The organism is Robertmurraya korlensis NBRC 107688, from assembly GCF_001591645.1.
Classification (GTDB): domain Bacteria; phylum Bacillota; class Bacilli; order Bacillales; family Cytobacillaceae; genus Robertmurraya_A.
In genome coordinates this window covers 57,672-115,342 of record NZ_BCVH01000011.1, presented here as the reverse complement: position 1 = coordinate 115,342, position 57,671 = coordinate 57,672, and the positions used below count along the sequence as shown (strand labels likewise).

Annotated in this window: 55 protein-coding genes, 1 pseudogene and 1 riboswitch (2 of these 57 cut by a window edge); of the genes and pseudogenes, 9 read left to right on the top strand and 47 right to left on the bottom strand. The window is 36.2% G+C overall.

All coding sequences use genetic code 11. The features are described from left to right. From BKO01S_RS15420 to BKO01S_RS15320, 22 genes are all read right to left on the bottom strand, one after another. Positions 1 to 859 carry the 5' portion of a LegC family aminotransferase gene (locus BKO01S_RS15420; protein ID WP_066055884.1) on the bottom strand. 311 nt of this gene lie to the left of the window's left edge, so the window shows 859 of its 1,170 coding nt (coding positions 1–859); it begins with the start codon at positions 857 to 859; its stop codon lies off the left edge, out of view. Positions 860 to 869: 10 nt separating this feature from the next. Beyond that, positions 870 to 1,853, bottom strand: coding sequence for an NAD-dependent 4,6-dehydratase LegB (locus BKO01S_RS15415; RefSeq protein WP_066056018.1), 984 nt, complete (start codon positions 1,851 to 1,853; stop codon positions 870 to 872). A 76-nt stretch (positions 1,854 to 1,929) separates the two neighbouring features. After that, positions 1,930 to 3,204 carry a motility associated factor glycosyltransferase family protein gene (locus BKO01S_RS15410; protein WP_066055881.1) on the bottom strand — a complete coding sequence of 425 codons (1,275 nt, stop codon included), beginning with the start codon at positions 3,202 to 3,204 and terminating at the stop codon, positions 1,930 to 1,932. Then, positions 3,201 to 3,551, bottom strand: coding sequence for a DUF8042 domain-containing protein (locus BKO01S_RS15405; RefSeq protein ID WP_066055877.1), 351 nt, complete (start codon positions 3,549 to 3,551; stop codon positions 3,201 to 3,203). Before BKO01S_RS15405 ends, BKO01S_RS15410 begins: the two co-directional genes overlap by 4 nt. 4 nt (positions 3,552 to 3,555) lie before the next feature. Continuing rightward, positions 3,556 to 5,328 (bottom strand): motility associated factor glycosyltransferase family protein, encoded by a 1,773-nt coding sequence (locus BKO01S_RS15400; protein ID WP_066055874.1) that lies wholly within the window; start codon positions 5,326 to 5,328, stop codon positions 3,556 to 3,558. Between the two features lie 93 nt (positions 5,329 to 5,421). Continuing rightward, a complete protein-coding gene (gene hag / locus BKO01S_RS15395) occupies positions 5,422 to 6,246 on the bottom strand; it encodes a flagellin Hag (protein ID WP_066055871.1) in 825 nt (274 codons plus the stop codon). A gap of 295 nt (positions 6,247 to 6,541) precedes the next feature. Beyond that, entirely contained in the window at positions 6,542 to 7,366 is an 825-nt protein-coding gene (locus tag BKO01S_RS15390; protein WP_066055868.1) for a flagellin N-terminal helical domain-containing protein, read from the bottom strand. Between the two features lie 234 nt (positions 7,367 to 7,600). After that, entirely contained in the window at positions 7,601 to 8,425 is an 825-nt protein-coding gene (gene hag / locus BKO01S_RS15385) for a flagellin Hag (protein ID WP_066055865.1), read from the bottom strand. Between the two features lie 219 nt (positions 8,426 to 8,644). Next, positions 8,645 to 8,863 carry a carbon storage regulator CsrA gene (csrA, locus tag BKO01S_RS15380; RefSeq protein WP_066055862.1) on the bottom strand — a complete coding sequence of 73 codons (219 nt, stop codon included), beginning with the start codon at positions 8,861 to 8,863 and terminating at the stop codon, positions 8,645 to 8,647. A gap of 12 nt (positions 8,864 to 8,875) precedes the next feature. Continuing rightward, positions 8,876 to 9,298 carry a flagellar assembly protein FliW gene (fliW, locus tag BKO01S_RS15375; RefSeq protein ID WP_066055858.1) on the bottom strand — a complete coding sequence of 141 codons (423 nt, stop codon included), beginning with the start codon at positions 9,296 to 9,298 and terminating at the stop codon, positions 8,876 to 8,878. A 25-nt stretch (positions 9,299 to 9,323) separates the two neighbouring features. Continuing rightward, positions 9,324 to 9,875 carry a DUF6470 family protein gene (locus BKO01S_RS15370; protein WP_066055855.1) on the bottom strand — a complete coding sequence of 184 codons (552 nt, stop codon included), beginning with the start codon at positions 9,873 to 9,875 and terminating at the stop codon, positions 9,324 to 9,326. Positions 9,876 to 9,950: 75 nt separating this feature from the next. After that, on the bottom strand, positions 9,951 to 10,832 hold the full coding sequence (gene flgL, locus BKO01S_RS15365) for a flagellar hook-associated protein FlgL (RefSeq protein ID WP_066055853.1): 882 nt from the start codon (positions 10,830 to 10,832) through the stop codon (positions 9,951 to 9,953). An 11-nt stretch (positions 10,833 to 10,843) separates the two neighbouring features. Continuing rightward, positions 10,844 to 12,394: a flagellar hook-associated protein FlgK gene (flgK, locus tag BKO01S_RS15360; RefSeq protein ID WP_066055850.1), complete on the bottom strand. Its 1,551-nt coding sequence runs from the start codon at positions 12,392 to 12,394 to the stop codon at positions 10,844 to 10,846. Between the two features lie 17 nt (positions 12,395 to 12,411). After that, positions 12,412 to 12,900 carry a flagellar protein FlgN gene (locus BKO01S_RS15355; protein ID WP_066055847.1) on the bottom strand — a complete coding sequence of 163 codons (489 nt, stop codon included), beginning with the start codon at positions 12,898 to 12,900 and terminating at the stop codon, positions 12,412 to 12,414. Between the two features lie 16 nt (positions 12,901 to 12,916). Beyond that, a complete protein-coding gene (gene flgM, locus BKO01S_RS15350) occupies positions 12,917 to 13,177 on the bottom strand; it encodes a flagellar biosynthesis anti-sigma factor FlgM (RefSeq protein ID WP_066055844.1) in 261 nt (86 codons plus the stop codon). 128 nt (positions 13,178 to 13,305) lie between these two features. Continuing rightward, complete coding sequence (locus tag BKO01S_RS15345; protein ID WP_066055841.1) at positions 13,306 to 13,725, bottom strand: TIGR03826 family flagellar region protein; 420 nt, start codon at positions 13,723 to 13,725, stop codon at positions 13,306 to 13,308. A 207-nt stretch (positions 13,726 to 13,932) separates the two neighbouring features. Next, positions 13,933 to 14,634 carry a ComFC family protein gene (locus BKO01S_RS15340; RefSeq protein ID WP_066055838.1) on the bottom strand — a complete coding sequence of 234 codons (702 nt, stop codon included), beginning with the start codon at positions 14,632 to 14,634 and terminating at the stop codon, positions 13,933 to 13,935. Continuing rightward, on the bottom strand, positions 14,631 to 15,986 hold the full coding sequence (locus BKO01S_RS15335; protein WP_084362105.1) for an ATP-dependent helicase ComFA: 1,356 nt from the start codon (positions 15,984 to 15,986) through the stop codon (positions 14,631 to 14,633). Before BKO01S_RS15335 ends, BKO01S_RS15340 begins: the two co-directional genes overlap by 4 nt. Positions 15,987 to 16,099: 113 nt before the next feature. Then, the gene (locus BKO01S_RS15330; protein ID WP_066055835.1) at positions 16,100 to 16,936 is read right to left on the bottom strand and encodes a DegV family protein; all 837 of its coding nucleotides are present in this window, start codon (positions 16,934 to 16,936) and stop codon (positions 16,100 to 16,102) included. Positions 16,937 to 17,035: 99 nt separating this feature from the next. Further along, on the bottom strand, positions 17,036 to 17,191 hold the full coding sequence (gene sda / locus BKO01S_RS25230) for a sporulation histidine kinase inhibitor Sda (protein ID WP_084362104.1): 156 nt from the start codon (positions 17,189 to 17,191) through the stop codon (positions 17,036 to 17,038). A 148-nt stretch (positions 17,192 to 17,339) separates the two neighbouring features. After that, positions 17,340 to 18,017 carry a response regulator gene (locus tag BKO01S_RS15325; RefSeq protein ID WP_066055834.1) on the bottom strand — a complete coding sequence of 226 codons (678 nt, stop codon included), beginning with the start codon at positions 18,015 to 18,017 and terminating at the stop codon, positions 17,340 to 17,342. 31 nt (positions 18,018 to 18,048) lie between these two features. Beyond that, positions 18,049 to 19,191: a sensor histidine kinase gene (locus BKO01S_RS15320; RefSeq protein WP_066055831.1), complete on the bottom strand. Its 1,143-nt coding sequence runs from the start codon at positions 19,189 to 19,191 to the stop codon at positions 18,049 to 18,051. 393 nt (positions 19,192 to 19,584) lie between these two features. Between BKO01S_RS15320 and BKO01S_RS15315 the strand changes: the two genes are divergently transcribed. Beyond that, a complete protein-coding gene (locus BKO01S_RS15315; RefSeq protein WP_066055829.1) occupies positions 19,585 to 20,217 on the top strand; it encodes a YigZ family protein in 633 nt (210 codons plus the stop codon). Between the two features lie 41 nt (positions 20,218 to 20,258). Here the strand turns inward: BKO01S_RS15315 and BKO01S_RS15310 are convergent, their stop codons facing one another. From BKO01S_RS15310 to BKO01S_RS15270, 9 genes are all read right to left on the bottom strand, one after another. Next, the gene (locus BKO01S_RS15310) at positions 20,259 to 21,353 is read right to left on the bottom strand and encodes a glycosyltransferase family 4 protein (RefSeq protein ID WP_232311252.1); all 1,095 of its coding nucleotides are present in this window, start codon (positions 21,351 to 21,353) and stop codon (positions 20,259 to 20,261) included. A 302-nt stretch (positions 21,354 to 21,655) separates the two neighbouring features. Beyond that, entirely contained in the window at positions 21,656 to 22,498 is an 843-nt protein-coding gene (gene rfbD, locus BKO01S_RS15305) for a dTDP-4-dehydrorhamnose reductase (RefSeq protein WP_066055823.1), read from the bottom strand. Beyond that, positions 22,498 to 23,520: a dTDP-glucose 4,6-dehydratase gene (gene rfbB, locus BKO01S_RS15300; protein ID WP_066055820.1), complete on the bottom strand. Its 1,023-nt coding sequence runs from the start codon at positions 23,518 to 23,520 to the stop codon at positions 22,498 to 22,500. Before rfbB ends, rfbD begins: the two co-directional genes overlap by 1 nt. Before the next feature lie 10 nt (positions 23,521 to 23,530). Next, positions 23,531 to 24,091 carry a dTDP-4-dehydrorhamnose 3,5-epimerase gene (rfbC, locus tag BKO01S_RS15295; protein ID WP_066055817.1) on the bottom strand — a complete coding sequence of 187 codons (561 nt, stop codon included), beginning with the start codon at positions 24,089 to 24,091 and terminating at the stop codon, positions 23,531 to 23,533. Between the two features lie 17 nt (positions 24,092 to 24,108). Next, positions 24,109 to 24,981: a glucose-1-phosphate thymidylyltransferase RfbA gene (rfbA, locus tag BKO01S_RS15290; protein WP_066055812.1), complete on the bottom strand. Its 873-nt coding sequence runs from the start codon at positions 24,979 to 24,981 to the stop codon at positions 24,109 to 24,111. 109 nt (positions 24,982 to 25,090) lie between these two features. Further along, the gene (locus BKO01S_RS15285) at positions 25,091 to 25,792 is read right to left on the bottom strand and encodes a glycosyltransferase family 2 protein (RefSeq protein ID WP_066055810.1); all 702 of its coding nucleotides are present in this window, start codon (positions 25,790 to 25,792) and stop codon (positions 25,091 to 25,093) included. A 13-nt stretch (positions 25,793 to 25,805) separates the two neighbouring features. Further along, a complete protein-coding gene (locus tag BKO01S_RS15280) occupies positions 25,806 to 26,642 on the bottom strand; it encodes a glycosyltransferase (protein ID WP_066055806.1) in 837 nt (278 codons plus the stop codon). 16 nt (positions 26,643 to 26,658) lie between these two features. Further along, positions 26,659 to 27,993 carry an O-antigen ligase family protein gene (locus BKO01S_RS15275; protein WP_066055803.1) on the bottom strand — a complete coding sequence of 445 codons (1,335 nt, stop codon included), beginning with the start codon at positions 27,991 to 27,993 and terminating at the stop codon, positions 26,659 to 26,661. A gap of 51 nt (positions 27,994 to 28,044) precedes the next feature. Next, complete coding sequence (locus BKO01S_RS15270) at positions 28,045 to 28,830, bottom strand: glycosyltransferase family 2 protein (protein WP_066055800.1); 786 nt, start codon at positions 28,828 to 28,830, stop codon at positions 28,045 to 28,047. A gap of 231 nt (positions 28,831 to 29,061) precedes the next feature. Between BKO01S_RS15270 and BKO01S_RS15265 the strand changes: the two genes are divergently transcribed. Then, a complete protein-coding gene (locus BKO01S_RS15265) occupies positions 29,062 to 30,048 on the top strand; it encodes an LCP family glycopolymer transferase (RefSeq protein ID WP_066055797.1) in 987 nt (328 codons plus the stop codon). A gap of 191 nt (positions 30,049 to 30,239) precedes the next feature. Continuing rightward, on the top strand, positions 30,240 to 31,514 hold the full coding sequence (locus tag BKO01S_RS15260; protein WP_066055794.1) for a flippase: 1,275 nt from the start codon (positions 30,240 to 30,242) through the stop codon (positions 31,512 to 31,514). A 53-nt stretch (positions 31,515 to 31,567) separates the two neighbouring features. On the opposite strand, the gene BKO01S_RS15255 is transcribed toward BKO01S_RS15260, so the two are convergent. From BKO01S_RS15255 to BKO01S_RS15215, 9 genes are all read right to left on the bottom strand, one after another. Further along, positions 31,568 to 32,485, bottom strand: coding sequence for a glycosyltransferase family 2 protein (locus tag BKO01S_RS15255; protein ID WP_232311251.1), 918 nt, complete (start codon positions 32,483 to 32,485; stop codon positions 31,568 to 31,570). Between the two features lie 102 nt (positions 32,486 to 32,587). Next, positions 32,588 to 33,553: a glycosyltransferase family 2 protein gene (locus tag BKO01S_RS15250; RefSeq protein ID WP_066055788.1), complete on the bottom strand. Its 966-nt coding sequence runs from the start codon at positions 33,551 to 33,553 to the stop codon at positions 32,588 to 32,590. A gap of 64 nt (positions 33,554 to 33,617) precedes the next feature. Then, positions 33,618 to 34,433: a glycosyltransferase gene (locus BKO01S_RS15245; protein ID WP_066055785.1), complete on the bottom strand. Its 816-nt coding sequence runs from the start codon at positions 34,431 to 34,433 to the stop codon at positions 33,618 to 33,620. A 57-nt stretch (positions 34,434 to 34,490) separates the two neighbouring features. Next, complete coding sequence (locus tag BKO01S_RS15240) at positions 34,491 to 35,372, bottom strand: glycosyltransferase family 2 protein (RefSeq protein ID WP_066055782.1); 882 nt, start codon at positions 35,370 to 35,372, stop codon at positions 34,491 to 34,493. After that, positions 35,359 to 36,255, bottom strand: a complete 897-nt coding sequence (locus BKO01S_RS15235) for a glycosyltransferase family 2 protein (RefSeq protein WP_066055779.1) — start codon at positions 36,253 to 36,255, stop codon at positions 35,359 to 35,361. Before BKO01S_RS15235 ends, BKO01S_RS15240 begins: the two co-directional genes overlap by 14 nt. After that, complete coding sequence (locus BKO01S_RS24425; protein ID WP_157077388.1) at positions 36,239 to 36,955, bottom strand: hypothetical protein; 717 nt, start codon at positions 36,953 to 36,955, stop codon at positions 36,239 to 36,241. Before BKO01S_RS24425 ends, BKO01S_RS15235 begins: the two co-directional genes overlap by 17 nt. Positions 36,956 to 37,563: 608 nt before the next feature. Beyond that, the gene (locus tag BKO01S_RS15225; RefSeq protein WP_066055774.1) at positions 37,564 to 38,220 is read right to left on the bottom strand and encodes an exopolysaccharide biosynthesis polyprenyl glycosylphosphotransferase; all 657 of its coding nucleotides are present in this window, start codon (positions 38,218 to 38,220) and stop codon (positions 37,564 to 37,566) included. A gap of 332 nt (positions 38,221 to 38,552) precedes the next feature. Continuing rightward, positions 38,553 to 39,563: a UDP-glucose 4-epimerase GalE gene (gene galE / locus BKO01S_RS15220; protein ID WP_066055770.1), complete on the bottom strand. Its 1,011-nt coding sequence runs from the start codon at positions 39,561 to 39,563 to the stop codon at positions 38,553 to 38,555. Between the two features lie 35 nt (positions 39,564 to 39,598). Then, positions 39,599 to 41,674, bottom strand: a complete 2,076-nt coding sequence (locus BKO01S_RS15215; protein ID WP_066055767.1) for an LTA synthase family protein — start codon at positions 41,672 to 41,674, stop codon at positions 39,599 to 39,601. A 253-nt stretch (positions 41,675 to 41,927) separates the two neighbouring features. On the opposite strand from BKO01S_RS15215, the gene tagU (BKO01S_RS15210) reads away from it, so the two are divergent. Beyond that, complete coding sequence (tagU, locus tag BKO01S_RS15210; RefSeq protein ID WP_066055764.1) at positions 41,928 to 42,854, top strand: polyisoprenyl-teichoic acid--peptidoglycan teichoic acid transferase TagU; 927 nt, start codon at positions 41,928 to 41,930, stop codon at positions 42,852 to 42,854. Between the two features lie 50 nt (positions 42,855 to 42,904). Here the strand turns inward: tagU (BKO01S_RS15210) and BKO01S_RS15205 are convergent, their stop codons facing one another. Both BKO01S_RS15205 and galU read right to left on the bottom strand, forming a co-directional pair. Further along, positions 42,905 to 46,642 carry a PA14 domain-containing protein gene (locus BKO01S_RS15205; protein WP_066055761.1) on the bottom strand — a complete coding sequence of 1,246 codons (3,738 nt, stop codon included), beginning with the start codon at positions 46,640 to 46,642 and terminating at the stop codon, positions 42,905 to 42,907. A 168-nt stretch (positions 46,643 to 46,810) separates the two neighbouring features. Continuing rightward, on the bottom strand, positions 46,811 to 47,695 hold the full coding sequence (gene galU, locus BKO01S_RS15200) for a UTP--glucose-1-phosphate uridylyltransferase GalU (protein ID WP_066055758.1): 885 nt from the start codon (positions 47,693 to 47,695) through the stop codon (positions 46,811 to 46,813). A 221-nt stretch (positions 47,696 to 47,916) separates the two neighbouring features. Here galU and tagU (BKO01S_RS15195) point away from each other — a divergent pair, with 221 nt between their 5' ends. Further along, the gene (gene tagU / locus BKO01S_RS15195; RefSeq protein WP_066055755.1) at positions 47,917 to 48,843 is read left to right on the top strand and encodes a polyisoprenyl-teichoic acid--peptidoglycan teichoic acid transferase TagU; all 927 of its coding nucleotides are present in this window, start codon (positions 47,917 to 47,919) and stop codon (positions 48,841 to 48,843) included. A 51-nt stretch (positions 48,844 to 48,894) separates the two neighbouring features. Here tagU (BKO01S_RS15195) and BKO01S_RS15190 read toward each other — a convergent pair whose 3' ends face one another. Continuing rightward, positions 48,895 to 51,039, bottom strand: coding sequence for an N-acetylmuramoyl-L-alanine amidase (locus BKO01S_RS15190; protein ID WP_066055752.1), 2,145 nt, complete (start codon positions 51,037 to 51,039; stop codon positions 48,895 to 48,897). A gap of 238 nt (positions 51,040 to 51,277) precedes the next feature. Further along, positions 51,278 to 51,368: riboswitch (cyclic di-GMP riboswitch) on the top strand. Between the two features lie 22 nt (positions 51,369 to 51,390). On the opposite strand from BKO01S_RS15190, the gene BKO01S_RS25045 reads away from it, so the two are divergent. Then, a complete protein-coding gene (locus BKO01S_RS25045) occupies positions 51,391 to 51,522 on the top strand; it encodes a hypothetical protein (protein ID WP_269748531.1) in 132 nt (43 codons plus the stop codon). Between the two features lie 562 nt (positions 51,523 to 52,084). Next, a complete protein-coding gene (locus tag BKO01S_RS25040) occupies positions 52,085 to 52,216 on the top strand; it encodes a hypothetical protein (RefSeq protein ID WP_269748530.1) in 132 nt (43 codons plus the stop codon). A gap of 66 nt (positions 52,217 to 52,282) precedes the next feature. Here the strand turns inward: BKO01S_RS25040 and BKO01S_RS15185 are convergent, their stop codons facing one another. Together BKO01S_RS15185 and BKO01S_RS15180 are read right to left on the bottom strand one after the other, a co-directional pair. After that, on the bottom strand, positions 52,283 to 52,747 hold the full coding sequence (locus BKO01S_RS15185; protein WP_066055749.1) for a hypothetical protein: 465 nt from the start codon (positions 52,745 to 52,747) through the stop codon (positions 52,283 to 52,285). A 769-nt stretch (positions 52,748 to 53,516) separates the two neighbouring features. Next, positions 53,517 to 54,311 (bottom strand): annotated as a pseudogene (locus BKO01S_RS15180) (glycosyltransferase family 2 protein). Positions 54,312 to 54,454: 143 nt separating this feature from the next. Between BKO01S_RS15180 and BKO01S_RS15175 the strand changes: the two are divergent. Next, positions 54,455 to 54,946: a VanZ family protein gene (locus BKO01S_RS15175; RefSeq protein ID WP_066055746.1), complete on the top strand. Its 492-nt coding sequence runs from the start codon at positions 54,455 to 54,457 to the stop codon at positions 54,944 to 54,946. An 11-nt stretch (positions 54,947 to 54,957) separates the two neighbouring features. On the opposite strand, the gene BKO01S_RS15170 is transcribed toward BKO01S_RS15175, so the two are convergent. Next, the gene (locus BKO01S_RS15170) at positions 54,958 to 55,728 is read right to left on the bottom strand and encodes a transposase (protein WP_066055743.1); all 771 of its coding nucleotides are present in this window, start codon (positions 55,726 to 55,728) and stop codon (positions 54,958 to 54,960) included. 359 nt (positions 55,729 to 56,087) lie between these two features. Between BKO01S_RS15170 and BKO01S_RS15165 the strand changes: the two genes are divergently transcribed. Next, positions 56,088 to 56,492 carry a YkvA family protein gene (locus BKO01S_RS15165; RefSeq protein WP_066055740.1) on the top strand — a complete coding sequence of 135 codons (405 nt, stop codon included), beginning with the start codon at positions 56,088 to 56,090 and terminating at the stop codon, positions 56,490 to 56,492. Between the two features lie 398 nt (positions 56,493 to 56,890). Here BKO01S_RS15165 and BKO01S_RS15160 read toward each other — a convergent pair whose 3' ends face one another. Further along, on the bottom strand, positions 56,891 to 57,671 hold the 3' portion of the coding sequence (locus tag BKO01S_RS15160; RefSeq protein ID WP_066055737.1) for a hypothetical protein. 410 nt of this gene lie beyond the right edge of the window; the window shows 781 of its 1,191 coding nt (coding positions 411–1,191); the start codon falls outside the window, past its right edge; it ends in the stop codon at positions 56,891 to 56,893.

The window sequence follows — 57,671 nt, the reverse complement described above, 5'->3', positions numbered from 1 at the left end:
TTTTTCTTATTCCCTCTTGATAAGCAACATAATTTTCCTGTTTTTGTTTGATGAAAGTTTCTATTTGCTCTAGCTGTGCTAAGCCTATAGCTGCTTGTACATTGGTCATTCGATAATTGTAACCAATTTCATCATGAGTATAATAAAGATCATCACTTTTAGCTTGTGTGGTAAGATGTTTTGCTTTTTTCAATAGCTCCTTGTCATTTGAAACAATCATTCCACCTCCACCTGTGGTGATAATTTTATTACCGTTAAAAGAGTAAACTCCTAAAGTTCCTATAGTCCCAGCAAACTTCCCTTTTAAAACCCCTTCACTATAATAAGAACCTAGAGCCTCTGTAGCATCTTCAATAATTTTGAGATTAAATTCGTCTGCAATCTCTGTGATTCTTTCCATATCTGCTAAATTTCCAAAGACATGAACCACTAAAACCGCCTTAATATACTTGCCAGTACGTTTATTTATAAGTTTCCCATCAGTAAAAATACATTCTTCTTTACAGAAATCACTTAGTTTGACTGGATCCATACAAAGGGAATCATCACAATCCATAAATATTGGGTCTGCTGATAAGTATTTAACAGGATTTACAGCTGCAATAAAGGTTAACGTTGGTACAATAACCTCATCGCCCGCTGAAACACCACATACTTGAAGAGCAACATGCAGCCCCGATGTACCATTTTGAACGGATATAGCTCCAGCTGCATTGACATATTCAGCTGTTTTTGTTTCAAATGAATCGACATAGGCTCCAACAGATGACACCCACTCGGTTTGTACTGCATGGGTAACATACTCTAGCTCTTTTCCTTTTAAATTGGGTACCGAGAGAGGAATAAACTTTTGATCCATGCTCCCCCTCCTATATGTTATAAATATTTGCTTTATATTTATCTAAATTGTTTTTAAAAAACTCAATAGTCTCTGAAAGACCTCTTTCGAAAGAGTATAACGGCTCCCAATTTGTAAGCCTCTTAATTTTTTCATTCGATCCTAACAAACGGTTCACTTCACTTTTTTCCGGGCGTAGTCTTTGTTCGTCACAGATGATTCTAGCATTAGGATTAATTTGTCTGATTAATTCTTGAGCAAGCTCACCTATCGAAATCTCCTGTTGAGTGGCAATGTTTATTTCTTCTCCTATAGTATTATCTGATTTAGCTATTTCAATAAACCCGTTAGCTGTATCTTTTACGAAGTTAAAATCTCTTGTAGGTGACAATGAGCCCAGCATAATTTCTTCATTTCCATTTAGTAACTGGGTAATAATTGTTGGTATAACAGCTCTTGCTGATTGGCGAGGTCCATAAGTGTTAAACGGCCTTACAATAGAAATAGGCATATTAAAACTTCTATAAAAAGACTCCGCTAGACGATCCGCACCTATTTTTGTTGCTGAGTATGGTGACTGACCCTGATACGGATGATTTTCATCAATCGGTACGTATTGGGCAGTTCCATAAACCTCAGAAGTAGAAGTAATAAGGACTCGTGATGTGTTCAAGTCTCTCGCTGCTTGCAAAACATTTAAAGTTCCTTTTATATTTGTATCAATATATGTATCTGGAGAATGATAGCTGAATGGTATAGCGATAAGTGCTGCTAGGTGATAGACTTGGTCTACTCCCTGCATCGCTACTCTTACTCCATTCGGATCCCTAACATCACCAGTTATAACTTCAACTTCTTGCATGACATCCTGAGGAAGTGCATCAAGCCAACCCCATGAATTAAACGAATTGTAGTAAGCCAATGCTTTAACTTTATACCCTTTTTCCACTAGCATTTCTGTTAAATGGCTTCCAATAAATCCGTCCGCACCTGTTACTAAAATATGTTTTGACATATCTTCACCCTTTCTTACTCGGTTCTGTACAGCAAAAGGAGGCATTCAATAAATGAGATTGAGACACCTATTGTTCTTAGTCCCCTTTTTTCTCCTCGATAAACTCTTTGAGCCTTTTGTGTTTCCATCCCTCTATATAAGCCCCACCTTCCGTACAGTTCCAAAACTCAGCATTACTACTAGTATCTATCACATATCTTTCAAACCATCTAAGATAGCCGAGTAAAAAACTCTTTGTCTTTACCTTCTCTCTTTGATAGTAATCAGTTACTTCTATGAGATTTTCATAATTTACTTTTTTCACATTATGTGAACCCACAGCATGACTATACCCTCCTGTAAAGGACAAGTCTTGACCAACTAGCGCTACCCGACTACTGCCCATCCAAACTAATAAATCTAGCAAGCACGTAGCTACTGAACCGCCTGTCCGAATAGTAGGCTCTTTTATAAGATCCGCTTGTATCCTTGAATTAGAGTAGTCTTGCTGCCATACAATATATCTCTTACCCGTATATCCTGAAACAGCCTTTTGATTAGCGGTAGCTAAATAGAATAACGGTACATCTATTATGTTAGACGTTCCCTTAAATTGCTCTAATAATGTATCCTGTGCGTCAGAAATCATTATAGCATTAGGTTTTATCCCAAAATTCAGTAGAGGGATTAGAGCTGTCCCGACACATGCTATAAATATTTCCCGTTTTTTATATACTTCCTTTAACAGTGGTAGTTGCTTAGTTAAAGAAGGACCTGCTGATACAAGAATTGCCGATTTCCCCTTAAGGTAATCTTTCCACTCTAGAATGCCTTTATCATTTAATTTTAAATTATTTGCAAAGTTTTGCTCTAGTATCTCCTTATTCTTTCGCACTGTTTTCAAAAACGTATAAAAGTCACTAAGTCTTTCTTTCAAGGAGGAAAGGTTATTTGGGATTAACTCTAGTGATGGAGAATGAATCATTACCATAGTATCTATTTCATCCAATAGAGGGAGAAAGTCTTTGGAAATCTCATTAATGTCATTAGAGATCTTTATTGAGGTTCTTTCATCCTCTAACCACTGCAACAAATGATTACCCCTTAGCCAGCTAACATAATTTGGATTAAATTCCATTACTACTATAGGAATGTTAGGAAACTCTTCTCTAAGAGCAGCGATATGATAACCTACACCTATACCAATCACACATATCCTACTAGGTTTCTCATTCATCATTTCCCATTGTGCTACCCAGCGTCTGGATTCTTTACTTGGGTCATACTTACTATGAAGCAAATATTTACCTTTATCATTAGTAATAGCTACAGTCCATTCACCATTAACTGCTTTAACTTTTTCCCAGATCATCTTTCTTCCTTATCGACCATTAAGACCCATTTTTCAAGTGTAGGTGCAATCTCATATTGCAGCAAGTCTGCTAATAATACATGATCACCAATTTCTAAAGCCTCCACCATTTCTTGAAAGTTATCCTTTAAATCCAGTAAATTAATATCATTTAAGAAGCCATTATTTTGAATTCCCATTACAGCCTCAAAAACCCATTGTAGCCCTTCGACCAACTGTGGCATAACACTCAGTGCCTTTGCTTCATTTCCCTCCTGTAAATACTCAGCAATTTCTCGCGATCCATTTATTAATTTAGGGAAGTATTCCTTTAAGCTCTCTAATGTGTCTATAACAATTTGTTCCATTATTTCACTCTCCTTTTTGCTCCAATTTATCTAATGTGTAATCCACAGATTCCAATATTCCATTGTATAAAGAACTAGACTTTTTAATGATCCTTCTCTTCATTTCTAGAGGCGTTTCAGTCTCAGGCTCCTGATACATATGATTAATACGGAAGCTGAGTGGCATTATTAAATAATAAATAATGTTATCCTTCGAATAAGTGTTGATTTTCTCATCTAAGCTATCTAGCTTTTTTAAAACCTTGCTATCCATGTACTCTGATTCCATAGACACTCCATCAATCATTTCAATTGCCTTTTTCACATACTTTCTTAATTCAATGAGGTTATCCTTTTCCTTAATTAATGCCATTTCTACATTTTCTTTTGAAATAAGAAGATCAGGATCGATTTCAAGAACCTTTACGAATTCACTTCTATAACTCGTACCACAATATCTATCGATAAAGTCAGTAAAAGGTAAATTAGTAACCCCTTTAATATTCACTCCACCTTCTGTGCAGTTATAATAAGGTCTTTTATCACCTTCTAGACTAAATTGATGAAACATATCCTCAAATACTTTTTTCATACTTAAAAATCCATAGTCAGTTAGTACAGTATCTCCATAGTATCCTTCAACCTCAAGGTAATTCTTGTTAGCTATATTCTCCTCTTGAATAACCTTCTTTTGATTACTATTCCCACTGGCATGACTTAGATTGTTTGTATATGCTAAATCTTGACCAATGAGACAGATTGGACCGGAAGAGATTAATTTGGCCACGTAAAGAGAAAAAGTTGCAACCGAGGCACCACCATAGACAAACTCAACCTCTTCACCTATTACTTTATTTACCCAACCTGATAATTCTCTATCTTGAGAATTAAAAATTACATTTAATCCGTTATGGTGCTTAGGAATGTTTTTATGAACGTTTACGCTATAAAAAAGTGCAATATCATCATAGTCTAATTTTTCAAAGTGTCTCCAGTTGGCCATATCTCCATCAATAGAGACGACGATATCCGGCCTTATCCCTGCATTCAATAAAGGGTTAATTGTGGAACCAGCTGCCAAAATAAGTGCTGTTTTGTTCTCTTTAATCTTTTTTAAACTAGATAACTGTTTATTTAAAGAAGGTCCTGATGCCGCAATAATTACAGGGCATTGAAGTTTATTAACAAATTTATTAATTGTAGTAGACTTCCATGAGTTTGAAATATTGTTCAATAAGTTATCCTGCCACACTTTCCCAAATTTCATCATGGTTGCTACGTTAACTAGTGATAGCCTAGCATTTTTTAATATTATTTCTTTAAAATGAGCAATAATCGTTGGATACACCTTTTCATAATTCGGTGAAGTAATGAATTCTAATTGTCCAATATTCCTTTTATTAACAAGATATCTAACTTCCTCTTCAATCTTATTGGGGTGATATCCAACTATAAAAAAGACTTGTGGATGGTTAATAAGCGACTTAAAAAGCTCACTACCTTTAACAAGCTCAAATAGCTTTAAACTGGGTTCTATAATGAGAAGGAAATCATTACTTCCCATCTTATTTACTAATTCATTCGCTAAATAAGAATAAGGAAGACCAAATAGAATGTGTGAATAATTTTTTTTATATTCACGCTCAGCTATCTGCTTCGATTCCTTCAATGGATCATATCTGCTATTTAGATAAAATCCATTCTTCTTAACAATAGGCAAGCCACTTTTACTTTCAAGAATTGAAATATCTTCGTTTAACTCCAACCGTTCTCCTTTAATTACATATAAATTTTCCAAGCGATATTCCCTCCCTAAGCCATGCACACTACAAGTATTTTATAATTAAGAAGGACAACCATATATAGGTTGCCCATCTTAATTTAAATTTAATTATCTTAAAAGTTGTAGTACACCTTGTGGCTGTTGGTTAGCTTGTGCCAACATTGCTTGAGATGCCTGTGCAAGAATTGAGTTCTTCGTTTGGTTCATCATCTCTTTAGCCATGTCTACGTCACGAACACGTGATTCTGATGCTGTTAAGTTTTCTGCACTTGTATCTAGGTTAGCAATTGTGTGCTCAAGACGGTTTTGAACAGCACCTAGCTTTGAACGCTCTTCAGAAACCTTTGTGATTGCACTGTTAACTGTTGTAATAAATGCAGTGAAATCAGCTGAACTTGCTAAAGCTGTGATAGCTCCAGCAGTTAAGCTAGTTGCTAATGAAGATGCATTCATTGAACCAATACTCAAAGTAATTGTTTGTGAAGAGTTAGCACCCACTTGGAAATTATAAGTTCCAGAAGTTTCGATAAGTTTCTGTGTATTGAACTCAGTATCAGTTGAAATTCTATCGATTTCTTTCTTTAACTCTTGTAATTCTGATTTGATTGAGTCACGGTCAGCTGTAACGTTTGTATCGTTGGCACCTTGTACCGCAAGTTCTCTCATTCTTTGAAGGATTGAATGTGTTTCGTTTAAAGCACCTTCAGCTGTTTGAATTAAAGAAATACCATCTTGTGAGTTACGTGATGCTTGCTCTAACCCACGGATCTGACCACGCATTTTTTCAGAGATTGAAAGACCTGCTGCATCATCACCAGCACGGTTGATACGAAGTCCTGAAGATAATTTCTCCATTGATTTCATTTGCCCAGCATTAGCTGTACCTAATTGACGATACGTGTTTAAAGCTGCAATATTATGATTGATTCTCATTTTAATTTCCTCCTTGAATTTTCAGGTCCACATCCTTGTGAACACTTTATGATTAAGTTTAATTGAGAATAAAAACAAGGTCGGCCGCCCGTTTTCTTACCCTCTAGCTTACAAATATAATATCGGAGGTTATATAGAATGTTTAATAGTTTTTTGCAAATTTATTTAACTAATTCATTCAATGATTCTAGTTATATAAAATTAACGCTAAAGAATCGTTCTTATTTACTTATAGAAACAGGCAAAACACAAAAAATGGACAACCTTTTGGTTGTCCATTTCAACTGGATTATAATTATCTTAATAGTTGTAATACACCTTGTGGCTGTTGGTTAGCTTGTGCCAACATTGCTTGAGATGCTTGTGCAAGAATTGAATTCTTCGTTTGGTTCATCATCTCTTTAGCCATGTCTACGTCACGTACACGTGATTCTGATGCTGTTAAGTTTTCTGCACTTGTATCTAAGTTAGCAATTGTGTGCTCAAGACGGTTTTGAACAGCCCCTAGCTTTGAACGCTCTGCAGAAACCTTTGTGATTGCACTGTTAACATTAGTAATAAATGCAGTAAATTCAGCTGAAGTAGATAATCCAGAGATAGTTGCAGATGTTAAGTTAGTCGCTAATGAAGAAGCATTCATCGCACCAATACTTAAAGTAATTGTTTGTGCAGAGTTTGCACCAACCTGGATGTTATAAGACCCTGAAGTTTTAATAAGTTTCTGTGTATTGAACTCAGTGTCAGTTGAGATTCTATCGATTTCTTTCTTTAATTCTTTTAATTCTGATTTGATTGAGTCACGGTCAGCTGTAACGTTTGTATCGTTCGAACCTTGTACCGCAAGTTCTCTCATTCTTTGAAGAATCGCGTGTGTTTCGTTTAAAGCACCTTCAGCTGTTTGGATTAAAGAAATACCATCTTGTGAGTTACGTGAAGCTTGCTCTAACCCTCGGATTTGACCACGCATTTTTTCAGAGATTGATAGACCCGCTGCATCGTCACCAGCACGGTTAATACGAAGGCCAGAAGATAGTTTTTCCATTGATTTCATTTGTCCAGCATTTGCTGTACCTAATTGGCGATACGTGTTTAGAGCTGCGATATTGTGATTGATTCTCATTTTAATTTCCTCCTTGAATTTATAGGTTCACATCCTTGTGAACTATTTATAGATTGGTTTGCTCAAGAATAATTGAGGTCAGTCCTTTTTCTCTTATTCTCTTGCTTACAATTATAATATCGGAAGATAAAACAGTATTTTAATAGTTAAACAAATTTTTCACTATAAAATTTTTCATTTACTAAAAAAAAAGAAGGACAACCTTAATGGTTATCCTTCTTAGCCTAAAATTAATTATCTTAAAAGCTGTAATACACCTTGTGGCTGTTGGTTAGCTTGTGCCAACATCGCTTGAGATGCTTGTGCAAGAATTGAATTCTTCGTTTGGTTCATCATCTCTTTAGCCATGTCTACATCACGTACACGTGATTCCGATGCTGTTAAGTTCTCTGCACTTGTATCTAGATTAGCAATTGTGTGCTCAAGACGGTTTTGAACAGCCCCTAGCTTTGAACGTTCTTCAGAAACCTTTGTGATTGCGCTGTTAACATTTGTAATAAATGCAGTGAAATCAGCAGAATCTGTTAGTCCAGAAATACCTGAAGAAGTTAAACCAGTATTCAAAGCAGAAGCATTCATTGCACCAATACTTAGAGTAATTGTTTGTGCAGAGTTTGCTCCAACTTGGAAGTCATAAGTTCCGTTTTCTTTGATTAACTTTTGTGTATTGAACTCAGTATCAGTTGAAATTCTATCGATTTCTTTCTTTAACTCTTTTAATTCTGATTTGATTGAGTCACGGTCAGCTGTAACGTTTGTATCGTTCGAACCTTGTACCGCAAGCTCTCTCATTCTTTGAAGAATTGCATGTGTTTCGTTTAAAGCACCTTCAGCTGTCTGAATTAAAGAGATACCATCTTGTGAGTTACGTGATGCTTGCTCTAATCCACGAATCTGACCACGCATTTTTTCAGAGATTGATAGACCTGCTGCATCGTCACCTGCACGGTTGATACGAAGACCAGAAGACAACTTCTCCATTGATTTCATTTGCCCAGCGTTTGCTGTACCTAATTGACGGTACGTGTTTAGAGCTGCAATATTGTGATTGATTCTCATTATAATTTCCTCCTTGAATTTATAGGTCCACATCCTTGTGAACATTCTGAAATATTAAACTGGAGTAAGGAAATTAGGTCGGCCTCCCGTTTCCCTACCCTCTCCTACAATAATAATATCGGTTGGTACAAGAAATGTTTAATAGTTTTGTCTGAAATATTTATTCTATTTAATGGAAAAACCGAGTGGTGCTTACCATCCGTCTTACTAACACTAATATTAGTTCCTGTTTAACAAATGTAACAAATCAACCTTGGTGGATGCAGCTTTCACATTTTCTTCCCGAATTTGTTCCAAAAGCTCCTTACGAGTAATCTCAATGTTCTTTGGGGCACTAATACCAATCTTTACATGATCATTTTTCACCGAAAGAATTGTTATTTCTATGTCTTCACCGATTTTGATTGATTCTCCCATTTTCCTTGTAAGAACTAGCATTTCTGCCCACCTCTATCCCATAATTTTATGCCTTGTAGTAAAATGTTCGTTATTCAATACTACTTGCTTTCCGTGATTCCTCTTCTTATTTATTATGAGCGGTGCTCGTAGATTGGCGGTTGATTGCTCAAAAGGATCGTGAATAGTAATTATATTTAATACAAGGATATCCTCTGGAGCCTCAATCTCTAATTTTTCGATCACTTGCTGATCTAACTCAAAATCATATTGAGGAAAATAGTGAAAAGGGTTAATGATGATAAAGGCTAGTTCTTGACTTTTGGCAGATTGCATTGTCAGGAACACCTCATCATCCCCTACCGGAAGGATAAAGAATTCTTCTTCTTCAGGAAATCCTGGAATCCCATTCTGAAAAGTAATCTTGTCCTTTTCACACACTTCTACTAAGCCCTGAAACTTTGTTTGTAATTCCATCAAACTCATCCTTTTTCACAAATTATTATTCAAAATCAATCTCTAAAGAAGCATATTGAGCAATACTAACATTCACTTTTGTAGGTTGTATGGATATAAGTGGCTTATTAGCTTGATAGTTAATTTTAGGTTTATTAGGATCAAATTTAACATCAACTCTTCCAGGATCGTAAGAAACTTTTACCGACCCAGCCTTTGGAATGAATCCTAGTCCAAACTCTTTACTTGGCCCCTCACTAGCCCTCTTTGAAATGGAGCTTATTGCTCCAAAACCATTTTCGATTCTCATTAACTCTTCTCCATCTTGCACTCTCTTAGCTATACCCGAGAGCAGTTCCTGTTTCCCTAACTGTGCCGCTTCTTCATTTCTTTTTCTAACAGATTTCATATCAACATCTGCCCTAGCTTGCGTTTGGTCTATTGTTAGTTTCCCCGGAATTCTTGTAATATTCATATCTGCCTTCGGTTGCTCTATTTCTAAAGTACCTTTCGGCTGTTCAATGGACACTGCTCCTTGTTGAGTATCAATTTGTATTTTAGCAGGCAATGAACTCAATCGTATTTGCGGGACATTCATATATTTCTACCTCCTATAAAAATAGGGTACCTACATTTTGCAGGCCACCCCTATTTTAATAATATTTTATTTATCTTATCTTAAGAAGTCCATAAGGGTTGGTTGAATAATTCTCGCCCCTACACTCAGCGCGGCTCGGTGAATACTTTCCTGTGTTGTCAAATCAGTAATAACACGTTCTATATCCGCATCTTCATTATCAGATAGAACTCTTGTAGCAATTACCTCTTGTTGGTCAATTCTAGACTCTATCATCTCTAACCGATTATACCGAGCTCCTAACTCTGAACGTTCAGCAGAAAGTGTATCCGTATGTTTGTCAATTTTCCCCAGTAGTCCACTAAGATCTATATTTGTATTACCACCTAATGACTCCTGAATGCTCTGTAATGTGTTAAACAGGTCCTGACTAAAGACATTCTCAGGATTAATATTTGACTTTAATGAAACACCTCGGGAAACTTCTACATTATAGTTATTAGTGTTAAACGCTGCTTGGGGTGCTCCACTCCCTCCATCACTAACAGGAGCAACAGTGGTATTAGTACCATTAAAAATATATCTCCCAGCAACCTGAGTATTGGCAACCGTCATAATATCTTTCTTAATTTGATCAATCTCTTGTGATATAGCAGATTTATCAGATTCAGAAAGAGTTCCGTTTAACCCCTGAACCGTAAGCTCACGTACACGTTGTAACCCTTGATTCACTTGCTCTACCCCAGCTTCAGAATTCTCCATCCATAGATAAGCTTCAGAGAGATTCCTCTTATACTGTTCTACTTCGGTAAGGTTCGAACGATAGAACATCCCTTTCATCGCAACTACTGGATCATCTGAAGGCTTAGTGATTTTCTTTCCGGTAGCAAGCTGATCCTGGTATTTCCCCATCTGTTTATAGCTATTACTTAAGTTTTTAAGAGAGTTTGATGCTAACATTCCTTGAGTTACACGCACTGTTCATTCACCTATCTTCCTCCGGTTCCCATACCGTTAATAATTTTGTCTAATAATTCATCCTGTAATGATATCATTCGAGCTGATGCGTTATATGCATGTTGAAATTGAATCATGTTTGTCATTTCTTCGTCAATTGAAACTGCACTTACAGACATTCGTCTTTCTTCAACTGCTTGACGTAGTGTTCCACTATTAGAAGATAAACGTTCTGCTTCCTGCGATTCAACAGCCATCCCACCCACTAAAACTTCATAGTAGTTACGGAAGCTTGAATCTGTATCGTTTCCATATTTAAACGGTTTATTAATTAAATCGGCAAGTGCTTTAATATTTGAAGCATCTCCCATCGTTGGGTTTGCACCACTCGATGTTGCAATGTTATCCAAACTAGCTCCAATTTCCGCTGAAATCGTTAAACGTCCCGAAATCCCATTTTTATTAACAATATCAACTGATCCATTTTTTACGTCAGAGAAAAATTCAGGTGTAGGAGCTGTTGATGTTCCGTTCATTTGATTAGGTGTAGCCCCTGCCTGATGCTGTAGATTAAATTGATACGCAAACATATATGCCATATTATCAAGCTCTGACAACATTTCCGGATATACTCCCGCTACTTCTCCCGGGCTTTTCTCATATCCATACGACTCCACTAAAGCTTTTAACTTTCCGCTTGAAGTAAACTTTTGAAAATCTACTTGAGTTGCACCAACGGTAACCGTTTTAACTGATTCATCACTACCATCAAAAGCCACAGTAAGCTTATTAAATCCTGTTCCATTTACTAACTGACCTAAAGAACTCCCTTTAGCGTCTAAAATAGTAATGTTCGCTTTCCCCTCTGCAAGGGTAGATGGCTTCCCTCCACTCATCGAGTAATCTACCTTGATATTCACCAAAGAGGATAGTTGATCGACTAATCGGTCACGCTCATCATACAGATCATTAGGTAACAAACCATGTGGCTCTACATCAGCTATTTGGTTGTTTAGATTATTAATTTGTTCAGCTAAGGAATTGATCTCCTTTTCTGTAATCGAAATCTCATTTTTTAAATCGGCTCTTATACCAGTTAGAGAACTAGATAGGTAGTTAAAAGTTTCTGTTACAGCTACCGCACGTTGTCGAACAACAGACCGAGCACCAGGGTTATTCGGATTTACCGCTAAGTCCTGCAAAGATTGCCAGAATTGATCCATTGTCGCTGATAGTCCACTGTCAGATGGTTCATTCATGATTTCTTCCATCTTTGTATACGACTCCGCACGAGTTTCCCAGTATCCTAGTTTATTATTTTCACCTCGATATTGTACATCCAGAAAACTTTCTCGAACACGCTGTACAGAACCTGCAGCCACACCGGTCCCAACTTGACCTGGTAGCTGCGGCATATTAAGACCCGCACCTGGATAAGGTTCGGTCTGTGTAAAATTCACACGTTGTCTTGTATATCCTGGCGTGCTAGCATTTGCAATATTATGCCCAGTTGTATGAAGGGCACCTTGTTGTGTGAACATCCCTCTTCGGGCTGTTTCTAATCCCATAAATGTTGATCGCATCTTTGTCCCTCCAACTGTTAGGCTTTTCTGTTAAATAGCGAATTCGATGTGGACGTTCCGGTCTGCTTTGGTGGCCCATAATTGAATTCAGGTGTTTTTGGGTAAAACATGTCTAAGGACATTTGAACGAATTGAAGTGACTGTTTAACGAGATCCGAGTTTAACTCGTTTTGCTTTTGAAGTTTTTGCGCCACTTCTAGTAGCTCGTCGCGTAAATCAGCAAGCTTGTCCTTATTTAAATCATCTATATATGTTAAACAAGTAGAAATTGTAAAGTTCTCTCCCTCCACATGAAAAGGAGTGAGAAAATTTCTCACAAACTGCTGTCTTACTTGTTCGAATTTATTAATATTTATTACTAATTTCTGTTCATCTTTAATGAGAGTGTTTAGGGCATCGATGTCCCCTTTTTCAATAATGGTTGTTTTTTGGAAAGCTTTGTCGAGCAATTCTTTGTGCAAATCGAGTAGCCTTTCCATTACTGTAACTAATTGTTCAGCAGACATCTATGCCCCTCCTCTCTTATATTTTAAAATAGTTGATGATACTTGAAGCAGTTGCTTTTGCATCCGCCTTGTATGTTCCATTTTGGACGCTTTGCTTTAATTCTTCCACTTTCTTTTGACGAGCAGCATCAATCTGGTTCATTTGCATTTCTTTTGCAACTGAAGAAATCTCTACCTTATCTGCTTTTGCAGTAGTTGTGTTGCTGACTTTATCAAGTTTGTTAATTGCTTTTTTATATGGATTAATTCCTGTTGGTCCAAGGTTGTTAATTTTCATATATATCCATCTCCTTCAAAGTCCGTTCCAACTTCTACTAGTATTATCGGATAGAAAGGAGGTTTATTTAACATTTTTATCAAAAATGTATCTAAATAACTAAAATATATAGGTAGTTATTCCTATTATCATTTTGACTTATTTGATGTAAAGTATGTGGCTTGTTTTTCTCTTTTGCGTAATTCCTCTTTAAAAGCCTCGCTTTGTTCGTGTTTCACTAAATCCTTTTTTATTTCTAGTGCACAAGGCTCGCATAGTTTCCCTGCACGGATAATAGTCCCACATTTGTCACATGGGTAACCTAGATTAGGAAATTGCGTAACTTTGAGTCGACCTGTACGGATAAACTTTAACAAAAGTTCTTCCTCAATTCCTACAGCTTCTACAACTTGTAACATAGTTGCTGCTCTATTTTCACGTTTTCTCATGTATTGTGATACTTGATCGTATGCTTGTTCTTCTTCCTTCCAGCAATTCTGACAAACGTCACGAAATTGATTCTTAACATATATATCCCCACAACTTGGGCAAGTTTCTATTTGAGCCATTACTAAGTCTCCTTTTATTAGATATGTCGATAGACTCATTATAGCTTGTCGAATTGTGTAAGGATATGAAAATTATTTGGAAGTAAATGTATTCAATCGGTCGTTTGATTGAAGCAATGATAAGTCTTGGGGCTCTAAGAGTGGGGTTATTTCAATCAAACGTTTGATTGAAAATTTGAGTCTGTTGCATTTTGTTGTATCTTGTCACTAACCTCTTGCTATAGTAAAAGACGACACGGATAAAGTTCCATGTTGTTTCAAGAGTTTACCTGCATGCATCAGTGTAGAGCCTGTAGTGTATATATCGTCAATTAGCATCACTTTCTTACCGACAATATCTTCCTCATTAACAATTGTAAAGATATTGGAGAGGTGAATCCTTTCTTCTCTAGATTTTTTTGATTGTTTCTCCGTATGAATACGTTTTAATGCAGGTGTTAATGTTAGTCCTGCTTCAATAATTAATGCCTCTGCTTGATTAAAACCTCTTTCATACAAACGTTCCTGACTTAATGGGATTGGTACTAGTAAATCGTAATCAAAATCTTTAAGTACTTGAATTAGAGTTTTGCAGAAAAACCTCGCAAGAACGTAATCCCCACGAAACTTATAGCGACTAATAACCTCTTTTAGAAAGTCATTATATAAATAAAGAGATCTGTTTCGTTCAAGGATTCCATTCCACTCTATATCTCCCTCCCAGCGAACACAGTCGTAACAGTACTCACCTTTCCGATACTCTACTGCCAAGCCATCAAAAGGTCTACTGCACCGAACACAGCAGTCCCCTTCAATAAGGGTAAGTTGGTCTTTGCATTGCTCACATAACAAAATTTCTTCTTCTCTTGAAAACAAACTTCCCCAACTCACCACTGGAATAATCTTTTCTCCACAATAAAGACACCTCACTCATCAATCAGCCCCTTCTCTTTCGCTTCTATATTCATAGCAACGATTTGTTTTCGTGCTTTCAACATTGCCTCTGTCTTCCCATTATGAAAAAAGGTCACATTACCTGTAGGAGAATCAATATCCCGTCCGACCCTCCCAGCAATCTGCACAAGTGCCGACTCGGTAAATATGCGATTTTCAGCACCGAGTACCGCTACCTCCAAACCAGGAAATGTTACTCCCCGCTCAAGAATAGTAGTTGTTACTAGCAAAAGAATTTCTCCTTGTCTCATCTTCAGAACCTTCTCCTTACGGTTTGGATCCTCCGCATGCACTGATTCAACCCTGCCATCAAACGTCTGTAACAAAGGTAATAATTTAGTTATCCACGCAACATTTGGAACAAACACTAACATTGGGGTACCTGCTAATAACCGTTGTTCAATCCACTTAAGTAATTTCGCTGGTAATCTTCCTTTATTGATTACCTTCTCCCAATTCCCACACCAAACAGATTCAGGAACAGGTAATGCACGTCGATGAAATCGAGCAGGAATCGTAACAAACTCCCTTTTCCCCTTCCGACATTCCCTCTGCCATTTCAGACTGGGAGTTGCCGTCAGATAAATCATACTCGAAGATTCCTTTCGAGCATTCTTCACAGCAAACTGAAGCATAGGGTCCACAGAATAAGGAAAAGCATCCACTTCATCAACAACCATGACATCAAACGCTTGATAAAATCGTAATAACTGGTGGATAGTAGTAATCGTTAAAGGGGAAAACTGATGGCGGTCATCTGCACCACCGTACAAAGAGGACACTTTTATTGAGGGAAACACCGATTTTAATCGTGGGGTTAATTCTAAAACAACATCTGTACGTGGGGTAGCAATACACACTCGCTTGCCAGTAGCTAAAGCCACTTCAATCCCTTTAAAAAGCAGCTCAGTCTTACCAGCACCACACACAGCCCAAACGAGCAACTCTTCACCACGGACAATTGCTTCCACCACCCGGTCTGAAGCAACCTGCTGGCCAGCTGACAATGAATCACTCCACTTAAGGGGAGCAGCCACAATCTCCGGCATATCTCCAATCCATCCATACTGCGGGGTACACTCGCTAACCCGTCCCATCATAATGCAAGCACGGCAATAGGTGTCTCTTTTACCACAACGAGCACAAGGAAACACGGCAAACAACTCAGGATCACTATTCCCACATCGATTACAATGTGCCCGACCTTTCTTATCAAACTCTATTCCAGATCTTTTAGAAATAAAAGGAGAATCAACCAACTCAAAGGGGATTTCTTCACGAAGAAGCTGCTTACCAGCGAGGATAGTACGAAGAGAGTCTAAAATCAAATTTTCACCTCATAATCAAATTTTCAGAAAACATCCCGAAATGACAAACACCATTTCAGCAATCACTGAAATGGTGACAAATAATAAAATGATATAAGTTCAGTAATCAAAAATTATTTCTTTACCCAGCCAAGGCCCATTGAGCCCTCACCTAAATGTGTACCGATAACCGGTCCGAAGTAACTAATAACAAATTCTACATTCGGAAGTTCAGCTTCAAGCTCCGCCTTCCATTGCATTGCTTCCTGCTCACGATTCGCATGAATAATAACTGCACGACATTCCTCACCAGCCGAAGCTTCAGCTAACAAATCTACCATACGACGCATCGCTTTTTTCCGTGTACGAATTTTCTCAAACGGAACAATTTTCTTGTCTTCAAAATGAAGAAGTGGCTTTACCTGCAACAAGCTTCCTATTAACGCCTGCGCACTCGATAATCTTCCTCCACGCTGCAAATGGGATAGATCATCCACCATAAAGTATGCGTACAACGTTTTCTTCATTTCTTCAAGTCTTGCGAGAATTTCCTCTGGCCCTTTTCCTGCCTGAGCCATTTCAGCTGCTTCAAGGACATAGAAACCTTGAACCATACAACTAATCTCTGAGTCAAAAGCATACACATCAATATTCTCTACCATTTCTCCAGCCGATACTGACCCTTGAAACGTTCCACTAATGCCGCTTGATAGATGGATGCTTACAACGGCATCATAGTCTTTTGAGAGCTGTTCGAATAGCTGGACAAACTCTCCAACGGGTGGCTGTGACGTGGTTGGAAGGTCTCGAGTCTTTACCTCTTCAAAAAATTCAGAGGCTGTAATCTCTACTTCTTCTCGATACGTCTCTGTACCAAAGATTACGCTTAAAGGAATCATATGAATATGTAGCTTATCACGCAGGTCTTTCGGGATGTACGCGGTACTATCCGTTACAACTGCCGTTTTCATATAAAAGTAACCACCTTTGTTTTTCTTTACAATATGCCTCTAGCTTATTTTATATGAAAATGATTCAAATTGCATTACCTACACGTACATAAGGGAATCTCAACTAGCCTCCTTTAAGCCCCTGCGATTCAACTCTTGCAAAATCAACTCAACAAACCTTATATCTAGCTTGTAAATTAATGCCTTACTATAAACTGTAACCAATTCCGTATCTGATAATATACCCAAAGATGTATTAATGGAAAACACCTCCATTTATACTAGATTAAGTAGTATTATAAGCAAAAACACCTACTAGGAAAATGGCTTTCACCACTTTGTCAAAATTGGAAATGCTTACAAAAAAAAAAAAAAAAAGACACCTGTCGAAAATCCTCGACAGATGCCTCTTTCCACTATATTTTTATCGAACCTCAACCCAGCCCTTTTTAATGGCTTCTACTACCGCCTGAGTACGATCGTTTACGTTCATTTTTTGAAGAATATTACTTACATGGTTTTTAACCGTTTTTTCACTGATAAATAAAGCTTCACCAATTCCGCGGTTACTCTTTCCGTCAGTTAACAACTGAAGAACTTCACATTCACGACGAGTTAGTAAATGAAGTGGACGACGTACTTCAGTCGCTCCCACATAACCTCCACCGCCTTCACCTGCTAATCGACGGTATTCTCTTACTAGATTATGAGTTACCTTCGGATGAAGATAAGAACCACCATCAGCTACTACCTTAACCGCTTCAACTAGCGCATCAGCATCCATTTCCTTCAATAGATACCCACTTGCACCTGTTTGCAGCGCATGTGTTACGTAATTTTCATCATCATGAATCGAAAGAATGATGACTTTTGATTCTGGAAAATTCTCAATCAGCTGACGAGTGGCTTCCACACCATTCACTTCAGGCATATTAATATCCATAATGATTACATCTGGCTGAAACTCCTCGACAATAGAAACTGCTTGGTTACCGTCTTCCCCTTCAGCAACCACCTCAAACGTTTTTTCAAAATCTAATATTCTTTTGACACCTTCTCTAAACAGTTGGTGGTCATCAATAATCGCAATTTTTGTAGTCATTCTCTCAGCCTCCCTAAGCCTATTCAATAAATTAACTCTCTAACGGAACCTGTATAATAACAATTGTCCCTCGACCGATATTAGAGTCGATGGATAGCTGCCCTTGTAAAAGCTCCACTCTCTCTTTCATTCCTAATATTCCAAACGACTCCGGCTTGTCAACATTTATATCAAAGCCTTTGCCGTCATCTCTTACTACTACAGATATACTATTTCTAGATATTTCTAATTTCACTTTAATTTCATGCGCAGCAGCATGCTTGATGGCATTTTGTACAGATTCCTGTATAAGTCGAAATAACGCAACCTCAAACTTGGCTGGTAGCCTCTTATCAGTGCCCATATTGACAAATTCAATTTTCATGTCACTATGATACTCTTCGATCGTTTGCAGGTATTTTTTGAGGGTAGGCACTAAGCCCAGGTCATCAAGCGCCATTGGACGAAGGTCATAGATAATTCTACGTACTTCATACAATGCATTTCGGACCATCTTTTTCAAATTCTTAATCTCACTCATACCCGCTTGTTCCCCATGCTCACGAAAAACTCGTTCAATAAGATCTGAACGCATCATCACGTTCGCCATCATTTGAGCAGGTCCATCATGTATCTCTCGAGACAATCGTTTTCTTTCTTCTTCCTGTGCCTCTATAATACGCAAGCCAAATTCCTGCTTTTGCTTCGCATCCTCTAATACTTCACCCACTTGCTTGAGATCACTCATCAGATAGTTCATTACGACAGAAATTTGAGAGACAAGATGCTCGGCACGGTCAATCGTTTCCGTTAGACCATGTAATCGCCGTTCAATATCATCGCGACGATCACGGAGCTGCTTTTCCGTTTGACGTTTCACCGTCAACTCCATTTGGAGCTGGTGAGCTTTCTCGTAAGCATCGCGAACCTCTGCCTCCGTATAGTCCTTGAAATGCATGCTTACTTCCGATAATCGTTTCCGAGCAAACCGTGATTGAGTTTCAAGCTTATCTCCATCCTCAATCACTTCGATGACCATTCGCTTCACATCTTTTAACTCATCAGCTAGCGATTCGTAATCCTTCCGGCACTGCTCACCGATACGGAAAATCTCATCCTTACTCGTCCCTACCGTCTCTATCATTTTCTCGAGGATAAAATCAAGCGTCTTTATATCAAATTTTTTCTTTATCATAATAATTCCTCCAAGGGTCCTATTTTCCCTTTCGGCTATGATATTATTTTAGCTCGATTTAGAAAAATATACTATCTCTTGGTGGTGAAAAAACTGTCGAAACATAAGAAAATCGTTAGAAAGAACGATATTTATTCGACTAATCGCGTAATTTAGCCTATATAACAATTTGAAAAACCATTACTATTTAATTATTAGAGCCCTGAATAAATTATGCTAAAATAGCAGACGCTCTAAATTTAATACACTTCATCATTATACCATGTGAAAAAATTACATAGATTAAAGTTTGTTTACAATCAGTTTGAAGTTTGATGAAAGTTGTCGAGAAGCTTTATACTATTACTAAGAGATTATTCATAGAAAATATTTACATAGAAAGGAGCTCATCCAATGCTCCCCTCATATTTAACTGTAAAAGGCTATGGCGAACATGAAATTGTAATAGATAAATCTCGATTTATCGCTCATATATCCCGTGCTGAAACTGAGGAAGAAGCGCTAGAATTCATTCAGAGCATAAAAAAGAAACATTGGAATGCAACACATAACTGTTCAGCTTACTTAATTGGTGAACATGATTTGATCCAAAAGGCAAATGATGATGGCGAACCAAGTGGAACAGCTGGTGTTCCTATTCTCGAGGTATTAAAGAAAAGAAAGCTGAAAGATACAGTAGTCGTTATAACACGTTATTTTGGTGGGATAAAACTAGGCGCAGGCGGTCTCATCCGGGCATACGGCAAATCGACGTCAGAGGGCTTAAATGCCACAGGGATTGTTGAACGAAAACTGATGAAAGTTGTTCACGTAAAAGTTGATTATACTTGGCTAGGGAAACTTGAAAACGAACTTCGAGCTTCTGTTTATGAGATACAAGAAATACACTATCTTGACGCGGTAGAGTTTGAAGTATTTGTGGAAGAAGGACAGGTAGAGATATTCTCCGACTGGATGGTAGAAATGACAAATGGACAGGGTAAAATTTCTACAGGGGAAACACTTTATCAAGAGACACTTGTTTAAAATTAGAATGACCTCAGGAAAAGTCACCTGAGGTCATTTATTTATGCTTTATTCTTTTCATTTAGTGGTCTAAGTCCATTTAAGAAATTCAAGAGAGGACGATATCCTTCTCCCACTAGACCAATCTTCTCTACAAATAACTCTATTGCAACGAGAATCGCTAACAGAATAACAGTCGATCCCCAGAGCGTTGCCTGTGAAAAGATAAAGGCTGCTAACCCGAATACTGCGCTCATTGCATAAATAAGCAATACAGTTTGTCTATGGGTATAACCAAGCTTCAACAGACAATGGTGTAGATGAGACTTATCTGGTGCAGACAATGGCTGCTTGTTGACTAAACGTCTAACTATTGCAAAGAGCGTGTCCGAAATTGGTACTCCTAGGATTATGACAGGGATGATTAAGGAGACGAATGTAACTCCTTTGAATCCTAGTAGAGATAGAACTGAGATCATAAACCCTAAGAATAGAGCTCCTGTATCTCCCATGAAGATTTTTGCTGGATGAAAATTATACAGCAAGAACCCAAGTGTTGATACTGCTAAGATTAGAGCCATTACCATAACATATGGATTTCCCATAAAATAAGCCATCCCAGCAATAGTGAATAAAGCTATAGTTGAAACTCCAGCTGCAAGTCCATCTAATCCATCAATCAAATTAATGGCGTTAGTAATCCCTATGATCCAAGCCATTGTAATAGGAATGCTAAGATATCCAAAGTCTAACTGTCCACCAAATGGTAAGTTAATAAAATCGACCCGTAAATCACCTACCACTACTACTACCAATGCTGCTGCAATTTGACCTAAAAGCTTTACTCTTGGTGAAATTTCCTTCACATCATCAAAAGCACCAGTCAAAATGATAATCAAACTTCCAAGTAGAATAGGTAGATGAATACTTCCATCTAGATTTAAGACTGAGATGAGGTAGAAATCACTAGGGTCAAGAATAAATACCCCAATGAGAAAACTAATATAAATTGCCAAACCACCTAGGCGAGGCATGATTTTTTGATGAACTTTTCTTTGATTAGGTTGATCTGTTGCACCAATTAAAAAGGCAAGCTTTTTGACAACCGGCGTGAAAAGTATTGCTGCTAAGAAACATATGATTAGAGTCAAATACACAGTATGCCCCTCCATATTTTTATCATTATCTATTTAGTGAAAAAAAATGTAGATTTTTTTTCTTTATTGTCTAATATTCAGAGTAAATTGTGGAAATAATAATTCCTTGTGAATTATATCATACAGCCCAATCGAATTGGAATAATATTTTATTACCCTTTTTATTTTTAATAAAACCGTAATATATTTAATACAATTAATTTGACGTTCAATTATAAAAAAAGTTTCTCCATACATAAAAGTTCTACTTTTCAGATAATCAAAATAGCCTGCAGAGACAAATATACTCTACAGGCTTGTTTTTATGACAATTCTTTAAGGTAATCCTTAAGAGCTTCCTTCCAATCACGCATAGGAGTGAAGCCTTGATTGACTATTTTCTTTTTACTTAAAACTGAATATTTCGGTCTTGCTGCAGGACGTGGAAACTCTTCTGACGTTAAAGCATTAACCTTTATATCCAATCCAGCTTGGTTAAAAATCTCTACCGCAAATTCATGCCAAGAGCATACACCTTCATTTGAAGCATGATATATTCCAAACTTATCTGAGTCTACTAACTCTACCAAAAATCCAGCTAAATCGACCGTATAAGTAGGAGAACCAACTTGATCGTATACTACACCTAATTCGCTACGATCCTGCGCTAGCTTTAGCATGGTTTTGACAAAGTTATTACCATTAATTCCATATACCCATGCAGTTCTTACGATAAAGCACTTGTCCAATGTATCTTGTAGGATTTTCTCTCCAGCTAGCTTTGTTTCCCCATAAACGCCCAGCGGGCTCGTTGGATGATCAACTTCATACGGCTCTGTTCCATTACCGTCAAATACATAATCCGTGCTTACATACACCATTTTTGCATCCACATGCTTAGCTGCTTCTGCAAGGTATTTTGTACCTAGGGCATTTACCTTATAGGCACCCTCTTGGTCTGTTTCTGCAGCATCAACATTAGTATAAGCAGCACAATGGATAATGGCTTGTGGCTCTAGATTTTGGACAAAAGCAGACACAGCTGCTTCATCTGTTATATCTAGTTGAGCACGATCAACACCCACAGCTTCATGCCCTTTAGCTGTAAGCTCCTTTACAACATCATAACCAAGTTGTCCATTTATACCAGTGACTAATACTAACATTATTCAACCTCTAGGCGGTCAGAGTACTGTGCTTTGAAGTAGTCTTGGTAGTCACCAGAAATAATGTTTTCCCACCACTCTTGGTTTTCTAAGTACCACTTAATCGTTTGTTCAATACCTGTATCAAAATTATATTTAGGAGACCAACCTAATTCCGTACGAAGCTTTGTTGCATCAATCGCATAACGACGGTCATGACCAGGACGATCCTTAACAAACTTCATTAATGATTCTGGCTTACCTAAATGCTTAAGAATTGTTTTAACGATTTCGATATTTGTACGCTCATTGTTACCACCAACATTGTACACTTCTCCGTCACGGCCTTTGTGAAGAACAAGGTCAATCGCTTGGCAATGATCTTCTACATGTAGCCAGTCACGAATATTTAGTCCATCTCCGTAGATTGGCAGCTCTTTATCATTTAAAGCATTAATGATCATAAGAGGAATTAACTTCTCAGGGAAGTGGAATGGACCATAGTTATTTGAACAACGAGTGATATTCACAGGTAACCCAAATGTTTCATTGTAAGCACGAACAAGCATGTCCGCTCCAGCTTTACTTGCACTGTATGGGCTGTTTGCCGCAAGTGGTGTTTCCTCTGTAAAGTACCCTGTTTCCCCTAGCGTACCGTACACTTCATCTGTAGACACTTGAAGATACTTTGTCACTTTGTAAGTTTTCGCAGCATCTAAAAGAGCTAAAGTCCCTTGAATATTCGTTTGAACGAAAATCCCTGGATCTGTAATACTGCGGTCCACGTGAGATTCTGCAGCAAAGTTCAACACATAATCAAACTTTTCTTCTTTAAAAAGACCGTCAACAAATTCACGATCTGCAATATCTCCACGAACAAACTTATAGTTAGGAGCATTTTCAATGTCCTTTAAGTTCTCTAGGTTCCCTGCATATGTTAATAAATCAAGGTTAACAATTGTATATTCTGGATACTTATTTACCATGTAACGGACAAAATTACTTCCAATAAAGCCCGCACCGCCAGTTACTAATAATTTCATGTTCTTCCTCCTATTCCTCAAAAACAAAGTTCAAAGTTGTTGCTTCAGCTAATCTTGGATGTTTTGTATCTTTTTCAGATAAGATTGGATTTGTAGTCGGCCAATCAATAGCAAGCGCTGGGTCATCCCATGCAATCCCACCATCGTGCTCTGGAGAATAATACTCATCAACCTTATAGGCAACTGTAGAATCTGGTACTAATGTACAGAATCCATGTGCGAAGCCTTTCGGTACAAGCAGTTGACGTTTATTATGCTCGGAAAGCACTACGCCTACCCATTGACCATATGTAGGGGAACCTTTACGGATATCTACAGCTACGTCATAAATAGCTCCTGTCACACAACGTACAAGCTTTGTTTGCGCCTTTGGATTTAATTGAAAATGCAAACCACGTAGTGTATGAACAGGTGCAGAAAGTGACTGGTTGTCTTGAATAAAATCAAACTTCAATCCCAGCTCATCATATAGACTTTTATTATAGCTTTCCATAAAATACCCACGGTGATCACCAAATACTTTGGGTTCTAGGATCTTCACTCCAGAGAGTTTTGTATCGATTACGTTCATTATGCACCTCGTAATTATTATTTCCCTTGCTTAGCCACTTTTAATAAATATTGTCCATATTGGTTTTTCTTTAATGGTTCAGCCAGTTCAAGTAATTTTTCCTTTGAAATATAACCCATTCTATATGCAATTTCTTCTAGACAAGCAATTTTTAAAGATTGTCGTTTTTCAACCGTTTCAATAAACTGAGAAGCCTCTAATAATGATTCGTGTGTACCTGTATCTAACCAGGCAAAGCCTCTACCTAATAATTCAACGTTCAGTTCACCCATTTCAAGATAAACTTTATTAATATCAGTAATCTCTAACTCACCACGTTCAGATGGAGAAATACTCTTTGCAATCTCAACTACTCTATTATCATAGAAGTACAAGCCAGTTACTGCATAATTTGATTTAGGTTCAGCTGGTTTTTCCTCAATAGATACAGCCTTTCCATCATTGTCAAACTCTACAACACCAAAGCGCTCAGGATCATTTACATAATAACCGAAAACTGTAGCTCCCTGTTCTCTTTTAGATGCTTTAACCAATAAGTCTGTTAAACCATGACCGTAGAATATATTATCACCTAAAACTAAGGCCACATTATCGTCACCGATAAATTCTTCACCGATTAAAAAGGCTTGAGCAAGACCACCTGGCTCAGGTTGAACAGCATATTGGAAATTTACTCCGTAGTCAGAACCATCACCTAGAATTTGCTCGAATCTCCCGATATCTTGAGGAGTAGATATAATTAATATATCCTTAATTCCAGCTAATAAAAGAATAGAAAGAGGATAGTAAATCATTGGTTTATCATAAACAGGTAATAACTGTTTTGACACAACCTTCGTTAATGGATATAGTCTTGTCCCACTACCACCCGCAAGTATAATACCTTTCATTGTCAACACTCCTTTTATAAATACGAAAAACAATATATATTAGCTACATTTAACCACCTAAACCATTATAATGAAAACTATCAACAAATTACAACTATAATCAATAATGTCATTTATAGGTAATAATCGCCTTTATGACACCCAACCTTCCTTTAACCTGTTGATTAAGCGTCCGCTTCTTCATACCTGTTACATTGCTACCATGTCTAACATATTTAATTAGCCTATCCTTTAAATACACGAGCTTTTTCTGTCTCTTCATACATACTAAAGCAATCCATTGGTCATGCATTTCAATACTTTTTGGAAAAGGAAGAATACTAGGAACTAATTCTCTTGTAAAGGCCATGCAGGCACCTGTAGCAGAGTTTTTTATAATATTTGCGACTATTCCTTTAGAATGGTTGTTGTTGTACTCGTTCCAAGAAGGATTAATCTCTTTAAGTCCAGAGTCAACTACATAGGCATCATGAATAACTAGTGAAGCATCTTCCTCTCTCACACATTCAAGTACCTTCTGAACCTTATTATCCTCCCATATATCATCTTGATCACATAGAAAGATAATATCCCCTTTTGCCAGTGAGATTGCTTTCTCGAAGCTTTTTATGGGTCCGAGGTTCTTTTCGTTAATATAAAGCTCAATTCTATTCCCGTACGTTTCCTTTAATAGTTGAACTGTATTATCATTCGAACCATCATCTACAACCACTATTTGATCATCTTTTTTTAATTGTTTTACAACAGAGTCCAGCTGTCTAACAATAAATTGTTCACCATTATAAGAAGCAAGACAAACAGAGATTTTCATACGATTATCCTTTCTACATGGACAACAATTTTTTTAACGAGTAGAGGGCAATTTTTTTATTTTTTACTGTTAAGAGATGTTTGATAGCTCGTTTGGCAAGAATTACTTTGTAGTCTTTATACATACTCGTCTTAAAGTTTTTATAAAAGTACACTTCCGAGTCTATAATACTTTTATGCCTTGGCAGCGAGATTTGATTGTAGTCCATTACTGATAGATCGTGCGTTAAAGTTGAGTGTAACACCCAGACCTTTCCGCCTTGATCAAATACTTTATGAAACAGCCAATGATCTAAATAATCTAGAGGAAATTGAAGATTAAAACCTCCAATTTTCTTTAAGAAATCAACTTTAATAAGTGACCCAGAGTTTATCGCCATTACAGGTATTTCCTGCAAGCCAACGTCAGGTCTATCCGTTTGCAAAGGGCGTAGTGTTTCGCTATACACAGGCGAAATCATTACATCATTAGAAATAATTTTTGGGACAACAGCTACGACACTCTCATCTAATTTTTCAAGTCCTAGGATTTCATTTGCATAGTCCTCAGTGATATCTGTATCGTGATCGAGTAATAGAAGCCATTCACTTTTATGTGTTATCGAACTTTCTAGAGCTAAATTATAGGCTGTTGCTAATCCCATATTTCGATTGTCATGAATATATCTAACATCCAACCCAGTAAAAACCTCACTATCAACAGATTGTTTTTCAGGGGAGTTGTCGTAAATAATTATTTGAACACTGTCCTTTAGTTCTGCCTTGCCAAATGAAGAGTTAAGTAGCGTATTGATGGTTTTGCTCTCCATTAGCGTTTTTTTGTATAAGACAACTACTAATGTAATTTTCATTTCAGAACCTCATTTGTTATTGGTTACCCATTGAATTTTTTTTATTGAGTGAAAAGACTAATAATATTAAAAAGAAACTTATTCCAATTGGATTATTAATGAAAGGATTTATATTCGTCAATAGCAAAGCACCTACAAACGCAGCAAGCAATGAGACATCTACAGTTGTAATATCTCCCTTTCTTTTATAATACACATGGTAATTTAAGAATATCAGAAGAAATAGAATCCCCCATATAGATAGACCAATTAACCCTTGTTCCACCAAAATGTCTAGGAAACTCATTTCAATTCCATTTACACGACCTGCAATTTCCTGTCCATAGCCTGTACCTATAATTAAATTGACAGGATTTTTCAGGATATTTAATGAGTCTAGTATGAAATCCATTCTAGCGTTAACACTTACATCATTTATTTCTTCATTAACTATCTCTTCATCTTCGGGTTGTTGTATTTGCTGACTTGTGTCCACACCAAACCGTTCTAGAGTCATATAGTTATAAAGAAACGGCACTGCAACAACTAATAGTAAGGTTATTATCATCTTCTTAAAAATCATTTTATTCTTAGGAATTGCTCTTATTTTATTCAATACTCCTTTTATGTGATCCGTAACCATTTTAATATCCAGGAAAATAATGAATATCATAGCAACCATAAAGGCCAATAAGAATCCTCTTGTTTCAGACCAAATAAGTGATATAGCGCAAAAGATTACATTTAATATATCTAGTTTTGAGTACTTTTTAGATAGCAGTGCATTTAATGAAATAACTAAACCAATCAATACAAAAAAGTGACTTTTATGAAACACACTATTACTAGGTCTAAAGAATAAATCTCCTTTTGTATATTTATTGATGAATTCATAGTACACACCAAAGTTTTGGGAGAAGATTGTCTTTCCAAGTATTGTGACAGCTATAGTAAATAAAGCTACAATAAGCGACCCATATTTAAGTATGTTTACTATATCTTTTTTTGAAAACCTCTGATCCGATATATAATAGGCTAATGGAAAATATAAAAGGAAAAAAGATACTCTAAAAAAGTCCATAGCAATGACAGAAATTGAGTGATGATTCAAATAACCAATGACCGAGCTTACTACAAAAGAAGTAAGGAGAGCATAAATAGCTACTGAAACCATATTAAAATTCACCATCGTATTTATCTCTTTATTAAAGATTGCTTTTTCTCTTACTATACGGACCAAAAAAGTAACCAACAATAACACAAAGAGAACCTGTCGAATGGATAGAGGTCCAAATTCAATGAGCCTCCCCCCACCACCAATAAATATTTCAAGAAAAAATACTGTTAAAAGAATCTTTTCAAACCTATTCATCATCAATAACTCCTCTAGTTTAGAATAGCATTTTCACTCAGTTATAGCGTATTAATACCATTTCCAGCCCCATTTATTAAAGAACTTGTACATGGAGCCCATAAAAATCTTAAACAGTTTGAAATTTTTATGGGCCCCTCGCTCATAATAGTGAATAACTGACACAAAAGGGTTATAGATTATTTTCTTTCCCCTTTTATTAAGCTCGAGGCAAAGGTCATAGTCTTCAAAATACATAAAATAGCGGTCGTCAAAGCCTCCTACAGCTTTGAAATCACTTCCCCTAAATAACATAAAGCAGCCTGAACCGATTAGGACCTCAGATAAGATATCATCTGAAATGTCTCTACACTCATATGTAGAAAGTCTAGTATGAAAAATATTCTTAACTATTTTGAACGGTATAAATCTCAATGCATAATCAAAAACAGAAACACGATTTCTTATTAAATGCTGCTTAGTACCATCAGAATTAAGCACCTTTGGGACCATCAAAGAATACGAACGATCCTTCTCCATTTCATTGATCATATCTAATAGATGTTCTTTCTTTAAAATAACATCTGGATTAAATACAACAAAGTATGTTTCATTTGCTTGTAATAAGTTAAAGTTGTGTCCAAACCCAAACCCTTTATTCTCGTCATTAAAAGTAATTTCTGCAAAATCACGATATTCTTCTAGCTTTTTTTTATAATCAGCGTTTGAATTGTTATCAAAAACAACAATCTTGAAGCGTTTATCTGTTCCAAATTCCTCTTTTATGTTATCAATAACTTTAAAAATATGTTGGCTATTATATGTTACAATACTAATTGTACAGATTGGCTTATTCACTGTTACCCACTCATTTCATCTAGATTATTCCTAGTAAAAAACACTGATATTTCTAAATTTCGTCTCGGGTTTAAATCAGTCATCTTCTTACAAACTGTTATTATACCACCATGTTTCTTACATTTGTAGCCTTGTTAACAATTTCTTGTTGCATCTTTTCATAGGTCAATATTATAATTTTAATTAAATGTGTTCTTAGCTGTTAAATACCTTATATAGAAGGGATCTCATATGGATAGCAGAGAAAGAAGAAAAAAAAGAAAAACAAAAAGAGTAATTAGAATCCTATTAACAGTATTCACTTTTTTATTGGTGGGTATTGGGGTATTTGCATATAATGTTTATTCAAATATGGCTAGTGCAGTTGATAAAATGCACAATCCTATTTCGAGAGAAGTATCAGAAAAACGAGAAGAACAAGCAGAGTTTGTTGAGAAAGATCCTATATCTATCCTTTTATTAGGAGTAGATGAACGTGAAGGTGATGGTGGTCGTACAGATACCATGATAGTAATGACAATCAATCCAATTACAAAATCAACAAAAATTGTTAGTATTCCAAGGGACACTAGAGCTGATTTAATTGACCCTGAGGACCCTGACGATAGTACAATTGATAAAATGAATCACGCCTATGCATTTGGCGGGATAGAAATGTCTATCACTTCTATTGAAAACTTCCTTAACATCCCAATTGATTATTATGCAGAAGTAAATATGCAGGGATTTAAAGACATTGTTGATGCAGTTGGTGGTATAGAGGTAAATAATGAGTATGAGTTTGAATTAGATGGTGTTTACTTATCAGAAGGTTACCATAAGCTAACTGGAGAAGAGGCATTACAATATGCTCGAATGAGAAAAGAAGATCCACGTGGGGACTTCGGTAGACAGGAACGACAAAGAGAAGTAATCTCTAAGGTTATTGCTAAAGGGAAATCTTTAAAAGCTTTAACTAACTACGAAGATATTCTTGAGGCACTTCAAGGAAATATTAAAACGAACCTAACTTTAAAACAAATAATTGATATTCAGAAGAGCTATATTGCAGCTGCAGAATCAATTGAAAAGGTTGAAATCGAAGGAGAGGGGAAAATATTAAGTAATGGTGTTTGGTACTATTTAGTGGATGATAGTACTAGACAAACATTATCTAATGACCTTCGTACCCACCTTGAATTGCCCAATGATACAGTAACTGCAAGCTCTGATTATTAATAAATTTTTAACCACCTAATAGCTAGGTGGTTTTTTGTTCTTTAAAATACAACAGAAGATACTGAAAATGCAACCAAAATTCTATAAACAAAGTGGCTGTCGTTAGGCTAAAAGGTATATAATGTTACGTGGCAGTATTTTTAGCAGAATTTTTTCTATGGATTTTAATAAAAGGAGAATTTATACACAGCATGTCTACCAAAAAAAGACTTATATCTAACTTTCTGTCCCTTGCAAGTGTTCAAGGTTTAAACTTCGTACTTCCCTTGGTTACACTGCCATACCTATTACAAGTGGTAGGACCAAGCAAGTTTGGACTTATCAGCTTTGCCCAGGCATTTATACAGTACTTTATACTTTTTACTGACTATGGTTTTAATTTAGTTGCAACCAGAGATATATCTTTGGCCAGAGATAATAAAAACAGATTATCGAAAATATTTTCTACAGTCATGTTAATCCGGATAGCACTTGCCATTGTTAGCTTAATCGTTTTAATCTTTTTAGTATTACTAGTCCCAAAATTTCATGAGAATAGTATCATTTATTTCATAACATTTGGTATGGTAATAGGAAATATCGCCTTTCCTATTTGGTATTTCCAAGGGATTGAAAAAATGAAAATTATTTCAATATTAAACGTTATTTCAAAGTCAATTTTCACCATTGGGATTTTTATCTTGGTACAGGAAAAAGCAGACTTTTTGATTGTCCCTATCTTAAATTCTCTAGGTTCTATAACAATAGGAATTGTTGCTATTTACATCATAATTGTGAAGCACCAGATAAAATTCATAAAGCCATCAAAAGACGATATTGTTCACCAACTTAAGGAAGGATGGCACATCTTCCTTTCTAATGTAGTAACAAGTCTATACACGACTAGCAATATTTTCATCCTTGGATTTTTTGCTTCCAATACAATCGTTGGTTATTATTCAAGTGCTGAGAAGGTAGTTAAAGCGGTGGCTAGTGCCGTATCACCATTGATACAAACCATTTATCCCTTCCTTAGCAAAGCACTTCAAGAGTCACGAGAGAGAGCTATATTGATTTTAAACAAAATGTTTATCATCGTTACTATAAGTATGGGATCTTTATCCCTTCTAGTTGGTGTGTTTGCTGAACAACTAGTAGTAATAGGCTTGGGACCTGAATATAAACCAACTATTCCATTGTTACAAATTTTATCACCTATGCCGCTAGTGCTTGGTTGGGCAAGTATCTTTGGAATATTAACAATGATTAACTTCGATTATAAGAAACAGCTTTCTAGAATTTATATCGTTTCAAGCATATTAAGTATTATTTTAATGATACTATTGATTCCTACTTATAAGGAGTTCGGGACGGCCTGGAATGCAATAATAACAGAAGTCTTTGCGACACTTTTAATGGCAATATTTTTATGGAAAAAAGGAATTCATATTTGGATGCCTAAATTAGCCAGTAAGAGTAATCAGTAACTTTTAAAAAAAGTGATGAAAATGGCAAGCAGTTTGCCACCTTCATCACTTTTTTAGTATTTATTTAAAATGTATAGCAACCTAAATATGATAGAGTCTCTGCTATTCTGACGAAACAACGGAGTATTATTTGCGTAATCAACCCTTTTTAATAGAGAATCCCTTTTATTTAAAAAGTTATGAATGACCTGTATTTGAGACTCACTAAGCTGTGCTTCGTGTAATCTTATGAATTCCTTCACTTGTTTGGTATAAGGTTTTTCCTTCCCCTCTTTTTTAAAATTCCGGTATCTTACCATTGCACTTTTCATTTTATTATTTGCCATACCTAACGTGTTAGATGAGTGCTGTCTATATAATATATTAGCAGTCTCATCGTAAACCACTTTGCCTAACGCGGTACCTAACAGATAGAACCAAGCATCATGCATTGTTATGTTTAAAGGGTTTGGTTGGTGTAATAAAAACAAATCTCTCATTTTTTTGTTAAATACAATGGTACATCCTGTGGCTATGTTCTGAATCAATGCATTTTCTAATGCAGGACCCCGAGGAGGAATTTGTGACTGCCTTAGAAAATGTAAATTTTCATCTACTAGCTCTAATCGGGAGAAGTATAACAACGGAAGATTTTTATCTTCTCGTTCTAGTAATTCAACGGCTCTTGAAATTTTAGTTTTCTTCCAAACATCATCCTGGTCACAAAAAGCAAAATACTCTGCATCAGAGGCACTGTTTTTGACAAGTTCAAAGAAACTGGCTATAACTCCTTTATTCTCACCTTTAATTAGAGTAATATTCGGATTCCCTTTACTATACTCATTGATAATAGAGATCGTTGAATCCTTTGAACCGTCATCTCTAATTAATATATCTACCGGAGAATAATCTTGGGCCATTAAGCTATCCAATTGTTGTTTTACAAATTTCTCACCATTATAGGTAGACATTAATACTTGTACCTTTTTCAAACGAATAACCTCCAAATCCCCTTTTTATTATAAAAATAAGGCAGGAGTCAAATAAACTCATGCCTTATTTTTCAAAAAAGGAACGTTAAATATGAATAGAACCTAATAAAAGAGATCTTTTAGAATTGTCTTATATCCATTCGAATATTGATTATATCTTAATGTGCTAGCCTCTGCTACTACTTTACCTGCTCTAACCAAGGCATTTTTCGGTAGGCTATTGCGAAATTCCATATGCTTTACCTTTTCTGATAGCTTACGCATCGTATCTTCTGTAACATCTATTTTATACTCTTTTATTTGGTTAATAACCTCATTAAAGTTTATGTTTAGCTTCTTTTCTTTTTTCTTTGCCTGACTAATTTGTTCAGATAGATTTTTCTTGCTTGCCCCTAATTGATTATTAGCGTGCTGCCTATACTTTATTAAAGGCTTATCAATGATTTCTACCTTCGTATTACGTAAACAACTTATGAGAATGGCTATCCATGCATCATGTACCCAGATATTAGTAAACGGAAAAACAACATCTGTTAACGATGATCGAAATGCCATCGCAGCTCCTGTGACAACGTTTTTTCTTATCATTACATCAAGAGGATTTGATACTAGTCTTTCTTGTTCAGTCTCGGTAAATGGGATTGACTCCCATAGACTATAGCCAAGAGGTTGAAGGTCTTGATCAACCATTTCCGCATTAGTAAAGACCATACCCACTTTTGGGTCTACAAATCTTGATTCCATTATAGAAATTTTATGAAAGTCCCAAACGTCATCCTGATCTGCTAGAAAGATAACATCTCCACTACAGTGTTGAATTGCTTTTTCAAAATTTTTAGTACTCCCAAGTTGTACTTCATTTATAATAATTTTCACAGGAAAAGGAGCATTAGTCTTAAATGTATTAATGATTTCAATCGTACGATCTGTTGAGCGATCATCACACACGATTAATTCATCTGGCAGCCTCGTTTGATTCATTATACTATCAAGTTGCTCACTAATAAATTTTTCCCCATTATATGTACACATGGCAATAGACACTTTATTGATATCTTGCGAATTCATAACATCATCCTTAGTAATATAGTCTAATACAGTAGCAGAAATATTTAATATGTATTTTTACTATTTACTTTCGTAATACACTCTTATAAAAAAGTCCTCGAATGGAATTAGGAAGTAATCTAACTACGCTTCTAATAACAATATTGGAAAGAAATGTACTTATATTTATAAAACCAAGCTTAAGAAACTCTATTTGTAAAATTACGTCTCTTTGCACGTATTTAATTCCTCCACGTCTCTTAAACATTTCGCTACCAGTTCGTGCATATACTAAAACCTCAGGAATATTTACTATTTCCATCCCTTTTACAAGCATCCGTACCCAAAGGTAATAGTCTTCATTCCATAGCATAGGCTTATAATTACCCGCCGAAAGAACAGCCTCTTTTCTATACATAACTGTCATATGGTTAAGCGGGTTCCTCTTTTTAGCATAGGCAACAACCTCATTTGAAGTGATGGGAACTTTGCGAATCGTATCAATTTCCTCAGCATTTTCACTAAATTCCCCTATCCAAGTTCCAACCACATCTACTTTAGGGTGTTCTTTCATGTAAGAAACCTGCTTTTCAAACCTTTCTGGATGGCATATATCGTCTGAATCCATTCTAGCGATCAGATCAAATTTACATTCAGTAACACCAATCTCTAATGCCTTTCCTAAACCCATGTTTCTTTCTAATTTAACACACTTAATTATAGAAGGGTTTGCTTCTTTATACCTATTTAGCACTTCATACAAACTGTCCGTTAACTTCCCGTCTTCCATAATGACAATTTCATTAGGTAACACGGTCTGACTTAATACACTATCAAGGCAAGCTTGTAAATATTCAGGTTTTTCTTTCATATAGACTGACATTAATACCGAAAAACTCATTTATTAACAACTCCAAAATAATTCCTTATGACTTTGTAAGTCTTTTAAGGATGTAATTTATATACCTTTTCCCATTACTCCACGAAATCCATCCCTAATTCCTTTTACCATCATCTTTGTCCTTAATCCTTTATTTTTAGTAAATAAAGCATAAAAAACAAATTTTAGAGGGAGGTACAATAGATATTTATTTTTAAATCCTTTAGGAACATATGATCTTCTCAGGATAATTATGGTGTTTCTAAATTGGTAGTAATGTCTAATGGGTGAGGGAAGTCCCACATTCACTCCTAGAATTGAAAATCGATCATCTCCTAATCGATGAGCTAATTTTACATCTGAAGCAATATAGGTAGTGAAACCTTTATCTTTGGCTCGCCAACACCATTCGTAATCGACTAAGTCAATAAACAATTCCTCTTCCATTAAGCCAATTTCTTTTATCACATTTTTTGTAATTAGCATGCCCGAGCTTAAAGTTTCACTCACTTCAATCAGCTGACTATCATTTCCTTCATACGTATGATACACACTATCCTCAGACTTGTCTCTGTTATAAGCCAAAGGACCAATGCACGCTACTTTTTTGCCCTTTAAGGCTAGAGATTTTTGATGTTCTACTAACCGGTTAACTGTCTGGTCAGCAATCTTACTATCTTGATCGAGGTAGAAGAAAGCCTCGAAACCATTTTGCATGGCCCACTCTGTTCCAATATTTTGAGCCTTTGCAATGCCTACGTTTTTATGATTAGTTATGACAGTATACTTTTGTTCATCAGAGAAATTTTTAAGGTCATTCTGAGCCCGTACGTTCGTAGAGTTATCTACAACACATATTTGACCTACCTGTTCCTTTACAGATTGAATATTATCAATAAACTCCGTTACATCCGGATTATAAGTAACTATTATTGCACAAACGTCTTCAGTTTTTATCATCAATAAATTTCCCCTTTTTTCCAGAGAGACCGTCCAATAATCCTTTTAGTATATATCTTAACCGATTTGATCGGGGATATATAAATAACGGATATGCAATCATGTCAATGGCTCGTTCAATTACTGTTCTAAATTTCCAATATGTAGGTACATAGCTTCTCTTCATTAACAGTATAGTATTTCGGAATTGGTAATAATGCCTGATTGGGGATGGCACTAGTAGAGTATACACACCCATTATGGTGATATTTTTTTGCCCCACCATATGTCCCATTCTCACATTTTTTGTAACATAACACTTGTATCCTATTTCCTTCGCTCTCCAACACCATTCAAAATCAACTAAGTCTATGAATAGTCCTTCTTCCATAAGACCGATTTCTCTTATGGCATCCGTTGGTATCAAAGTCCCTGAGCTAATCATTGAGTCCTTTTCAATATAAATAGAATCAAAAGAAACACCTTTATTTAATAAAGGTGTGTATGCTTCTTTTGTGTTCTTATTATAAACCTCCGGACCAATACAAGCTGGATTTTTCCCTTGTCCCTTTAAATCTGAAATTCCAGTAACGAGACCCTCTACCATATTCTGTGGTGGAGTACTATCCTGGTCAAGAATCAAAATAGAATCAAAGTTCTCTTTAAGCGCAGACTGAATGCCCAAGTTCTGAGCTGCACCGATCCCCTTATTTCTCCCTACCGAAATCCACTCAATTTTAGAACTGATATTTGTAATTTCATCAATATTAAGTGGACGTTCACTATTGTCCACGACAAAGAGCTTTTCAACCTGATTAATTATTAACAAAAGATTCGATTTAAGTTCCTTCAAATCAGGATTATAACTTACCAATACTGCACAAACTTTAGACTTTTCCCTCATTAAATGTACCCTCTTTTGTTAGTAATTTATTTAGCGAGCTTAGTACTATTAAGATAATAATATTTGTAGTATCAAATACATATGGGTTTGATAGAGCATACAATAAATAACATCCATATAGGACATAAACCTTTGAATTATTCCAAAACTTATATACAAAGAAAGCTTTAGTAATGACAAACAAAATCATATATAGTATTCCCACTTGATTTAGGATATATAAGGTTTGTAATTCAAAGTACGTATTATTCGTATAGTCTCTATATTCTGTTTCAACCTGGAGTGTATTACCTAATCCTTGTCCGAAAAGAGCCGATGATGGACTTTCAAACAAATCATCAAATAGAACTTCTACTTGATCAAACCTTGCTGGGATGGAATATTCAGATTTTCTTACAATAACATCGTTTAAATAATTAAACATGGGAATACAAATAGCAAGTGTGAAACTGATCAAAACAGTCAAACTAATGACTGTCCTTTTTACATCTTTAAAGAATTTTCCCTTCACCATTTCCCTTTTTGAACGTAGTAACTTAAAAAGGTATATAAATAGATAAAAAAGGAAGTACGCAGCAATCGCTACAAGGAAAGCAAGATTTCCTGCAATAAACGTCCCTAGAAACAGAATCGTCGCTACAGTAACTTTTAACCTTTTCTCTGTAATTGCGAATAAACTTACAAGAAAAGCAATAGGCAAAATTGCATTACCTTTTATCTGAATTCTATAGAAGTATCCATTATAGGTATAAATATCCCCTAGCCCTAAATGTAAAACGGTGTTCCTAATATGGGTTTGAAAAGCTGGGTCGGAAAAGAAAACAATATACAATTCAAAAATAATTATAAATAAACTATGGAGAGTTGCTATTACAAGGAAAGCATTCACAAAAAACTTCTTTCTAGGAAGGAAGAAGCTTGTTAGGACTAATACTAAGATAATAAAAAACCTTAAAGCAATGCCTAGATCATTTCCCTTAAGAAAAATTGAGTAAGGGACCAATACTATTAAAAAAGCTATATTCAATATAAAAAGCTTTTTAATTGTGCCTTCACTTTTTAAAATGTTGTTTAAAACAAAAAGAGCCGAAAAGGCAAAGACAAGAACAATACCTACACTAATGAATCCAGATAATTCCGGAAAAGGGTACTGTCTTGTCATTGCAAACAGACTCACAGAAAACGAAATATAGGTTAGTATTTGAAGGGCCATTACCCATTTACTGTTCGAAGCTATTTTAATCTCTCCCTTGACTATTTAATAGCTTGACTGAGTTAGTAAAATACTCATGAGAGAGAATTTACTTTTTATCTCGCACCGCTACCAGTTAGGCAGACTTTAACTGTTTTTAAAACAATGACTACATCTAAAGAACCACGCATATTCTTTATATAATACCGATCTAGTTCTAGTTTTTCCTTTGGTGAGATATCATATCCACCGTTTACTTGTGCCCACCCTGTTAATCCTGGCTTAACTTGTAGTCTATCTTCAAAACCAGGTATTTCACGGTTAAACTGCTCAGTAAAAATTGGTCTTTCCGGTCTAGGACCAATTAGACTCATTTCACCCTTTATTACATTTATAAATTGAGGAAGTTCATCAATTCTTGTCTTTCTAATAAACGCACCGATTTTCGTAACCCGAGGGTCATTCTTACTCGCCCATTGTGCACCATTTTTTTCGGCATCAATCCCCATGGATCTAAGCTTAATTACATTGAAAATTTTACCTTTATGCCCCACTCTTTCTTGAACAAAAAAAATAGGACCCGGTGTCTCAAGTTTAATTAAAATACCAAAAATCACAATAATAGGAGCTGCAAAAACTAACCCAACGATTGCAGAAATCAAATCAATAAATCTTTTTATAAAAAGGAAAGCATTTGCCGTCTCACTATATACATTGTATTGTGGTTTAGTTTGGTGAACAACTTGTTCTTGTACCAATTGCTTAACTGCCAAATAAAACACTCCTTTACAAAGCTATTATTATCTATATTAAACTACTAAAGTCTCAAACCTAAAGACCTATGTTTTTTCGACAAAAAATATTGTATACGACACTCTTTTTGTATTCTAACATAAAATAATGCCGAAATGTATGCTCATCTATACTTTTTTTTGTATTTATTTACATTTATGTTCACAACAACTATAAATATATAATTCTCTCTAAAAAATTGCAACCCTATATAAATATGCAACTATTACAACATATACCATATGTACGCTCAAATTATTTTCTTCACCAAAAAAAATAGATGGCCCGTTTATGCCATCTATCTCAGTCATTATCATTCCAAACCTTCTGGATTATTCATTTGCCATCTCCAGGAATCTTCACACATATCAATAATTCCTCTTGTTGCACTCCAACCCAATTCATCCTTAGCTTTTTGAGGATCAGCATAACATATAGCTACATCCCCTGCTCTTCTAGCCACTATTTCATAAGGTACCTCTCTTTTTGAGGCATTCTCAAACGCACGTACAACCTCAAGTACGGAATACCCCGTACCAGTACCTAAATTATAAGTAAAAACTCCTGTTTCTTCGGAGGTTTTCTTTAATGCTTTTAAGTGTCCTATAGCTAGGTCAACTACATGTATATAATCTCTAACTCCTGTACCATCAATGGTAGGGTAGTCATTACCAAATACTTTAAGCTTCTCAAGCTTTCCGACGGCTACTTGAGTTATATAGGGCATTAAATTATTGGGGATACCATTTGGATCTTCACCAATAAGACCACTATTATGGGCCCCTACTGGGTTAAAATATCGAAGTAAAGAAATACTCCATTCGTTATCAGATATATAAAGATCTTCAAGAATTTGTTCAAGCATAAGTTTACTGCGTCCATATGGATTTGTTGCATCTAGTGGGAAGTTCTCATTAATTGGAACTGTTTCTGGGTACCCATAGACGGTTGCAGAAGAACTAAATACTATTTTCTTCACACCAAATTCTTTCATCACATCACAAAGAATTAATGTCCCAGAGATATTGTTCATATAATAATGAAGCGGAATTTCTACCGATTCTCCCACTGCCTTTAGACCAGCAAAGTGTATTACAGCCTCAATCTCATTTTCAGTAAAGATCCTAGTAAGTTCATATCTGTCCAAGATATCTGCCTTGTAGAACTTTACGGATTTCCCCGTAATTGTCTCCACTCGATTAACCGCCTCTATCTTACTGTTAGATAAATTGTCTACAACGATAATCTCTATACCGTTATTTAATAACTCAACACATGTATGAGTACCTATGTAACCTGCACCACCAGTTACTAATATAGCCATTAAAATGAGTTCCCCCTTCTAGAAACACAATCCGATCATTTTTCATTATACATTAGCGATAAACTATATTGTTTTCCTAACAGTAAATCATATGCAATAAGCCTGTAATCTTCAAGTAATTGTTCTTGTTCCTTCGTAAGTTCCGTTACAAACTGCCTATCCTCTTTAAGTTTTATATCTCCTTTAATTGCGAAGAATTCATTTCTTATTTGGTCCAGCAAATTGTAAAAAGGAGGCTTTTCCATTCCTGCCATTTCGTACACAATCGGTCCAAAGAAAAACGGACTAACCGTATCCAGTTCTTTTGAAGGCACATCGAAATTTGAATAAATGAGAAGTGGAGTTTCGTAATATTTTACATCATTCACCTTTTGATCCTCATCATCAAATTTTGCTTCTTTATAAATACCTAAATTCGCCCCTAATACAGGCAGATGATCTCCCCAGAAAACCACTATTGTTGGCTCACCTATTTCTTCAAGCTCATTAACCAAGAGTTGTAAAGATTCATCTGTCCTTCTAATTCCTTCTGTATAGACCTCTAGTAATGTATTTGATTCTTCCTTCAGGCCACTTACCTGAATTTCATTTTTTTCATATGCTCCTAGGTTATAAGGCATATGATTTTGCATGGATACCGCATGAATAAATAGAGGGTTTTCTTCATTTTTAATACTTTCTAATAATTCATAGGTTAATGACTCGTCTGAAATGACCCCTCCAGGAGTTCTTCCCTTATTCTGCATGGTTTCCTGGTCTAAAAAGAGATCAATGCCAAATGTATTATAGACTCTATTTCTTTTATAAAACACGCGATTGTAAGGGTGTATGGCCAAGGATTGGTATCCCTTATTCTCCAAATCACTAACAATCGTTGGAATAAACTCTTTATTATCAACAAATTCTTGGAAGGGAATGGAACCTATCTTCAAAAAAGATGTCGTAATACCCGTTAACGCTTCAAACTCTACATTAGCTGTAGCACCACCAAATACAGGAGACAAGGTTTGTCCGGATGTATACTTTTGTGATAATCGACGTAAATGAACCATTGGATCCCCGCTAAATGACACATTTTCCAACTTTGTTGGATCCCAAAAGGCTTCACTCATTAAATAAATAATATTGGGCTTTATTGAATCGTTTGTAATGGTACCCTTCGACTCTGTTTTATCTAAATACTTATTAGCCACTTCTAATACATTTGCTTTTGAGTAATCCGCTGGTTTTTCAAACCCGTCATTAAAAAGGTTGGATAGAAAGCCAAATAAAAAACCATTCTCTTCATAATTGGAAATCTGACTCCATTGTACAATAGCAATATTGGAAAAATCCGCAAATTTCTTCATAAAGGTTTTTGGAAAAAAGGTATATGAATACAACAGGTATACTGAGGACACAAATAGAAGTACTCTAACCCATATGTTCGTCTTTGTTCTAGGTAAAATCATAATCAACAACACAAATATGATAATAAATAAGAGGAACAAAAGGATTGAACCTATGGACAGATATTCAGAGACCATTGGTATTACCTCTTTTAAATGACCTACCTGTAAAAAATCCATTGGGTATAATGGCTCTGTTCGTAGGTTCAACTTATTATAATGAACGAAGCCCATTAATAATAAGCTAACACTTGTAATCAATGCACTAATATATACATTTCCTATAATAGACCATGCTAGGATAAATAAAATTTGCAAGTACAATACTCCTGCAACAAATTGCCTTGTGTTTTCAGTAATCCATCTAGTTGTCAATACCGGATCCCGAAGCCACTGAAAGTATTGAAAAAAATAGTTGATAATAAATGCGGTCAATACAGATACATATAATAAAGTAAAGTAATTTCCCACAATAGAAATCCAAGGATATTTCCTTCTCAGTGATTGATGGCCTTTAATCTGAAGTTTGTACGTTGCTAAAGATAATCCGAATAACACTAAGAAATATATAAGCAACTTTTTCGTATCTGTTTGAAACCAAGTAATCAGGTTATCAATACTAAAATTATTTCTGGTAAGTTTAATGATGAATAAGAACAACAATGCAAAATAAGCATTATATGTAATTAACAAGGTTGTGTTTTGGACTTGTTGTCTATTCATTCCACCCCTCCTTTAAAACGGTGATTGCCCTTTCATTTTAAACTTTTGTTAAGAATAAATAAAGTAATGTAAAGTCTCCCTGGAATTTATAAAAATATTAAGTAGTTTATCGAGGAAGGACTCTTGCGGACAGTTCCAAAAAATTCCGTTGAATTTCACTAATCCCCCATAAAATCTTATATAAATCTTATATCTTTTCTGTTATTCTATATAGGTTAAGTCGATATTTGTCATTTTGTAGGAGGTATAGACCTTGAGATCCGAAAGAAAAAAGAAAAAAAAGCGTTGGGTAAAGATACTTCTCACTACCCTTTTAGTAATTATTTTAGGTGTTGGTGCCTATGCGTTTACGGTCTATAATTCGCTAACATCTGCATTAGATTCAATGCATTCACCGATTGATAGAGATAAGTCTGATAAGCGGGCAGAAGAAGTTACTCTAGAAAAGAAGCAACCTTTCTCTATTCTAATGCTCGGTGTTGATGAGCGTGAAGGTGATAGAGGACGCTCTGACACAATGATTGTATTAACGGTTAACCCTAACCTAAACTCTATTAAAATGTTAAGTATTCCAAGAGATACAAGAACCGAAATAGTTGGGCGTGGAACAACTGACAAGATTAATCATGCGTATGCATTCGGAAAAGAAGAAATGGCAATGGCAACAGTAGAAAACTTCCTTGATATCCCAATTGATTATGTTGTGAAGGTTAACATGGAAGGCTTTGAGGACATTGTTAACGCTGTAGGTGGAATTAGTGTTGATAACGCTTTTAGCTTTTCAGAAGAAGGACACCAGTTTAATCAGGGACAAATCACCTTAGATGGAGAAGAAGCACTTGCCTACGTAAGAATGAGGAAACAAGACCCAAGTGGTGACTTTGGCCGTCAACAAAGGCAACGTCAAGTAATTAAAGGGGTTATTGACCAAGGTGCAAGCTTCAACTCGTTAACCAATTTCGATAGTATTTTCTCCGCTCTTGGTAATAATGTTAAGACGAGTATGACCTTTGACGAAATGGTCGAAATTCAAAAGAATTATAAAGATGCGGCCAAGAATATCGAACAAATCCAATTGACGGGTACAGGGTCAACCATTGATGGAATCTATTACCTTGTTGTCCCACAAGAAGAAAAAGTAAAAGTACAGGATCTGTTAAAATCACACTTAGAAATTTAATAAAAGAAAAGAGGAATCTTTAGGCTTTAAACTAAGATTCCTCTTTTTTATCATTTAACTATTTCTACTTTAAAGTCCAGTTTTGCTAATGCGACTTCCTCCAAATATTGAACCTCAATTAAGTGATCACCTGAAGAGATATCCAAGATTACTTGATTCCTCTTTTCACTAGTTCCAGGCCATGTATCGAGTATTAGCTCCTTGTTCAAGAACACGCGCGCTGCATCATCAGCTTGAACAGTGAACATGTATTTACCAGTTTCCATTTTTTCTAGCTTGGTAAACCTTGCTGTAAAGTGATCGGCTGGAATAGATGGATGTGGTGATCCTGCCCAGCCCCAATCAAACTTTACTTCCGATAACTTTTTAAAAGATCCAATTCCACCTACTACATACGGTATTCCACTGAATGTATTATTCGAATAATACTCAGCTACCCATGAGCTCTGAATTTCTTTTTCAAATGGCTCTAACGTTACATCAATATACCCTACTGACACTTCTTCCCTATATTCTACCTCAATCCAGTGAATATCCCTTTCTCCCGCAGGGACATTCACATGGTCAGCAATAGAGAGTTTGATGGCCTCTTCTCCTAGTTTCCCCCATCGATCAAGAACTAATTTGCCATCAACATACACTCGAACTCCATCATCAACCTTAGTTCTCAAGATATAGTCACCAGAAGATATCCGTCTAGCTGTTGTGTATCTTGCTGAAAAATAGTCATTTCCAATACCGCTTGCAGGGCTCCCGGCAAAGTATTCAGACAGTGCGCCGGAATTCCCTGAAGGAGTAATCACTTTAGATGCAACAGGCATTCCTGATAACTTCATGTTTGGATAATAATAGGTTAACCAAGAATTGAATGGAACAATATCAGAAAACACTCCTGCACTTGCAACATTTTCAATATAGTGTGTCTTCACAGTCTGATTTCCACCAGGTACCCCTAACCATAAAGCACGTTCTATTCCACCTGTATAATCAGTCCATCGATCAATAAGGTTATTACCGTTAATCTCAACTTTCACACCATCATCAGCAAAGGTCTGAACGAAGTAATCACCACTCGCATATGATCCTGATTGGTCAAAGATCCCTGTGAAGTAATCACTAGGTATACCATTACCCGGACTACCCCAACCCCAGTTATACCGAACTTCTTTACCTATCTTTGTTGGCATTACCGTGTACTTCTGGTAACCAAAGGACAGCTTTGCTAGAGCAACATCTTCCATATACTCAACCACTATCGAATGTTCTCCCGCAGTTACATCTACGAACTTTTGAGTCAGTCTTTGCGTTGACCCTGGCCATGTATCAAGGATTAATTGATTATCTAGATATACACGTGCTGCATCATCGGCTTCTACTTTAAATAAATATTTACCCATGTCCAAATTGTCCTTCTTTAAGAAACGGGCCGTGAATCGATCTGCAGGTATAGCTGGATGAGGCGAACCGTTCCAACCCCAGTTAAAGTTGAGATTTGTTAACTTTGAACTAGCTCCCACTCCTCCGATTACAACAGGAGTTCCCTCAAAGTTAGTATTGGGATAGAATTCTCCAACCCAAGTATTTTGATAAGCACTATCATAAGGTTCAATTCCCACATCTACATAACCTACACTAGCCACATCATGGTACTCAACCTCAATCCAGTGAACATTTTCTTCTCCCGGCTTGCTATTTTGATTATTAGTGATATGAAGCTTTATTGCCTCTTCACCAATTGTTGTCCAACGATCCAGAACTAAATGACCATCAACATACACGCGAACGCCATCATCTGCTTTGGTGCGGAGAATGTAGTCTCCTTCTGTAATTCTTTTTGCTGTGGTAAATCTTGCTGAAAATTGGTCATTACCAATACCAGGAGCTGGACTTCCTGTATAGTACTCTGATAATTTTTTATTGGTACCAACCGGTTGAATTACTTTTGCTGCTACTGGGAAACCAGAGAGAGTACGGTTTGGATAATAATAAGCAATCCACGAGTCAAAGGGAACGACATTGGATTGGATTCCTGCACTTGCCACATGTTCGTAGTAATGAGTCTTTACTGAATGATTTCCTGCTGATATATTTGTCCATAAAAACCTATTCATCTTCCCATTGTAATCAGTCCATTGATCAATCACCCTAGTCCCATCAATCTCTACTCTAACACCGTCATCCGCCAGAGCCTGCACGAAATAGTCTCCAGCTTGATAGCTACCTGATTGGTCAAATGTCCAAGTAAAATAATCAGACGGAATAGAATTGCCCGGTGACCCCCAGCCCCAATTTACGTTCACATCCCTAGCTGTTGAAGTAAATAAAGGGAGTTTGTTAAAAGTAAAGAAAAGTTTTGCTGGACCGGTTTGCTCTGTATATTCTACCGTAAGAACATGCTCTCCTTCACTAACTTCCACTAACTTTGTACTATTGCTTGTACCTGTGAAATTCGCTACCTCTTGACCATCTATTGAAACTTTTATTGAATCATCAGCATTTCCTTCAAATTTATAGAGACCTGATTTGAAGAAAAGGCTTTTCGTGAACCGCGCCGTGAAATAATCAGCCGGCACCTGGGAATTAGGAGATGCCAAACCCCAATCCTTATTAATATCATTAGAATAATAGACTTCTTTCCCTAATGATATTTGGTTTGAAAAATATTCCACATTCCATCCTTTAACGGCTGGTGATTGTATTAATCCATAACCATAAAAAGCATCTCTACCACTTACACCAATGTCTTTAACAGTCGTTTGTAGTAATTCTCGTAATTGTTGATTCGTATAGCTAGGATACACTTGTTTAAGCAAAGCTAGGTTCCCAGCAACAAAAGGAGTAGCCATAGACGTTCCACTCATAGTTACATACATATTAGTTGGATACGTACTTAAAATACTAACCCCAGGAGCCGCTACTTCTACTGTATCTCCCGTTGCAGAAAAAGAACCTCTTTTGTCGTTACTATCTGTTGCAGAAACAGCGATTACAGAACTATATTTTGCTGGGTATTCAACCGTATCTCCAGAGCCGTCACTTTTCCCATTGTTACCAGCAGCCGCAACAACCAACAGTCCGCTATTATAAGCCTTGTCCACACTCTGCTTTAATAAGTAAGAACCATTTGGTGAGCTAATACTTAGATTAATAATATCCATTTTATTTGAAATCGCCCAGTCAACCCCTGCAATCAAGTCTGATAAGTACCCCTCACCGTTTTGATCCATCACTTTCACGGAATAGATACTTGCATCGGGTGCTACACCTACTACACCGATGCTGTTTCTTTTAGCTCCGATAACACCTGCTACATGTGTGCCGTGCCCATTATCGTCATAGTAAGATGATGTATAGGAAACAAATGAAACTCCCCCCGCTACCTGCAGGTCCTCATGAGGGGATATTCCTGAATCAAGAACAGCTACTTTTATTCCCTTTCCAGTAATACTTGAGGTCCATGCATTTGGGGCATTAATCTTTAATATCCCCCAACCTTCCCTTTGCACACCAACCTCAAGCACTTGATCAACTTCAATTAGTTTTACAATTGGATTAAATTGTATAGTTTTCAATGCTGATGTTGGGATTTCAGCGACAACAGCATTCAGCCCTTTTATTTCGTCAATTACTATCCCTTTCGCCTGATAAATAACTTCATTATTAACTTTACCTTGGAACAAAACTATTACTCTTATATTTTCAAAATCAGCTGCCTTTGCCACATCATTATTTGTTATAAAAGAAATTGAGAGTAATAGAAATAAGATCATTAAAGGATTATGTTTCAATTCGTATACCCCCATAAAAATTATCATATTATATTCAAACTATATGATAGAATACCCTTTCTTTCAACAAGCTTTATTTGGTAGTTTTCTATCTAAAGTCCTATATATGTTATTTATTTTTTTCTCTAAAAAACAATAACCCACCTTTCGAAGGGTGGGCTGATTATGCTAATTAGAAACCTTTTCACTTTCAGTTATTTTCACTAAATAATCGAGGAAATCTTGTCTTAAATCCTCTCTCCGTAGGGCGTATTCAACGGTTGCCTGTAAGAAACCTAATTTATCTCCCACATCATAGCGACGACCTTCAAAGTTATAGGCATATACTGCCTCCTTTTGAGCGAGTTCTTTAAGGGCATCCGTTAACTGAATCTCTCCACCTTTACCAGGCTCTGTGTTCTCTAGTATACCAAATATAGCTGGATTAATGATATATCTTCCCAAGATAGCAACGTTGGAAGGTGCATCACCAATAGAAGGTTTTTCTACAAGTCCCTTTACCTTATATACGCGATCTTCAATATGCTTACCTTCAATGATTCCGTACTTATCAACATCCTCAGGTGCTACCTCTTGGACTCCAAGGATAGTTGTTTTATACTCTTCATACGTCTCAATCATCTGCTTCAAACATGGCTTGTCACTATGAACAATATCATCTCCTAGAAGAACAGCGAACGGTTCATTCCCAATAAAGCTTTTTGCACAATAGATCGCGTGTCCTAAACCCTTTGGCTCTTTCTGCCGAATAAAATGAATATTAACCATTTCAGAAATATGTCGAACCTGTGCTAGTAACTCTTTCTTCCCTTTCGACTCAAGTTCTAATTCCAACTCAACTGATTTATCAAAGTGATCTTCAATAGACTTTTTATTACGGCCTGTAATAATAAGAATTTCTTCTATTCCTGAATCTACGGCTTCCTCTATGATATATTGAAGTGTTGGCTTATCAACAATTGGCAGCATTTCCTTTGGTTGTGCTTTCGTAGCAGGTAAAAAGCGAGTACCTAAGCCAGCCGCTGGAATGATAGCTTTTTTCACTTTTTGCATTTTTGATCTCCTTTAAGACATTGTCAGTAGTTATATATATAAAATTATTCCATATTAAAGGAAAATAGACAAGCTTCAAGTGAATACCCCAAATTTTTCAACATCTTATAGTATTAATCTAAAATCCCTACTTAACTTCCAAATTTTTATATTTTTATTTGTCGTAATTTCTGATATTCTAAGAGATAAAGTCGCTTTTTGTATTTTAGGAGGTAAATCTATTGCGTTCGAATAAAACGAAGAAAAGAAGAGTTTGGTTACGAGTTACTCTTAGTATTTTTGCATTACTTTTCATTGGTGCTGGTGCTTATGTTTATTCTATATATCATTCATTGACTGCTGCAGTAGACACGATGCATCAACCAATTGAACGAGAAAAGTCAGAAAAGCGTACAGAAGAAGTCATCCTTGATCAAAAGGATCCTTTTTCTATCCTCATGCTTGGGGTTGATGAAAGAAGTGGAGATCGAGGCCGATCAGATACGATGATTGTATTAACGGTTAACCCGAATACACAGTCAGTGAAAATGCTTAGTATCCCTCGTGATACGCGTACTGAGATTTTTGGACATGGAACAGTTGATAAAATTAACCATGCCTATGCATTTGGTCAAGAAGAAATGGCTATGGCTACCGTCGAGAATTTACTTGATATTCCAATCGATTATTATGTCCGTGTTAATATGGAAGGATTTCAGGATATAGTAGATGCTGTAGGTGGCATCAGTGTTAATAGTACTTTTAGTTTTTCACAAGACGGTCACCAATTTACAGAGGGACTATTAAACCTAGACGGGGAAAAAGCTCTCTCCTATGTTCGAATGAGATACGAAGATCCTCAAGGTGATTTTGGACGTCAACAACGACAACGACAAGTGATTCAGGGCGTTGTTAATAAAGGGGCAAGCTTCAGTTCGTTGACTAAGTTTGACGATATCTTTGGAGCATTAGGAAAAAATGTTAAAACGAATATAACGTTTAATGAAATGGTCGAAATACAAAAGAATTATAAGGATGCTGCCAAAAATATTGAGCAGCTACAACTAACTGGTTCAGGAACTAAAATTAGTGGGATCTACTATCTAATTATTTCTGACGACGAGAAAGCTCGAGTACAGAATGAGCTCAAAACACAATTAGAGCTTTAATATAAAACAAAAGACAGTCTACTCCTAGACTGTCTTTTGTTTATGTCAAATTTAATAAATTCTAAAATACTCATCAATTCCATCGGCAATTGCTCTTGCTAATATACTTTGATAGGAGTCTGTAACTAATTTTTGACGTTCTCCATCATTACTAATAAAGCCAAGCTCTAGTAACGTCGCAGGCATAGAGGATTCCCGTACCACTGAAAAAGAACTTCCATCAGTTCCACGATCATATGCACCTGTATAGTCAACCATATTTTCTTGAATCAAATCCGCAAGTGTTATGCTCTTATTAACTCGGTCTGGATTATTATGCATATCCCCATTAATCTTTGATGGGTTATTGGGGTTATATTCATAATAATACGATTCGATGCCGTTAGCTGATTTATCTACTGAAGAGTTATGGTGGATACTAATAAAAATATCCGTATTTAAATTATTTGCCATTTGAGAACGTTCTAGCAAGGATAGAGCAGTATTACCTGTACGAGACATATAAACAACATATCCACGTGAAACTAATAACGATTCCACCTTTTTGGCAACAGCCAAATTCAAATTAGCTTCTGTATATCCACCAGCAACTGCACCAGGGTCACTCCCACCATGTCCTGGGTCTAAAAATACGGTTTGCTTCAGCTGCTTAAAAGCTCCACTTTGAGTGACGTATTGACCTTGTCCCTTTGGAAGTAACTTGATTTCAATTCCTTCTAAGCGTTTAGAAAGCCCCTCTGAACCAGCCTTCATCCCATTTTTAGCCCAACCCAACCAGCCATAGCTTTCAATATGAACACGGTAATAAATATCATAATGATTTGCGATATCACCGGTTAAACTAATCTTTATCGCTTCCATCCGTTTACCTTGTCCAGAAGTTCCCGAAATACTATTATTCGATACATTACTTAGCCAGCCAAAATCTTGGACATGTGTGGTATAAGTAACCCCTCCACTAAAAGGCGCATTCTGCAACTGAATTTTAATGGCTTCTAACCGCTTCGATTGCCCTTCTGTACCACTCAATTCACCATTTTTAACTGTACTCATCCAACCGTAATCCTGAACATGCGTAGAATAAGCGACAGTGGTATTCGTTTTAAATGTATTTTCTGTTGATCCAGGAGCTGCTCCACCTTTTACAACTAGAACAATCTGTATAGCTTCCAACCGTTTAGAGAGACCTTCTGTCCCTGCAGACATCCCATTTTTAGCCCAACCAAGCCAGCCATAGTCTTGGGCGTGAACACGGTAATAAACATCATAATAATTTGCCATATCACCAGTTAAACTTACTTGTATAGCTTCAATTCTCTTACCTTGACCTGTTGTGCCACTAACCCCACCATTTGATACATTTCCTAACCAACCGTTACTTTCTACATGGGTCTTGTAAGAGATTCCTCCGCTATATGGTGTATTTGAAAGAGAAATTTTTATAGCCTCTAAGCGTTTGCTTTGTCCCATTGTACCTGATAGTCCACCATTAGCAACAGGTGCTTGCCAACCTATATCTTGGACATGGGTAGAATAACTTACAGAGGTAGCCGATGAGGTACTAAATAATATCTCCTCATTGGTTGGTCCATCCTGAATTAATTGCATATCGTTAGTATCTGTAAGATCAACTGTTACTTGACTTAACTCATCATACTCTTCCTTAGAAATCTCTACTTTTTGATCATTAGCATCCTTAAAATAATAAACGGTAGTTTTTTCTATTACTGTTTTATATTCATCAATAGTCGTTACTTCCTCAACGCTTGTTTGGTTTTCGTTACTGCTAACTAGAGTTACATCTTGCTCGTAATTAAGAGGTTTTACTATTTCTACTCTACTAGTGTCAGAAGGCACTATTCTATAATGAATCCTATTGTTTTCTGTCAACACTAACTCATTTAAGGAATCACTAACTTCCATTGTAATATCCTTTGTTGCTGAATCCACCTGAGTAAGAACGGTACCATCAACCGAAGCCTTTGATTCATCACCCCAATTTTTTAGTGTGACATTCACGCCTTCAGCGACTTCTATACTTTGTTCTTCACCATTGTAATGAATTAAATAGTAACTAGAGTCCTCTTCAAAGTTTCCTTTAATTATACTCTCTTGAGCATAAGCAATGTCCACTTTTAGAGGGAATAGTAGGCTAAACAATAACAGCCCAATTAGAAATAATGCTTTACTCCTCATGTTGGTTTTTCTCCCTATTTGGTGATTTTTTGCATAACAAGAGTGATAGGTAAAGTTTCTCCTATCACTCTTGTATGTTTATACTGTTAGTCTAGCATATAATATATGATTATAGTAAAAAATTTACTATTAATATTTTCCTACTTTGCAGAAAGCAATTTTAAAATTTTCGACATTTTTTGACACATACCCCGAATTTCCTATTGGCTTTTTGTCATCTTTATACGATAATAGTACTAGATACAAAAGGCAAGATCACCTAAAGGTGATTCACGCAAAGCTATAGGGGCCTCTATCATTGGATTTGATAAAGCCAGCCAGCTACTATCAACGTTAAAGGAGAATGGGTACATGTCAAAATTTTTAACACCTGAAGAAGTGATGGTAAAGAGGAAACGAAATAAAGCAATTCTTTACGCATCCATCATTCTGGGTACCATGTTATTAAGTGCCGTTGTAACAATCCTAACCAACCAACTATAATATTAACATTATAAAGAGAAGCAGCCTTATTTGGCTGCTTCTTCTATTTTAAAATAGGATTTTTCGTTTAAGGTAGTAAAGAAAGTTCACATTTTTTGTATAGCCGTTATTAGTAAAATAAGTGCCATACTCCAATTTAAAAGTCCATATAGTACATTTTGACAATGTACTGCGATTACTATCCCAAGATGGACATTGAAGACTGCAAGCAATAGTGCTACAGATAAAACTAAATTTACATAAAACATCTTTCTCACCTGGTTCATCTAGCAGTTATTTACATAGAAGTATAGGATCAATTTCCTGTTTGTACATTTTTACACAATCTCTAGAAAAAGTAAACCATCTACTATTATAACGATATACCTTTAATGTCTCGAATTCAAGGAACTACTAAACAATAATTTCGACATTATTTGACACATCCAGTATCCTCCTATTAACTTTCTTTCATCTTGTCCGATATAATTACTAAATACAATTGTCAAGTTGCACTAAAAGTGACTAGTTAAAAATTTTTGTGACACTAGCTTCTATGAAATACAAAGGAGAAATGGGAAATATGTCAAAGTTCTTAACGCCAGAAGAAGTGATGATTAGAAGAAAAAGAAATAAAGCAATCCTCTATGCATCCATAATTTTAGGTACAATGATACTAAGTGCCGTTGTAACCATCCTAACGAACCAATTATAATTCATTAATAGAGGAGAAGGCCTACCCAAATTTGAGGTAGATTACTTCTCCTCATTTTATTTACTGCTAATAGTTATAATCCCAGAGAATGACCCAATCACCTTTTTCCTCGGTTACGTATACGTATTGAATAAAATCAAACGTACCGTACTTACCTTGATAATATTGCGTGACAGGTACTTCATAAACCATTTCTATGCCTTTACTCTCTTTTGACATCTTCCAATTGGATTGTTTTTCAACATCCCCAATCTTATATTCAAAGGTATCCGCTCCAAAATGACCCATAAATACATGAACACGATCTTGTATGTACACTCCTTTTGGAAACCTTTCCTTCATTGAGGGGTGTAATAGCTCCCATGACTCCGCATAATCCCCTGTTTGTTCGTACTCATAAAATGCCTCCACCACATCAACCGCTTGCCTTGATGGAGAAAAGAGTCCATAACGTATTAAAAAATATCCACCTATAAGAAGGAATATGATGAAAAGGAGAGGAGGGAATCCCCCTCTGTTTCTTCTATACATAAACAACCTCCAAAAAAGTCTGTTACTAATTCTTATGCTGAGATAACAGAAACATACTTCCCCTTTCATTTCAGGAAATGGAACAAAAAGAAACACCAGCCTCAATGACTGGTGGATAGAGTTAGATTTTAGTATTCAAATATCTTTTGTATAACGCTTATCAACAAAATAAAGGCCATACCCCAATTAATTACTCCATAGAGACTACTATGATAACGCTTTGCCACAATGATCCCAAAATGGACATTAAAAATCACCAACAAAAGCGCTACCGATAAAACAATGTTAACTACCATTTTCTTTCACACCTTGTTCGTCTTGCTGTCATATGTATATATAGTAACATTTTCCTAGTACTCAAAATTTATCACACACCCTAAAAAAAGTAAATAGTGACGTGGGGACAGGTTCCTTGTCCCAAATATACAAAGATAGGGGGCATAATCAGAGTTTTACCCGTTGGGAAAGTCCACAGTGCCTGTCCCTTTGTCCCATAATTACTTTATAGATTTACTGACCTTTCCACATCTGATACATGTACCGGTGAAATAGTTATACTTATGATATTTACGAAAAAGGCAAATAATAGATTTTATTTTCAAGTAGAACAACTCCTGTCAACGTATTTGTTCACTAATTAATATTATAACGTTTTATATAAAGAACAATATGAAAAAAATGTCGATTATTTCAAAGAAATAGCCGACATTTTTCTACAAATCTATTAGGAAAAGGTTCCATGTTTTTTAAGTTCCAATAGTTCCTTACCTTACATTAAACGAGATACTATCTTTTCCCCATTCCAAACCCTATTACTCTCAGCTCTTTTAGCGATAACCTCTGGTTCCTCTAATAAGGTAAAAAAGTTCTTCTGTGGGAGGTTTCCTAAATGGTGTTTTACACAAAGTCACTTTAGATATTGATTACGTTTTTCCGATAAATTTGCTGACTGGTTGTCGCCACCTGAGGAAAAGGCATATAGTACACTAGCAATTGCTACCCGTTTTACTTTAGAGGTTTCGAGCACTCTTAATATAAAGTCCCAATCCCAATAGTTATTCATCTCAACATCAAACAGTCCGATTTGGTTATGTAATGATTTACGGTACAAGCACCCTGACGAAACATACGTAGAAAATGTCCTCATAAACTCCTTATCTAGTTCATAAGCAAACAATAGCCTATTTATAGGAAGCCTTTGTCTTCCCTCCCATTTGTATTCGACCATTTCCACATCTGAGTATGCTAAATCCGCATCCTTTCTCTCTCCTAGCATAGTCTCTAAATGATTTGGTGTAATAAGATCGTCATCATCACACAGCATTATGAACTCACCCTTTGCATGCAATACCCCTTCATTTCGTGCATGAACATGCCCTTGATTTACTTTTAAGTTGATGATTTTCAACTGTAACTCGGAAAAAATTTCTTTTAGCTCATCAACTGATGCTCCATGATCATTGATAACAATCACTTCAAAATCTTTAACACTTTGCCCTGCCAACGATTCTAGCAGTTCTGCTAAAGCATACCTACGATTATAGGTTGGTATTACAACGGACACTAACGGACTACTCACTGATGATCCTCTCCTTTGATAGGGACAGGTCAATTGTCCCCTTATATTGTGGTGGGACATGGTACCTGTCCCCTTGAATAGCAAGCAACTTCCTTGTCAAGGCTAGAACTGTGTATAAGGAGGTTACTTTGAGACAAATATATGTTGCTATATGTATTGGTTTTATCATAATTATTGGAAATACACTGGGAGAGTTAGGTAGGAGTAACTTTGATTCCACTGGCCAGATATTCAAAAACCGGATATCACCTTTGTATTTTCTAGACACAAGTAGCTCTTTCTACCATATATACTCCATCAAAGGAGATTTCCCCAACTTAGCTATTAGAAAAGTTGGACACTTTTTCTTTTATGGATTCATAGCTATTTTACTCTTTAGAGTAGGAAAGCGGAAAAGCCTACTGTTAAATGGGATTTTGTCCGTACTCTTAACAATATGCGTAGGAATCCTTGATGAAGTTTACCAATACTTCTTAATAGGAAGAAGTGGGCGGTTACTCGATATACTGATTGATGCAGCGGGTTGCTTTACTTTTCTACTGTTCTATTTGCTATCAAGGCTACTTGTGAGACATAGGGACAGGTCAGCTGTCCCATTAGAATCAAAAGGAGGGACATAGAACCTGTCCCTCTAGCTCCGGTCCCGTGCACGCTGAACAACACTTTTAGAAAATCCTGTGATCCTAGAAATTTGCCTTATTGATGTTCCTTTCAATTTCATTAGCATAGCTATAACAGTATCTCTTTCTCCCCTACTCATTTGTTGCAGCATACTATTGCTAGTAATACCTATCGTTCGTAAATACTCGTTTACATCGTTGTCTGATAATCTTACTTTCGCCATATCTTCCATGCAGAGGTCATCGTTTTTTTCATTCATGTACCTAGCGATCAACTGAACGGCTGTTTCTCTATCCTCCGATAAGAGACTTAGTACAAATCTTGTGTCTACAACGGTTGATTGATACAAATATTCACCTATACTTGTCCATTTACTATCAAGCACATTGCCTGTGATACCTGCTTTTAGAGGATTTTGGTGAATATATCTAAGTACTGTAAAAAAGTAAGCCCTAGTTTCAACCACTTCACTCTTGAAACGATCTTGAAACAAGTGTCCACATCGGTCATATTTCATGTTGTACCAATATACATAGCTTGAGCAAATTCTCTTTATGAACACTGAAACAGTCTCGTCTACTTCCTTCACCAACAGAAGTACATGATTATCCATCAAACAGTAGCCATACAACTTAAAGTTACATTGCTTCTTATATTTAACTAGCGTTTCTAAAAATCGCTTTTTATCTTCATCCTCCTCAAAAATAATTTGTTTATTAATTCCTCTAAGGATAATATGGTACACTCCATTTCTGCTTTTCTTCCTAGATTTTCTTGGCAAATAATAATCACCTCGGTAATTGTTTTAAGAGACTTGGGTTTTGGTTGTAGGGATTTTTGAATAATAATACTTAACGGAATTCATAAGCGAGTATTTAGAAGGGGGGTACTTAGGGGGCGAAATACATACACTTAAATATTCCACTGATGATTCTATAATCCTGCTAGAATCTCTAAAATTTCAAAAACTCAAGGGACAGTGTAAAGGGACAGTGTACCTGGTCCCGGAATCTGCTTAGGAACAAGGAGGAAACACAGTTGCTATTTCCCTGCTCTTTCCATTTTATCCTTTATATATTTTGTATTTTCTTGTAAAATATAGAAACAAAGACCTACAGAAGTAGATAGGGGATAAGAAATATGACACAGGAACAAGAGAAATTAGAAAAACAGATGGAGGCAGCAAGTAAGCATTTTTCAGATGATAAGTTTTGGGGAAAATTAAAGAAGTTTGCCAAAAAAGCTGGTGCTTCAGTTGTATACGCGGTTCTACTTTTATATTATACCCTTCAAAAGCCTGAGGTTCCAATGAAAGCTAAAGCAATTATAATCGGTGCGTTAGGTTACTTTATCTTACCATTGGACCTAATTCCGGATGTCGTTGTAGGACTGGGCTATACTGATGACCTGGGTGCTTTAGGCGTTGCTCTTTTCCAAGTAGCCATGTATATTGACGAAGATATTAAAGCCCAGGCAAAAGAAAAGTTAAAAGATTGGTTTGGAGACAATGTTGATACTTCTGACATTGATGCCAAAATAGGTTAATAAAATGGGATAAAGGAACCTAAGCCTTTATCCCATTTTTTATAAAGTTTGAAAACAACTCTAGATTTTTGGGGTGAAATGAAATTGCTTTTACTTTGTCACAATAGACCGAAACAAGTTTAATTGGGCACATCTAATTTCCCTAGGATATCTGAATCCAAACAGCAGTCTGCTAAACACCTATAATAATAGAGCCGTGCGTTATGCCAACTCATTTTTATCTTTACTATTCGACTATTAAATTCCATAAAACTCTCCTTAGATTTTCTATAAATCGTAAGAGTCCGTATTCGGAAACTGGCAAGCATAATTATTTTTATAGGGACAGGTCCCTTTTCCCTACGAAATATCATAGATAGAGGGACAGTACCTCACACCTTGTCACAGTACCTGTCCCCTTATCTCGCTTTTAATGTAATTGAGTCAAATGATGTTGTACTTCCTCCACTGCTATTTACGTAAATAGAATAGTCTCCCGACTGATAATATAGATAATACCTGGAGTCGACTTCACTTTGTCCTTCCTCTTCAGGTTCACCTAATGATTGAATTAGATCATCATAGGAAAGTTCAATAGGTAGATAGAGACTGTACACAGGTGACTCTAGATATGCTTTGTACTCATAATCCACTCCAAGACCATAACCGTTGCTATTGTAGATTAGTAGCTTCCCTCCATGGGATTCCCACTCTTCCTCGGGTGTACCAATCACATTTTCAATAGTAGTCCCTATCGGTGCTCCAACTGAAACATCTATACCTTTAATCATCCCTTTTGAGGCAAGAGCTAAGAAATCGCCCTCTCCTACTATATTATTATTTCTTTGAACAACATCATCATTAAAGGGAAGATTGCTCGACTGTTCATTGTTTTCAGCAATTTCTTGTTCCTCCACTACCTCTTCTTCATTACTCTCTATGACTACATCTTCCTCTGTACTTTCTTCGAGCTCAAACTCTTCCCAATCCTCAATTAGAAAAACTTCCAGTCTATAGCTAATCGGATCTTCATGCATTTCTTCCTTTACTTTTTCAGGAACTAAATCAGATGTACTGTGAGAGACCTGTATTGCAGCATAACTATCAAGCTCCGGAAGATTATAAATAAACGTTTCTTCGAAATTGGTTTTCGTGTATCTAAAGGTCTCATTTTTGTCCTCTGTTTCAGAGTATTCATTT

Excerpts from the sequence above, each read along its gene's own strand:
- BKO01S_RS15370 (WP_066055855.1), bottom strand. The coding sequence starts at position 9,875 with ATGAATGTCCCGCAAATACGATTGAGTTCATTGCCTGCTAAAATACAA.
- BKO01S_RS15410 (WP_066055881.1), bottom strand. The coding sequence starts at position 3,204 with ATGATCTGGGAAAAAGTTAAAGCAGTTAATGGTGAATGGACTGTAGCT.
- BKO01S_RS15260 (WP_066055794.1), top strand. The coding sequence starts at position 30,240 with ATGTCTACCAAAAAAAGACTTATATCTAACTTTCTGTCCCTTGCAAGT.
- galU (WP_066055758.1), bottom strand. The coding sequence starts at position 47,695 with ATGCAAAAAGTGAAAAAAGCTATCATTCCAGCGGCTGGCTTAGGTACT.
- rfbC (WP_066055817.1), bottom strand. The coding sequence starts at position 24,091 with ATGAACGTAATCGATACAAAACTCTCTGGAGTGAAGATCCTAGAACCC.
- rfbB (WP_066055820.1), bottom strand. The coding sequence starts at position 23,520 with ATGAAATTATTAGTAACTGGCGGTGCGGGCTTTATTGGAAGTAATTTT.
- BKO01S_RS15320 (WP_066055831.1), bottom strand. The coding sequence starts at position 19,191 with ATGATAAAGAAAAAATTTGATATAAAGACGCTTGATTTTATCCTCGAG.
- fliW (WP_066055858.1), bottom strand. The coding sequence starts at position 9,298 with ATGGAATTACAAACAAAGTTTCAGGGCTTAGTAGAAGTGTGTGAAAAG.
- BKO01S_RS15285 (WP_066055810.1), bottom strand. The coding sequence starts at position 25,792 with ATGAAAATCTCTGTTTGTCTTGCTTCTTATAATGGTGAACAATTTATT.
- BKO01S_RS15245 (WP_066055785.1), bottom strand. The coding sequence starts at position 34,433 with ATGAGTTTTTCGGTATTAATGTCAGTCTATATGAAAGAAAAACCTGAA.
- BKO01S_RS25040 (WP_269748530.1), top strand. The coding sequence starts at position 52,085 with ATGTCAAAGTTCTTAACGCCAGAAGAAGTGATGATTAGAAGAAAAAGA.
- BKO01S_RS15315 (WP_066055829.1), top strand. The coding sequence starts at position 19,585 with ATGCTCCCCTCATATTTAACTGTAAAAGGCTATGGCGAACATGAAATT.
- BKO01S_RS15355 (WP_066055847.1), bottom strand. The coding sequence starts at position 12,900 with ATGTCTGCTGAACAATTAGTTACAGTAATGGAAAGGCTACTCGATTTG.
- BKO01S_RS15165 (WP_066055740.1), top strand. The coding sequence starts at position 56,088 with ATGACACAGGAACAAGAGAAATTAGAAAAACAGATGGAGGCAGCAAGT.
- BKO01S_RS15235 (WP_066055779.1), bottom strand. The coding sequence starts at position 36,255 with ATGAGGGAAAAGTCTAAAGTTTGTGCAGTATTGGTAAGTTATAATCCT.
- BKO01S_RS15280 (WP_066055806.1), bottom strand. The coding sequence starts at position 26,642 with ATGAAAATTACATTAGTAGTTGTCTTATACAAAAAAACGCTAATGGAG.
- BKO01S_RS15250 (WP_066055788.1), bottom strand. The coding sequence starts at position 33,553 with ATGAATTCGCAAGATATCAATAAAGTGTCTATTGCCATGTGTACATAT.
- hag (WP_066055871.1), bottom strand. The coding sequence starts at position 6,246 with ATGAGAATCAATCATAATATTGCAGCTTTAAACACGTATCGTCAATTA.
- rfbD (WP_066055823.1), bottom strand. The coding sequence starts at position 22,498 with ATGTTAGTATTAGTCACTGGTATAAATGGACAACTTGGTTATGATGTT.
- BKO01S_RS15325 (WP_066055834.1), bottom strand. The coding sequence starts at position 18,017 with ATGACTACAAAAATTGCGATTATTGATGACCACCAACTGTTTAGAGAA.
- BKO01S_RS15345 (WP_066055841.1), bottom strand. The coding sequence starts at position 13,725 with ATGGCTCAAATAGAAACTTGCCCAAGTTGTGGGGATATATATGTTAAG.
- BKO01S_RS15265 (WP_066055797.1), top strand. The coding sequence starts at position 29,062 with ATGGATAGCAGAGAAAGAAGAAAAAAAAGAAAAACAAAAAGAGTAATT.
- BKO01S_RS15415 (WP_066056018.1), bottom strand. The coding sequence starts at position 1,853 with ATGTCAAAACATATTTTAGTAACAGGTGCGGACGGATTTATTGGAAGC.
- BKO01S_RS15275 (WP_066055803.1), bottom strand. The coding sequence starts at position 27,993 with ATGAATAGGTTTGAAAAGATTCTTTTAACAGTATTTTTTCTTGAAATA.
- galE (WP_066055770.1), bottom strand. The coding sequence starts at position 39,563 with ATGGCTATATTAGTAACTGGTGGTGCAGGTTACATAGGTACTCATACA.
- BKO01S_RS15215 (WP_066055767.1), bottom strand. The coding sequence starts at position 41,674 with ATGAATAGACAACAAGTCCAAAACACAACCTTGTTAATTACATATAAT.
- BKO01S_RS15405 (WP_066055877.1), bottom strand. The coding sequence starts at position 3,551 with ATGGAACAAATTGTTATAGACACATTAGAGAGCTTAAAGGAATACTTC.
- csrA (WP_066055862.1), bottom strand. The coding sequence starts at position 8,863 with ATGCTAGTTCTTACAAGGAAAATGGGAGAATCAATCAAAATCGGTGAA.
- flgM (WP_066055844.1), bottom strand. The coding sequence starts at position 13,177 with ATGAAAATTAACAACCTTGGACCAACAGGAATTAATCCATATAAAAAA.
- sda (WP_084362104.1), bottom strand. The coding sequence starts at position 17,191 with ATGGAGGTGTTTTCCATTAATACATCTTTGGGTATATTATCAGATACG.
- flgK (WP_066055850.1), bottom strand. The coding sequence starts at position 12,394 with ATGCGATCAACATTTATGGGATTAGAAACAGCCCGAAGAGGGATGTTC.
- BKO01S_RS25045 (WP_269748531.1), top strand. The coding sequence starts at position 51,391 with ATGTCAAAATTTTTAACACCTGAAGAAGTGATGGTAAAGAGGAAACGA.
- BKO01S_RS15185 (WP_066055749.1), bottom strand. The coding sequence starts at position 52,747 with ATGTATAGAAGAAACAGAGGGGGATTCCCTCCTCTCCTTTTCATCATA.
- BKO01S_RS15240 (WP_066055782.1), bottom strand. The coding sequence starts at position 35,372 with ATGATAAAAACTGAAGACGTTTGTGCAATAATAGTTACTTATAATCCG.
- BKO01S_RS15190 (WP_066055752.1), bottom strand. The coding sequence starts at position 51,039 with ATGAGGAGTAAAGCATTATTTCTAATTGGGCTGTTATTGTTTAGCCTA.
- rfbA (WP_066055812.1), bottom strand. The coding sequence starts at position 24,981 with ATGAAAGGTATTATACTTGCGGGTGGTAGTGGGACAAGACTATATCCA.
- BKO01S_RS15330 (WP_066055835.1), bottom strand. The coding sequence starts at position 16,936 with ATGAAAACGGCAGTTGTAACGGATAGTACCGCGTACATCCCGAAAGAC.
- BKO01S_RS15390 (WP_066055868.1), bottom strand. The coding sequence starts at position 7,366 with ATGAGAATCAATCACAATATCGCAGCTCTAAACACGTATCGCCAATTA.
- hag (WP_066055865.1), bottom strand. The coding sequence starts at position 8,425 with ATGAGAATCAATCACAATATTGCAGCTCTAAACACGTACCGTCAATTA.